53 protein-coding genes (2 of these 53 running past the window's edge) are annotated in these 57,671 nt (G+C 55.4%); 22 read left to right on the top strand and 31 right to left on the bottom strand.

All coding sequences use genetic code 11. From position 1 onward, the window contains the following. The 3 genes from AC559G_RS17800 to AC559G_RS17790 form a co-directional block, all read right to left on the bottom strand. On the bottom strand, positions 1 to 653 hold the 5' portion of the coding sequence (locus tag AC559G_RS17800) for an efflux RND transporter periplasmic adaptor subunit (RefSeq protein ID WP_498913552.1). The gene continues 484 nt to the left of window position 1, outside the view; only the first 653 of its 1,137 coding nucleotides appear in the window; it begins with the start codon at positions 651 to 653; its stop codon lies beyond the left edge, outside the window. A 675-nt stretch (positions 654 to 1,328) separates the two neighbouring features. Further along, positions 1,329 to 3,509, bottom strand: coding sequence for a catalase/peroxidase (katG, locus tag AC559G_RS17795; RefSeq protein WP_498913550.1), 2,181 nt, complete (start codon positions 3,507 to 3,509; stop codon positions 1,329 to 1,331). Between the two features lie 188 nt (positions 3,510 to 3,697). Beyond that, positions 3,698 to 4,987 (bottom strand): glycoside hydrolase family 10-like protein, encoded by a 1,290-nt coding sequence (locus AC559G_RS17790; RefSeq protein ID WP_498913668.1) that lies wholly within the window; start codon positions 4,985 to 4,987, stop codon positions 3,698 to 3,700. Between the two features lie 363 nt (positions 4,988 to 5,350). On the opposite strand from AC559G_RS17790, the gene AC559G_RS17785 reads away from it, so the two are divergent. After that, positions 5,351 to 6,415 carry a UvrD-helicase domain-containing protein gene (locus AC559G_RS17785; protein ID WP_498913548.1) on the top strand — a complete coding sequence of 355 codons (1,065 nt, stop codon included), beginning with the start codon at positions 5,351 to 5,353 and terminating at the stop codon, positions 6,413 to 6,415. 412 nt (positions 6,416 to 6,827) lie between these two features. Here AC559G_RS17785 and AC559G_RS17780 read toward each other — a convergent pair whose 3' ends face one another. The 10 genes from AC559G_RS17780 to AC559G_RS17735 all read right to left on the bottom strand — a co-directional run bounded on the left by AC559G_RS17780 (position 6,828) and on the right by AC559G_RS17735 (position 16,376). Then, the gene (locus AC559G_RS17780; protein WP_498913546.1) at positions 6,828 to 7,097 is read right to left on the bottom strand and encodes an HPr family phosphocarrier protein; all 270 of its coding nucleotides are present in this window, start codon (positions 7,095 to 7,097) and stop codon (positions 6,828 to 6,830) included. Positions 7,098 to 7,116: 19 nt separating this feature from the next. After that, entirely contained in the window at positions 7,117 to 7,977 is an 861-nt protein-coding gene (locus AC559G_RS17775; RefSeq protein ID WP_498913544.1) for a beta/alpha barrel domain-containing protein, read from the bottom strand. A 56-nt stretch (positions 7,978 to 8,033) separates the two neighbouring features. Then, positions 8,034 to 9,518, bottom strand: a complete 1,485-nt coding sequence (locus AC559G_RS17770; RefSeq protein ID WP_498913543.1) for an FGGY-family carbohydrate kinase — start codon at positions 9,516 to 9,518, stop codon at positions 8,034 to 8,036. After that, positions 9,511 to 10,869, bottom strand: coding sequence for a PTS galactitol transporter subunit IIC (locus AC559G_RS17765; RefSeq protein ID WP_095848690.1), 1,359 nt, complete (start codon positions 10,867 to 10,869; stop codon positions 9,511 to 9,513). Before AC559G_RS17765 ends, AC559G_RS17770 begins: the two co-directional genes overlap by 8 nt. Before the next feature lie 70 nt (positions 10,870 to 10,939). Then, positions 10,940 to 11,230: a PTS sugar transporter subunit IIB gene (locus tag AC559G_RS17760; protein WP_121552620.1), complete on the bottom strand. Its 291-nt coding sequence runs from the start codon at positions 11,228 to 11,230 to the stop codon at positions 10,940 to 10,942. Further along, entirely contained in the window at positions 11,227 to 11,700 is a 474-nt protein-coding gene (locus tag AC559G_RS17755) for a PTS sugar transporter subunit IIA (RefSeq protein ID WP_498913541.1), read from the bottom strand. Before AC559G_RS17755 ends, AC559G_RS17760 begins: the two co-directional genes overlap by 4 nt. 14 nt (positions 11,701 to 11,714) lie before the next feature. Next, positions 11,715 to 12,470, bottom strand: coding sequence for a GntR family transcriptional regulator (locus AC559G_RS17750; protein WP_498913539.1), 756 nt, complete (start codon positions 12,468 to 12,470; stop codon positions 11,715 to 11,717). Between the two features lie 512 nt (positions 12,471 to 12,982). Then, positions 12,983 to 13,411, bottom strand: coding sequence for an OsmC family protein (locus tag AC559G_RS17745; RefSeq protein WP_095848686.1), 429 nt, complete (start codon positions 13,409 to 13,411; stop codon positions 12,983 to 12,985). 220 nt (positions 13,412 to 13,631) lie between these two features. Beyond that, positions 13,632 to 15,152, bottom strand: coding sequence for an MFS transporter (locus tag AC559G_RS17740; RefSeq protein WP_498913536.1), 1,521 nt, complete (start codon positions 15,150 to 15,152; stop codon positions 13,632 to 13,634). Between the two features lie 15 nt (positions 15,153 to 15,167). Then, positions 15,168 to 16,376 carry an aspartate transaminase gene (locus AC559G_RS17735; RefSeq protein ID WP_498913534.1) on the bottom strand — a complete coding sequence of 403 codons (1,209 nt, stop codon included), beginning with the start codon at positions 16,374 to 16,376 and terminating at the stop codon, positions 15,168 to 15,170. A 292-nt stretch (positions 16,377 to 16,668) separates the two neighbouring features. On the opposite strand from AC559G_RS17735, the gene nac reads away from it, so the two are divergent. The 10 genes from nac (at position 16,669) to AC559G_RS17685 (ending at position 24,599) form a co-directional block, all read left to right on the top strand. After that, entirely contained in the window at positions 16,669 to 17,589 is a 921-nt protein-coding gene (nac, locus tag AC559G_RS17730; protein ID WP_095848684.1) for a nitrogen assimilation transcriptional regulator NAC, read from the top strand. Between the two features lie 131 nt (positions 17,590 to 17,720). Further along, positions 17,721 to 18,395: a 5-oxoprolinase subunit PxpB gene (pxpB, locus tag AC559G_RS17725; protein ID WP_438598121.1), complete on the top strand. Its 675-nt coding sequence runs from the start codon at positions 17,721 to 17,723 to the stop codon at positions 18,393 to 18,395. Further along, positions 18,392 to 19,360, top strand: a complete 969-nt coding sequence (locus tag AC559G_RS17720; protein WP_498913532.1) for a 5-oxoprolinase subunit C family protein — start codon at positions 18,392 to 18,394, stop codon at positions 19,358 to 19,360. Before pxpB ends, AC559G_RS17720 begins: the two co-directional genes overlap by 4 nt. A 23-nt stretch (positions 19,361 to 19,383) precedes the next feature. Next, positions 19,384 to 19,797 carry an acetyl-CoA carboxylase biotin carboxyl carrier protein gene (locus AC559G_RS17715; RefSeq protein ID WP_462616215.1) on the top strand — a complete coding sequence of 138 codons (414 nt, stop codon included), beginning with the start codon at positions 19,384 to 19,386 and terminating at the stop codon, positions 19,795 to 19,797. A 10-nt stretch (positions 19,798 to 19,807) separates the two neighbouring features. Continuing rightward, positions 19,808 to 20,572: a LamB/YcsF family protein gene (locus tag AC559G_RS17710; RefSeq protein WP_498913530.1), complete on the top strand. Its 765-nt coding sequence runs from the start codon at positions 19,808 to 19,810 to the stop codon at positions 20,570 to 20,572. 148 nt (positions 20,573 to 20,720) lie between these two features. Beyond that, positions 20,721 to 21,473 carry an SDR family oxidoreductase gene (locus AC559G_RS17705; RefSeq protein WP_279022820.1) on the top strand — a complete coding sequence of 251 codons (753 nt, stop codon included), beginning with the start codon at positions 20,721 to 20,723 and terminating at the stop codon, positions 21,471 to 21,473. A gap of 39 nt (positions 21,474 to 21,512) precedes the next feature. After that, positions 21,513 to 22,214: an amino acid ABC transporter permease gene (locus AC559G_RS17700; RefSeq protein WP_279022821.1), complete on the top strand. Its 702-nt coding sequence runs from the start codon at positions 21,513 to 21,515 to the stop codon at positions 22,212 to 22,214. Between the two features lie 5 nt (positions 22,215 to 22,219). After that, complete coding sequence (locus AC559G_RS17695) at positions 22,220 to 22,963, top strand: amino acid ABC transporter permease (RefSeq protein ID WP_279022822.1); 744 nt, start codon at positions 22,220 to 22,222, stop codon at positions 22,961 to 22,963. A gap of 18 nt (positions 22,964 to 22,981) precedes the next feature. Continuing rightward, complete coding sequence (locus tag AC559G_RS17690) at positions 22,982 to 23,719, top strand: amino acid ABC transporter ATP-binding protein (protein WP_438596569.1); 738 nt, start codon at positions 22,982 to 22,984, stop codon at positions 23,717 to 23,719. A 34-nt stretch (positions 23,720 to 23,753) separates the two neighbouring features. Then, entirely contained in the window at positions 23,754 to 24,599 is an 846-nt protein-coding gene (locus AC559G_RS17685; RefSeq protein WP_498913527.1) for an ABC transporter substrate-binding protein, read from the top strand. Positions 24,600 to 24,641: 42 nt separating this feature from the next. On the opposite strand, the gene AC559G_RS17680 is transcribed toward AC559G_RS17685, so the two are convergent. From AC559G_RS17680 to AC559G_RS17645, 8 genes are all read right to left on the bottom strand, one after another. Then, on the bottom strand, positions 24,642 to 26,168 hold the full coding sequence (locus tag AC559G_RS17680) for a sodium:solute symporter family protein (RefSeq protein WP_498913526.1): 1,527 nt from the start codon (positions 26,166 to 26,168) through the stop codon (positions 24,642 to 24,644). Then, positions 26,165 to 26,434 carry a hypothetical protein gene (locus tag AC559G_RS17675; RefSeq protein WP_438597218.1) on the bottom strand — a complete coding sequence of 90 codons (270 nt, stop codon included), beginning with the start codon at positions 26,432 to 26,434 and terminating at the stop codon, positions 26,165 to 26,167. Before AC559G_RS17675 ends, AC559G_RS17680 begins: the two co-directional genes overlap by 4 nt. Before the next feature lie 276 nt (positions 26,435 to 26,710). Further along, entirely contained in the window at positions 26,711 to 27,652 is a 942-nt protein-coding gene (locus AC559G_RS17670) for a phosphotransferase (RefSeq protein WP_438597217.1), read from the bottom strand. A gap of 1 nt (position 27,653) precedes the next feature. Further along, positions 27,654 to 28,595: a phosphotransferase gene (locus AC559G_RS17665; protein WP_498913524.1), complete on the bottom strand. Its 942-nt coding sequence runs from the start codon at positions 28,593 to 28,595 to the stop codon at positions 27,654 to 27,656. Then, the gene (locus AC559G_RS17660) at positions 28,589 to 29,899 is read right to left on the bottom strand and encodes a Zn-dependent hydrolase (protein WP_498913522.1); all 1,311 of its coding nucleotides are present in this window, start codon (positions 29,897 to 29,899) and stop codon (positions 28,589 to 28,591) included. The genes AC559G_RS17665 and AC559G_RS17660 overlap by 7 nt, the downstream gene beginning before the upstream one ends. Beyond that, positions 29,838 to 30,635, bottom strand: coding sequence for a DeoR/GlpR family DNA-binding transcription regulator (locus tag AC559G_RS17655; protein WP_498913520.1), 798 nt, complete (start codon positions 30,633 to 30,635; stop codon positions 29,838 to 29,840). Before AC559G_RS17655 ends, AC559G_RS17660 begins: the two co-directional genes overlap by 62 nt. A 29-nt stretch (positions 30,636 to 30,664) precedes the next feature. Next, positions 30,665 to 32,080, bottom strand: a complete 1,416-nt coding sequence (locus AC559G_RS17650; RefSeq protein ID WP_498913518.1) for an amidase — start codon at positions 32,078 to 32,080, stop codon at positions 30,665 to 30,667. Positions 32,081 to 32,474: 394 nt separating this feature from the next. Next, positions 32,475 to 33,422, bottom strand: coding sequence for a LysR family transcriptional regulator (locus AC559G_RS17645; protein ID WP_498913516.1), 948 nt, complete (start codon positions 33,420 to 33,422; stop codon positions 32,475 to 32,477). Between the two features lie 107 nt (positions 33,423 to 33,529). Between AC559G_RS17645 and AC559G_RS17640 the strand changes: the two genes are divergently transcribed. Next, on the top strand, positions 33,530 to 33,919 hold the full coding sequence (locus AC559G_RS17640; protein WP_438598513.1) for a tautomerase family protein: 390 nt from the start codon (positions 33,530 to 33,532) through the stop codon (positions 33,917 to 33,919). Positions 33,920 to 33,961: 42 nt separating this feature from the next. On the opposite strand, the gene AC559G_RS17635 is transcribed toward AC559G_RS17640, so the two are convergent. From AC559G_RS17635 to AC559G_RS17620, 4 genes are all read right to left on the bottom strand, one after another. Further along, a complete protein-coding gene (locus AC559G_RS17635) occupies positions 33,962 to 36,388 on the bottom strand; it encodes a DUF3772 domain-containing protein (RefSeq protein WP_498913514.1) in 2,427 nt (808 codons plus the stop codon). Between the two features lie 382 nt (positions 36,389 to 36,770). Then, a complete protein-coding gene (locus tag AC559G_RS17630; protein ID WP_498913512.1) occupies positions 36,771 to 36,950 on the bottom strand; it encodes a hypothetical protein in 180 nt (59 codons plus the stop codon). A gap of 106 nt (positions 36,951 to 37,056) precedes the next feature. Continuing rightward, a complete protein-coding gene (mgtS, locus tag AC559G_RS17625) occupies positions 37,057 to 37,149 on the bottom strand; it encodes a protein MgtS (RefSeq protein WP_462616228.1) in 93 nt (30 codons plus the stop codon). A 308-nt stretch (positions 37,150 to 37,457) separates the two neighbouring features. Continuing rightward, complete coding sequence (locus tag AC559G_RS17620) at positions 37,458 to 38,951, bottom strand: alpha/beta hydrolase (RefSeq protein ID WP_498913509.1); 1,494 nt, start codon at positions 38,949 to 38,951, stop codon at positions 37,458 to 37,460. Positions 38,952 to 39,720: 769 nt separating this feature from the next. Here AC559G_RS17620 and fusA point away from each other — a divergent pair. Then, a complete protein-coding gene (gene fusA, locus AC559G_RS17615) occupies positions 39,721 to 41,826 on the top strand; it encodes an elongation factor G (RefSeq protein ID WP_498913507.1) in 2,106 nt (701 codons plus the stop codon). Positions 41,827 to 41,859: 33 nt separating this feature from the next. Here the strand turns inward: fusA and AC559G_RS17610 are convergent, their stop codons facing one another. Then, the gene (locus AC559G_RS17610; RefSeq protein ID WP_498913505.1) at positions 41,860 to 42,825 is read right to left on the bottom strand and encodes a DMT family transporter; all 966 of its coding nucleotides are present in this window, start codon (positions 42,823 to 42,825) and stop codon (positions 41,860 to 41,862) included. Between the two features lie 137 nt (positions 42,826 to 42,962). Beyond that, positions 42,963 to 43,889 carry a LysR family transcriptional regulator gene (locus AC559G_RS17605; protein WP_498913503.1) on the bottom strand — a complete coding sequence of 309 codons (927 nt, stop codon included), beginning with the start codon at positions 43,887 to 43,889 and terminating at the stop codon, positions 42,963 to 42,965. A gap of 169 nt (positions 43,890 to 44,058) precedes the next feature. Here AC559G_RS17605 and AC559G_RS17600 point away from each other — a divergent pair, with 169 nt between their 5' ends. From AC559G_RS17600 to AC559G_RS17570, 7 genes are all read left to right on the top strand, one after another. Beyond that, a complete protein-coding gene (locus AC559G_RS17600; protein ID WP_498913501.1) occupies positions 44,059 to 45,009 on the top strand; it encodes a branched-chain amino acid ABC transporter permease in 951 nt (316 codons plus the stop codon). A gap of 13 nt (positions 45,010 to 45,022) precedes the next feature. Continuing rightward, on the top strand, positions 45,023 to 46,135 hold the full coding sequence (locus tag AC559G_RS17595) for an ABC transporter permease family protein (protein ID WP_498913499.1): 1,113 nt from the start codon (positions 45,023 to 45,025) through the stop codon (positions 46,133 to 46,135). After that, on the top strand, positions 46,132 to 46,902 hold the full coding sequence (locus AC559G_RS17590; protein WP_095848663.1) for an ABC transporter ATP-binding protein: 771 nt from the start codon (positions 46,132 to 46,134) through the stop codon (positions 46,900 to 46,902). Before AC559G_RS17595 ends, AC559G_RS17590 begins: the two co-directional genes overlap by 4 nt. Further along, entirely contained in the window at positions 46,895 to 47,608 is a 714-nt protein-coding gene (locus AC559G_RS17585) for an ABC transporter ATP-binding protein (RefSeq protein ID WP_498913497.1), read from the top strand. The genes AC559G_RS17590 and AC559G_RS17585 overlap by 8 nt, the downstream gene beginning before the upstream one ends. 76 nt (positions 47,609 to 47,684) lie before the next feature. Next, positions 47,685 to 48,794, top strand: coding sequence for a branched-chain amino acid ABC transporter substrate-binding protein (locus AC559G_RS17580; protein ID WP_498913666.1), 1,110 nt, complete (start codon positions 47,685 to 47,687; stop codon positions 48,792 to 48,794). Positions 48,795 to 48,817: 23 nt separating this feature from the next. Beyond that, positions 48,818 to 49,309, top strand: coding sequence for an L-2-amino-thiazoline-4-carboxylic acid hydrolase (locus AC559G_RS17575; RefSeq protein ID WP_498913495.1), 492 nt, complete (start codon positions 48,818 to 48,820; stop codon positions 49,307 to 49,309). Beyond that, complete coding sequence (locus AC559G_RS17570) at positions 49,306 to 50,580, top strand: Zn-dependent hydrolase (protein ID WP_498913493.1); 1,275 nt, start codon at positions 49,306 to 49,308, stop codon at positions 50,578 to 50,580. The genes AC559G_RS17575 and AC559G_RS17570 overlap by 4 nt, the downstream gene beginning before the upstream one ends. Before the next feature lie 213 nt (positions 50,581 to 50,793). On the opposite strand, the gene AC559G_RS17565 is transcribed toward AC559G_RS17570, so the two are convergent. The 3 genes from AC559G_RS17565 to AC559G_RS17555 all read right to left on the bottom strand — a co-directional run bounded on the left by AC559G_RS17565 (position 50,794) and on the right by AC559G_RS17555 (position 53,557). Continuing rightward, a complete protein-coding gene (locus AC559G_RS17565; RefSeq protein WP_498913491.1) occupies positions 50,794 to 51,273 on the bottom strand; it encodes an Hcp family type VI secretion system effector in 480 nt (159 codons plus the stop codon). Positions 51,274 to 51,511: 238 nt separating this feature from the next. Further along, on the bottom strand, positions 51,512 to 52,204 hold the full coding sequence (locus AC559G_RS17560; protein ID WP_498913489.1) for a hypothetical protein: 693 nt from the start codon (positions 52,202 to 52,204) through the stop codon (positions 51,512 to 51,514). 327 nt (positions 52,205 to 52,531) lie between these two features. Beyond that, entirely contained in the window at positions 52,532 to 53,557 is a 1,026-nt protein-coding gene (locus AC559G_RS17555; RefSeq protein WP_498913488.1) for a transporter, read from the bottom strand. A 354-nt stretch (positions 53,558 to 53,911) separates the two neighbouring features. On the opposite strand from AC559G_RS17555, the gene AC559G_RS17550 reads away from it, so the two are divergent. Together AC559G_RS17550 and hpxO are read left to right on the top strand one after the other, a co-directional pair. Next, positions 53,912 to 55,522 (top strand): inorganic phosphate transporter, encoded by a 1,611-nt coding sequence (locus AC559G_RS17550; RefSeq protein WP_498913486.1) that lies wholly within the window; start codon positions 53,912 to 53,914, stop codon positions 55,520 to 55,522. 205 nt (positions 55,523 to 55,727) lie between these two features. Beyond that, positions 55,728 to 56,885, top strand: a complete 1,158-nt coding sequence (gene hpxO, locus AC559G_RS17545; protein WP_498913484.1) for an FAD-dependent urate hydroxylase HpxO — start codon at positions 55,728 to 55,730, stop codon at positions 56,883 to 56,885. Positions 56,886 to 56,943: 58 nt separating this feature from the next. Here hpxO and dcp read toward each other — a convergent pair whose 3' ends face one another. Further along, positions 56,944 to 57,671, bottom strand: the final stretch of a protein-coding gene (gene dcp / locus AC559G_RS17540; RefSeq protein WP_498913483.1) for a peptidyl-dipeptidase Dcp. The gene runs 1,474 nt beyond the window's last position; 728 of the gene's 2,202 nt are visible here — the last part of the coding sequence; the start codon falls outside the window, past its right edge; the stop codon is at positions 56,944 to 56,946.

Below are 57,671 nucleotides of genomic sequence, written 5' to 3'. Positions count from 1 at the left end.
TTGAGCGCGCTCAACTGGCCCTGCGCCAGCGCTCTGCGCAGGCGCAGCATGTTTTGCGAAGACTCGGTGATATCCACATAGATGGGATCCAGTTGAGAGATACTGGTGAGGTTGCTGGTCTGGCCGCTGGTTACCAGCGCCCCTTCGGTAAACTGGGAACGGCCAATGCGCCCGCTTATCGGTGCGCGCACCTTGGTGTATTCCAGATTGATGCGTGCCGATTCCACATCCGCCATGGCCTGTGCGGCGGTTGATACGGCATCGTCGTAGGTTTGCTCACTCACCGCATGGGCCGCGGCCAGCGGCTTATAGCGCTTAACCACCGCCTGCGCGTTGGTCAGGGTAGCCAGGGATTTATTGTAGGCGGCCTGATAGGTGGCAGGATCGATCTGGTAAAGCTGTTGGCCTTCTTTAACTTCCGACCCTTCCGTGAACAGCCGCTTTTGGATCACACCGTTGACCTGTGGCCGAACTTCCGCGCTACGTACGGCCACGGTGCGGCCGGGCAGTTGGCTGGTGATGGTGATGGGTTGGGCATGTAATGTGACGACATCAATCTGTGGCGCGGAAGCACTCTGGCTGGCGCTCGTTGCCGAGCGATCGCAGGCGGTGAGCATGAGACTGATACAAATTACCGATAAAGTGTGGCGCATAGCATTAATTTTTCCCGATGCAATTAATGAGAATTGGTATTCTCAAAAATTATGCGGGAACGGGAATTTCTTTGTTATAAGAAGGGAGTAAGTAATTCGTTGGCTAATGTTACATATCTTTTCAGAGGGTGTGTGACGGCATTAACTTGCCTGGTAGGGCGATGATACGCGATAGCGGGTTACTCGCAGTATCCGCATAATAGTGCGGTTTTGCTGTAGCCCCGCGTGGGGCAGTTTGGGTATCGAAAATTATTGTACGCTAAGACAGTTTTTTGTACTTTTCGACGATACCGGGATTAGGCTTGTAGAGCCGTTATTTGAACGCGCTGATGATTTTGAAGCGTAACGGGCATCAGACAAAGGAGTTGCAGATATCATAACCAGGATGATTAGGTAGTCATGATGACAATTATTAAACGAATGCTTGTGTGGTTATGTTGTCAATTATTTTCGCTGTATGGCCCTCCGCTTTGCATTATCATATTCGCATTAATACAGGGGTACTTCTTTCTTGATAGTCACATTTGGCCTGTAGGATTATTCACTATATTCATAGTATTTATATTTGCTCGTTACGTGAAAGGGTAAATGCTTCAATTTAATTAAAATCGATAGTAGTACTGATCGTCTTACTGGAACCCCGGTGAGCGCATGGTGCGCCCACCGGGGTGGTGGTTAGTTAAGATCGAAACGGTCCAGATCCATGACTTTGCTCCAGGCGGCAACGAAGTCATTGATAAACTTCTGCTTTCCGTCGTCGCTGGCGTAAACTTCCGCCAGGGCGCGCAGTACGGCGTTGGAGCCAAAGACCAGGTCTGCCCGGGTCGCGGTGTATTTTATCTCGCCGCTTTTACGATCGCGCCCTTCGAACAGTTCCGCTGTGCTATCCACAGGCTTCCATTCGGTGCGCATGTCCAGCAGATGGCTAAAGAAATCATTGCTAAGCACGCCCACGCGGTCAGTAAACACGCCGTGTTGGCTGCCGTCGAAGTTGGTACCGAGGACACGCAAGCCACCGATCAAAACAGTCAGTTCCGGTGCAGTCAGCGTCAGCTGTTGCGCCTTATCAATCAGCAGCGTTTCAGTTGATGAGCCGCCCTGAACGCGCCGGTAGTTACGGAAACCATCGGCGAGCGGTTCCAGCAGCGCGAACGATTCAACATCGGTCTGATCCTGGCGCGCATCAACCCGGCCAGGCGAGAAGGGCACATGCACCTGAACGCCGGCCGCTGCGGCCGCTTGCTCAATACCCACCACGCCAGCCAGCACGATAACGTCGGCCAGCGATGCTTTGCCGGATGCCTGCTGGATTGCTTGCAACTTCGGCAAGGCACTGGTAGCGATAACGTTGACTTCCCATTGTTTCTGCGGCGCCAGCGCCAACCGTGCGCCATTCGCCCCGCCGCGCTTGTCGCCGCCGCGGAAGGTAGAGGCCGAAGCCCACGCGACGGAAACCAGTTCGCTGACGGACAGCCCCGATTCGGCGATGGCCGTTTTCAGGCCGGCGATATCGGCTGGCGTTGGGTTGTGCACCGGCGTTGGCAGCGGATCCTGCCACAGCAGATCTTCTTTCGGCACTTCCGGGCCCAGGTAGCGTGCTTTCGGCCCCATATCGCGGTGGGTCAACTTGAACCAGGCGCGGGCGAAGGCTTCATTGAACGACTGTGGATCGTTGAGGAAGCGGCGTGAAATCCGTTCGAATTCAGGATCAAAACGCAGCGTCAGATCGGTAACCAGCATCGTCGGTTTGCGCTTTTTCCCCGGGTTGAACGGATCGGGGATGATTTCCGGCGCATCGGCCGCCTCGTACTGGATTGCACCGGCCGGGCTACGCGTTTGCACCCACTGATATTTGAACAGGTTTTCGAAGAAATAGTTGCTCCACTGAGTGGGCGTTTGTGACCAGACTACTTCCAGGCCGGACGTGATCGCATCGGCGCCAGCGCCGCTGCCGTAGCTGTTGGCCCAACCCAGGCCTTGCGCTTCCAGCGGTGCCGCTTCCGGTTCAGGGCCAACGTGCTCGTCGGTGGCCGCGCCGTGGGTTTTCCCCAGCGTGTGGCCGCCGGCGATCAGCGCGACGATTTCTTCATCGTTCATGCCCATGTTGCCGAAGGTTGCGCGAATCGCCGGCGCGGCCGAGGCCGGATCGCCACTGGCGTTAGGGCCTTCCGGGTTAACATAGATCAGCCCCATTTCGGTGGCGCCCATCGGGCGGTTGGCCAGGCTTTCTGGGTGGCGGTGCGCCAGCCAGGTTTTTTCGCCGCCCCAGTCGACGTCCAGATCGGGTTCCCATACGTCTTCCCGGCCGGCGGCAAAACCGAAAGTGCGGAAACCGGAGTTTTCCAGCGCAACGTTGCCGGCCAGAATGAACAGATCCGCCCAGGATATTTTCTGGCCGTATTTCTGTTTGATTGGCCACAGCAGGCGGCGGGCTTTATCCAGGCTGGCGTTGTCTGGCCATGAGTTGAGCGGGGCGAAGCGTTGCTGGCCACGGCCAGAACCACCGCGGCCGTCGACAGTGCGGTAGGTGCCGGCGCTGTGCCAGGCCATACGGATAAACAGGCCGATATAGCTGCCCCAGTCGGCCGGCCACCAGTCTTGTGAATCGGTCAGCAGGGTTTTGATATCGCCTTTCAGTGCGAAGTAATCGAGCTTGCTAAATTCTTCACGATAATTGAAATTTTCGCCTAAAGGATTGGAACGGTTGGAGTGTTGGTTAAGCAGGTCTACGCGTAACTGGTTCGGCCACCAGTCGCGGTTGGTGGTGCCGCTGCCAGCGCTCTGTTGAGAGGCGCTTTGGTGGAAGGGGCATTTTGCAACAGATGCGTCTGTTTGCGTTTCGGTTGGATTGCTCATTGCGGGCTCCGTGTGCTTCCTATGAATGCCACTACAGTATCTGTTGTTTATGATAAGAGAAACTTGAATCAACCTACGGATTCGATAGTTGTTACCTTTTTAATTGGCGGGAAGTTCAGGGACGGTATTGCAGGAATGCACCGCTGCGAATTCAGCATGCATTCCCGTTGTAGAATAACGATTTACGGTTAGCTGCCCCAGCGGCTTCTAAGGTAGCTGACGGCTTCCTGGGTCTGCGGCTGGTTGAGATAATTTTCTCTGAATAAAATCGTGCCTTTAATTTGTGGCATGGATTCGTTCAGATCGAGCTGTTTTTTCAGCTCCGGCACACCGCCATTGATTGCCCAGTCCGGCTCATTCTTTGAAGGCTCACCCACTTTGTACAGGGCTATGCCGATATAAAGGCGAGTATTGGTGGTTTTCACCACATCCGCCCACCAGTTTGCCAGCACATCATAACGCGCCGCGCTGCGTGAGAACGGCCAATACAGCTGCGGGGCAACGTAATCCAACAGCCCCTGTTGCACCCAGCGCCGGGTATCGGCATAAGATTCATCATAGGCGGCTGCGCCGCGCGTATCGGAGCCTGCCGGATCGTGCGAACGGTTGCGCCATACTCCAGCAGGGCTGACGCCGAATTCCACGTTGGGCTTCAACTGCTTGATGGTATGCGAAACCTGTTCAATCAGCTGTTGTGTGTTGTGCCGCCGCCAGTCGGCTTTTGAGCTGAAGCCTTGGCCATATTTCTTGAAGGTTTGGCTATCATTGAGGGCCGAACCCGGTGATTCGGCATAGAAATAGTCATCAAACTGCACGCCATCAATGGGATAATGGGCAACCACCTCGGCCACGATACTGGTGATCCAATCGCGCACCTCAGGAATGCCGGGATCAAGCACAAAGCGCTCGCCCGCCGTGCGCACCCAGTCGCGATGCAGAACAAACACGCTGGCCGGGTTCTGCGCCAAAGTGCGGTTCAGTTCGGCAACGGTTTTCGGTTTGGTATTGACCGATACGCGATAAGGATTAAACCAGGCATGAACTTTCATGCCGCGTTTGTGTGCTTCATCCAGCATAAACTGCAACGGATCGTAACCTGGATCCTGGCCGATATTGCCGGTTAGCATATCTGACCACGGCAAAATTTTAGAGGGCCAGAGCGCGGTGGCATCGGGTTTGACCTGGAAGAACACGGTATTGATGCCGACGTTTTTCAGTTTATCCAGCTTGTTGATCAGCGCTTGCTGCTGCTGGCTGATGCGAACGGCGCTGCTGCTGGCGTTAACGGATGCCACCGGCGGCCAGTCGAGGTGGGAAACGGTGGTCAGCCAGATACCGCGCACTGGCTGTTGGCTTTTCGGCTGCTGTGGCTGCGACGGCTTGGCCGCCGGCGGCGGGGTGACAAGGGATGCTGGCGGTTTGGAGGAACACCCCGCAAGCAAAAGTAGCGCCGTGGCGACCAGTGCGCCTGGCGTGATAACGGCCGTTAAACGGGAAAAGCGGGGGGAACGGGCGATGATAAACTCCGGTGCTTTCTGCTAGTCATTCGCGAAAAAACATTCTCTTATTATCTGGGATAAAGTCAATAAGTTACCGCATATGGGGTTGGGGGGAGGGATCATGGAAGCTGTTTTCTGTTATTTGACTTATGTTGAATAGAAAACTAGTTCAATAAGAGGAGTATATCTATCATTAACTCAAGGAATGGCAGAGTGGCTATTACCGAAGATTGGTGTAATAGAAAAACTCCAAGATATTATCGTAAAATTTTTAGCTAACTCCGAATTTTTAGCTGGAAAAATTTTCATCGAAGGCCCATTTAGGCTATCCGGTTCTTGTTATTGGCAGAAGTATCCACCTCTATTAAAGGGCATGGTTTAGAGCAGGATAAGCGCCGGTACGTCGAATCCGAACGTAACTTGAGTCGTCTGCATGGTTTTCTAAGTAAAGAAGAGCGCGAATTTGTATTCGCAATTTTTGAGTGGTATCACCGAGAGGTATTTGAAACTTACGGTTCGTTAGACCCAGATGATTTAGCATTGTCGCTCTATGGCTCGATTCGAACTCCGGTTTGGCGCTTAAGAAGAAAATCAGAAGGTTTTGATTATATTTTTGTTGATGAGGCTCAGCTTTTTAATGAAAACGAAAGGCGGCTTTTTTCGCTGCTATCTAACGATATCGCAGCGCATGTGCCAATCGCTTTAGCACTAGATGAAGCCCAATCTTTTTATGGGCAGTCGAGTGCCGGCCTTGCAACACTGGGAATTAAAGATATATCAAATCATAGCCTGGACTCTATTCGACGTTCTACATTGGAGATAGCGAAACTAGCTTTTTTTGTGATTCAAAGGAGTACCAATCTTTTTAGTAGCGACTTCCCAGACTTTACTGCAATTGAAAGCTTTAATTGCCCGGTAAAAAGTATGCGCTTTGGCAAACCTTCTATTGAAAAGGAAGCACCAGATTCGCGTAACTTTGGTAGATTCATACTGAAAAGGGTTCGAGAGCTCAGAGGCGACAACATCCGGCAAATTGCGGTTATTTGTCATCTTGAAAGTTATTGGGCAATTATAGAAGCCGAACTTTCCAAGGCTGAACTACCTTTCCAAGTGTTCAGAGAACGAGGTGAAAAAATCAAAGCTGAACAGCCCGTGGTGGTGCTGTGCCGACCTGCTCAGGTTGGTGGACAAGAGTTTGATGCAGTAATAATCGTTGGCTTAGAAAGGGGGGCAATGCGCTTGAAAGATAACCAAGCTTTCGAATCCGCGATTGAGCAACAGATGATCAGGGAAACCTACCTATCTATAACAAGAGCTCGCTACAAGGTGATTTTTGCGATTGGTAAACTCTCTGTGGAAAATGAATTGATTTCTGATTCAGTTGCTGCTGGCTTGGTCACAAAATAAAAGAAAACCATCTTTGGGCGCGGCCATCGCAGCGCTCAAAACATCTTTTAAAAGTCATAGTCTAGGTTATCTAAGACAGTAGCCGGTAAACATAATCTCTGCGAGAAAAAAGGGTGCGCATGAGATAATTGTATGATTGTGGTGCGAGAATGCTTATGAACTAAGCATCTTCCAAAATGAATTTAACATAATATACATTATGCGCACCAATGTTGAGATAGGCGGAATCTAACACTTTGCACGCTGTCATTGCTGGTTCTGCTTTTCTGCACAAACCTCTTTCTCTAGCCGAACCGCGATTGCATCCGTGTTTCGTTCTGGAATTTGAGGATCTTGTCTTGCCCCTAAGCGCCGTTTCCGGCGCTTAGGAACGTCATCACCAAACGTCAGATCATAATCCAAATCCATTGTGTTATGACGATTCACCAAACCCTTCAGCAAAAGCAGTTTTAAGTTCATTCATAAAAGCCTGTTCATCTTCTCCTTCACAAATCAGTTCTATCATGGTGTTGCCTTTCACGCCGGCACCAAGGATGCTCATCATACTTTTAATCGGGATCGCTTTGCCATTATTCACCAGCACCAGTGACGACCGGTATTTCTTAACAATTTTCACCAGCGTTGCTGCGGGCCTGGCATGTAATCCCGTACTGTTAACCACCCGGATGGATTGCTTAATCATTTCTGCTTCCCTCATGCAATTATTCAGCCTGGTGCAATGCTGGGTGGCCTTTGTTCATCATAATGATTTTGGCATAGACATCCTCTTCAACGGCCTGTTTGGCGTTTGCCATTACCCGCGCCAGATTCGCCTCGTTATTATTGTGAACATACGCCTTACCAACCGCAGTAATAAAAGCCTTGCGTAAATCGCTGGCAATATTCACTTTCACCACGTTGTAATTCACAAAGCTACGCAAAATATCGGCATCAATTCCTGAACCACCGTGAATCACCAGTGGCACCGGAGTAACGGCGGCAATACGCTGAAGCAGCGGAATATCAATACGCGGAATATCCTCCAGGCCGTGTACGTTGCCCACCGATACGGCCAGCATGTCGCAACCGGTTTGCTCAACAAACCTCTGCACCTTATCCGGCTCGGTTTTGCAATCTGCTTCGCTGACGTGATCGTCTTCTTTGCCGAGAATCGCACCAAGTTCAGCTTCAACAGGTACGCCGAAAGACTTGCAGAAATCCACGGCCGCACGAGTAAAATCAATATTCTCTTCAAAAGATAAGGCTGCACCATCAATCATCACCGAGGTAAAACCCGCGCGCACAGCCATTTTAACATCATCCAGGGTTTTACCGTGGTCAAGATGCAGGCTGACCGGCACATCCATTTTATCGGCATGGCGTTTAACGATTTCATAAATATAGTCGTAACCTGAAAGTTGCGCATTGGTGGGTGCAATCTGAATAAAATTCGGTAATCCAGAACGCTCGATAGCGTTCAGAATTGAAATTGTGGTTTCCAGATTGGTGGTATTAAATGCACCTGCAAGCACGTGTTTTTCCTGAATCCGGTCGAGTAAAACTCTACCATTAACTAAAGGCATGTTAACTCCTTATCTCTGTATGATGTTGATAAAATATAATTACCTATTACATGAGATTATCTAATGGCGAAAATACCCTCCTGTTCTAATTTGAAATTATAAAATTCGAGCCAGTGCTTTTGATATTCCTTTATTTTTTCTGTCCGTTGCGGATTAGGAAAGTAACGGCCAGCAAGCGTTATTGAGGGCGGCGATAAATCCGGGCAGGCAACCAATAATGCACCAACAGAAACCGCCTCATCAAAAGCTATTGCTTCTACTGGGCATTGCAAGACATCGGCTTTTAACTGTAGCCAGAACGGATTATTCACTGCTGGGCCAATGACCTTCAGTGGACGCCCTGCTGGTACGTTAAAACAGCCATAACAGTTAGCGAATTCCATTGTCAGGCCCATAAAAATGCTTTCCACCAATGTATCAGCCCCCAGCGTATCCCCCAGGCCATACAGCAACCCACGGGTAGCACGGTTTTTATTTGGCGAACCCGAGCCCCGCAAATGAGGAATAAACACGGGCACGGCGTTTGGCGACCACGAGGCCTGTTGATAGCGAAGCCAGACTCGCGCTAGCGCTGTGTCTATTTCTTCCTCTGTTAAGCGGAATGTACGGCGCAACCACTCAAGGGCGTAACCGCCAATCGGCAGAGAGGCAAACAGTGTGCATAAATCACCGTCAGAGTAACGGCCATTCGCCAACTTATTTCGCTGGGCCTGTGCATCCAGTAAAGGCTGTGGGGTTAGCAGTAAAATGCCTTCAGTGGTTCCCGTCGAGTTCAGTGCTTCACCTGGCACCAATTGCAATGCCCTCGCCCCAACCATATGGTCATGCCCCGCCAGGGTGACGCTCACGTCACTCGTTATGCCCAGTTCTTTAGCAAGCACAGGAGTGACCCATCCCGCGATCTCGCCGGGTTCCAGCAGTGGCGCCAATACATCAAACGGGATTTTCAGCAACTCAGCGGCTTGTCGTGACCACTTGCATGTAGTGACGTCTAAACACAATGTGCGGCTGGCAAGCGTAATTTCGGTACGTTTTTGCCCGGTCAGCAACCACAACAACACCTCTGGCGCATGTAACCAACGCATCCCGCGGTGTTTCGGCAGCGGATAGTTTTCCAACAGCCATCGCATTTTGAACGCGGAATAATTACTGTGCGGCGGCAAACCGGTAATCGAATACAGCTCCTGCTTTTGCGCTTCGTTCAGCGCTGAAAGATAATCCTCACCACGCCGATCATACCAGGCTAGCATCGGCGTCAGGATAGTACCGTCTTCGTCGATAAACACCCCGGATTCACCAAAACTGGCGATACTGATGCGGCTGATTGCCACCGGCGTTAGCATGATCAGTTCAGCCATAACGCACTTTATTGTTTGCCAGAGTTGGTTAATATCAAAATCGACATCGCCCTGCCCTGAAACCCGTTTTGGCGTCGGGAATTTACGCACATCCATTACACTTGCATCGAGGCAGGAATAACAGCTGACTTTACAGTTGGTGGTACCAATATCGATAACGATCGCCGCCGTGTTGTCAGGCATATACCGTTCCTTTTGTCAGACGAAATACAGCATAAAGCGCCAGCGCGACAACCGGAATCAAGCCCATTGCAATGAAATTGCCATTGAAGATTTCCAGCAGCCAAAAACGGAACGGATTTCCCCCGTCCAGAAAGCTGGATACTTGCCCGCTAGAACCTTCAGCAAATTTGAAATTAACATCTTTCGCCATCTCGGTAATAAATGGCGCAATTTTGGTAGCAATCCACAGGTCGGCCACGATGACGGGAATAGCGGTGATCACGGCGCGGAAGATATTGCCGCGGCAGGCCAATACGATCATTGATGCCATCACCGCCAAGTTGGCCAGATCGCCCAGCGGCAGCACTTGATTACCCGGCAAGATAAAGGCGATAAAGACCGAGATTGGGGTCAGCAGCAGAGCCGTAGAGATAATCGCTGGGTTCCCTACCGCTACAGCAATATCTAGCCCGATATACAGATCGTCACGGCCCGGGTACTTGGCATTGAGGTATTTCTTAATAGCTTCAGATAAAGGTAACAGCCCTTCCATCAGGATACGTACCATGCGCGGAAGAATGAACATCACCCCACCAATGCTGATACCAAGCAGCAGAATGTGTTTAATATCGTAGCCAGCAATCACGCCCAACATGACACCAAGAATGGTGCCGACCATCATTGGCTCACCGAAAATACCGAATTTTTTCTGAACACTTTCCGGATCAATATTAATTCGGTTTAGCCCAGGGATTTTGTTGATCACCGCGTCGAACAGTAATCCGATGGGGAAAAAGACCGCCGACGACAACGTGGGCAAGGAGATCCCTTCCAAACCAAAATATTTACGGACCAGCGGCGCAGACCAGTCTGCCAGTTTTAAAACCACGATGGCCGCTACTGCCGCCGCCAGCAATCCCAACACAAAACTACCGGTGCTGTAGTAAACTAGTGTCCCTGCCAATGCAAAGTGCCAATAGTTCCACATATCGACATCCACCGTGCGGGTTTTATTTAACGCCAGCATAGCGACGTTAATTAGAATGGTGAGCGGGATAACAAAAGGCGCTATCGGTGAACCCCAGGTAATTGCGGATAGTGGTGGCCAACCAAGATCGACGACCGGCAGGTTAATACCGGTCCGTTCAACCATCGCCTGGGCCGCTGGGCCTACACTGCTGGTGAGAATATCAAATATGGCGTAAATACCGACAAAGCCAATCCCTACCGTTAATGATGATCGAAGCGCTTTCGCCGGTTTGACTTTAAAACATAAGGCCAGAATAAAGAGTACCAGTGGCAATAATACGGTCGGGCCAAAACCCAGGATATATTGCACAATGGTATAAAGGGTATGTGCTAAATTGTTCATATCAGACCTCTGTTCAGGTATAACCAGACACTCTATGAGCGCCCGGATATCTTGGCTGAATTTATTTAATTTAATTATTATTGGCTTTTAGAATGGCGACTATCTGTTCAAGGACCTTATCTTCACCCACACCGGTAATAATAGGAAGGCCGTTAACCACCGGGATATCAAGTTCATAGGGAACTTTCGTGGTCGAAACTATCAGTGTGGCACCACTTGTATTATTGGGCAACGAAGCAACATTGGTCTGTGAATAATCAACCTTTAGGCCATGCTCTTTGCAATACTCCATTACTTTTTCAGTTACTGCTGTGGATGTCGCAATGCCCGTTGCACAAACAAATAATATTGTTTGACTCATAACTCACCTCTTTCCACTATTTTAGTTAAAATGGATTGATAAATCTCCTCATCATCCATGGCAAGAAGCCGTTGCATAAACTCGCCATCCTGAATGATGTCCATGATCAATCCCAGAACGTTGAGCTGTTTATTGCTTTCCCCCAGAGCCAACAGAAATACTACCTGAACAGCTACCGATTCGGGAGCTCCGCCCATATCGGCAAATATCACTGGCTTTGGCAGCACACCGATGCTGATAGCATTGTGGCGTACGTATTTATGGTCGGTATGTGGAATCGCTACCCCTACCGGCTCAACTGGAAGCCCCGTGGGGAACTTCGCTTCGCGCGCGAGCACATGGCTGGCGAAATCCTCTACAACCATGCGATCGTTAATTAATGGATCGGCAAGCTGGTGAATTAGCGCTTCTACCGACAATCCCTGAGGAAGATGTTGTACATAGTGACGACGAAAATGAATATCTTGCATAATATCCCCGTGACTTAGTTGGCGTCTCTGCGTTGTAATATGGTGCCGAGATAATATTTATTCCCTTTTAACCAAACGTTCCCGAATTCTACCGGTAAACCATGAGAAAAAAACACTAATTGTTCAAGGTGCAATACGGGGGCATCTTCGCTAATATCAAGATAATGCCCACGGTCATTCCCAATTAGTCGTGCTGCATAGCGGCTTTCTGAGTATCTAATTTTATTATTTGATAATTTTTCAATCGTGGGGAATAAGTTGTGTTGTGTAAAATCCACGTCTGTTATTCCCGGGCAGAGTTCAATGTTAATACGGTTTTCAATTAACATCACTTTCTCGTCGCCAATACAGCGGAGACGTTCGAGAAATAAAATATCTTGGCCGGATTTAATATTTAGCTTTTCCGCCACATAGCGGTTTGCCGGCTCAACCCGTGAGGTGATCACACTGGTTGTGAAGTGTATTTTTTGGCTTTCCAGTGATTCTGCAAAAGATAGCAGCCCTTCACCTAGTGGATAGGCAATATTCTCTTTTTTCACGAAGGTGCCTTTCCCCTGAACCTGAACCAGTACGCCCTCCCTGACCAGTTGGTTAACCGCTTTTTTTACCGTTCCCCGGCTGACGTCCAGCATATCCATAATCTGAAATTCAGAAGGAATGCGATCGTCTTCAACCAGTTCACCGCTATAAATGTTCTCCCTAATCCACTCAACCACCTGTTGGTAGAGTGGGATTTGCGAACTTTTGCTTAACATTTTCGAGCCATTCATCTGAACGTCCAAAGTTGTCTATAGACAATCATGTACAATGTAGTGCTTATGATAGATAAATCTGTTGGGAAGTGGCTCGAAGGGGGTCACACTTTGGGGGAGCGATTCAGGATCCATTTTCTGTGAGTCACATCACGAACCAGGTGAAATCCTTGGTGAAGAAAATGAGGGCGACTGAAAATGGGGGAAAGAAAAACAGAAGGGAAATGGGCAAGACAAGCACCGGAAACAGAGCCAACTGCGGCCCTTTTCCCGATCGCGCTACGCGAAATCTGTAAAACATAACCAGCTAAGTCCCTGCAGATTTGTTCAAAACGCACCGATGAAATCGCCGAAAAGCAGGCGGCAAAATCGGACGTATACCACTACGCTGGCCAGAGTGGTGAATTTCAATAAGACAGATGCTTGATTTAACATAATGAAGTGACGTTGTCACTTGCAGTGAATGCAATTATGCCCCTTTCCTGGCTTAACCAGCAACAACCTCGCTGTTGCTGGCCGTATGTAACGCGTTAGTTCAGCGTATATTGCAGCGTGATTTCTGCTTTGAGTAGTTGCGACACCGGGCAGCCGGCTTTGGCTTTGTTGATGATTTTATCGAAGGTGGCTTCATCAATCCCCGGCAGTTTCACCGTGCTGGTAAGCTCAATTTTGGTGATGGCAAAACCACCGTCGACTTTATCCAGAGAGACATTGGCCGTGGTATCAATCGATTCGGGCGTGTAACCTTCTTCGCCAAGCATCAGCGATAACGCCATGGAAAAACAGCCTGCGTGCGCAGCGCCGATCAGTTCCTCCGGGTTGGTGCCCGGTTTGCCCTCGAAGCGAGTATTAAAACCGTACGGCTGCTGTTTCAGCGCGCCGCTTTCGGTCGAGATGGTACCTTTCCCACGCTTAATATCGCCTTCCCAATGTGCCTGGCCTTTCTTATGAATCGTCATGCCGTCTCCTTTATCCGTTCAGATTGGCGCCTGGCAGGCACCACCGTCGTGACATTCAACATTGTCACCTCACCTTAAACCCTAGTTCACATCCGGCAAAAAAGCCAAGCCGGTATGGTTAACTAATTGATTTTTATGAACTCATATATTGAGGGGAATGTTGAGATGATAATCGGCCCCAACGCTATGCCGGGGCCGATGAAAGGCCGCATCGGGCCAGTCAGGCGCGTGCTGCCTGCTGCGGCACTAATGCAATATGGGATAAACGGAACGTCATTCCTGCGGCAATCAGCGTGATAACGCTGCAAACCAACAGGCCGGCATCAATGGCGTTGATTAAGGTATGGCGCGCCAGGATCACGTCCGCGGTGATGGGGTTGTTGCCCAGGCTAAGCAGCTTGCCGGGATCGGCCCAGTGCTGCCAGGCTTCTTTTAACTCGTTACGTTGTAACAACCAGTGGTACAACGTCATCAACAACAGGCTGGTTGCCGCGGTGCCGAGCAGCCCGCCCACCAGGCGGAAAGATTGCAGTAATGCCGTGGCAATGCCCAAATGTTCGCGTGGTGCCAGCGTTTGGGTGAAAATGGTCAGGTTTAGCAAAATAAAGCCCAGCCCCACGCCGGCCATCAGCATCAACAGCAGCAACTGGTGAAAACTGCCCTGCGCCCCGCTTAGCGCCAGCCCCAGGCAGGCAACGCCAAGCAACAGGAAACCGGATACCGGCAGCAACGCCGGGTTGCGCAGCCGGGTGACGATCCGCCCGTTGATGATTGCGCCAACGGTAATGCTCACGCCCATCGGGGTTAACAGCAACGCGGCCTGTTGTGCCGAGTAGCCATAGCCGGCCTGGAATAACAGCGGCGCGAAATACAGCAGAATAAACATCACCGCGCCTGCCAGCGTGGAGAGGATAAACAGTTGCCGCAGCGTGCCGGCAACGAACAAAGATGGCGGTAACAGAGGGGATACGGCGCGTTTTTGCTGGGCAAGCAGCGCCAAAAGCGAAGCCAGCGCGGCCAGCATCAGCGCGATAACGCCAACGACATTCATCTGTGAAGATAATCCCGTCACCCCTAACTGCAGGCAGCCAAGCAGCGTAATCACCAGCAGCCCGCCCAGCCAGTCCAGATGGATATCGTGCTGTTGCACGGGTTTAAAATAGGGCAAATAACGCCAGGCGATGGCTAACGCCACCACACCGCACGGCACGTTCAGGTAGAACACGGCGCGCCAGCCGTAATGTTCAGTCAGGATCCCGCCGACCGTCGGCCCCAGCGCATTGACGATGCTAAAGGCGGTGCTAAGCAGAATTTGCCAGCGCAGCCGGCGGCGCATATCGGGGAACAGTTCAGGAATGCAGGCAAAAGCGGTGCCGATCAACATCCCACCGCCGATGCCCTGCAGCGCCCGCCAAATCACCAGCATCAGCATGCTGCCGGCCTGGGCGCACAGCAGCGAGGCCAATGTAAACACCAGCGTTGCCGCAATCACAAAGTATTTGCGCCCAAAATAGTCGCCCAGGCGGCCAAAGATCGGCACGGTGACGATGGATGTCAGCAGGTAGCCGGTAGCCAGCCAGGCATAGAGATCAAAACCGCCGAGATCGGCCACGATGTAAGGCATGGTATTGCCGATCACGGTCTGATCGAGCGCCGAGAGCATCAGCGTCAGCGAAAGCCCCAGCATAGCCAGCAAAGCGCGCCGGAAACCTAACGGCGCAGGCGTTTCTATTTTGGGCATGGTCATTCCCCGTATTTAGCGCAGTTGTGCCACAGCGCGCGCCATACGGTTGGCGCCTTCAAGCAAGGTATCGATATCCGTGGCGATCGACAAACGGAAGAACGGTGAAATGCCATAAGCGGCGCCTGGCACCACGGCCACCCCTTCGCTTTCCAGCAAATACAGCACCACATCATTGTCATTCTGCAACGTGTTGCCCTGCGGCGTTTGGCGCCCAAGGATTCCGGCGCAGTTGACATACAGGTAAAACGCCCCGTCAGGCTTTTTGCATGCCAGGCCCGGAATGTTGTTGATCGCTTCCACCATCCGATCGCGCCGTAACCGGTAGGTTTCGCGGCTGCGATCGATAAAATCGGTACCGCTGCCCAGCGCCGCCAACGCCGCCGCCTGGCTCACCGAGCAGGCATTACTGGTTGATTGTGATTGCAGCGTGCCCATGGCAGTAATTAACCCTTCGGGGCCGGCGGCATAGCCAATGCGCCATCCGGTCATGGCATAGGTTTTGGATACGCCGTTCACCACCAAGGTGCGGTCTGCCAGCGCAGGCTCAACCGCCAGCAGATGGCAAGGTTGGCTATCGTCAAAACGAATGTGCTCGTAAATATCATCCGTCATGATCGCCAGCCCCGGGTGCTCCAATAGCACATCGGCCAGTGCGCGCAGTTCGCTCTCGGTATAGCTGGCGCCGCTGGGGTTGCTGGGTGAATTGAGTAACAGCCAACGGCACTCTGGCGTGATGGCCGCTTGCAGTTGTTCGGCGGTCAGTTTAAAGCCGTTCTCTTCCTGGCAGGCCAGGATCACCGGTTCCCCTTCACAGGCCAGCACCATATCTGGGTAAGAAACCCAGTACGGCGCCGGGATCAACACTTTGTCACCCGGCTCCAGCGTGGCGGTTAGCGCGTTGAAAATCGCGCTTTTGGCGCCGCAGGTGACGATAATATTGTCGGGTGAGAAACTCAGCCGGTTTTCCCGTTGGAATTTGTCGGCAATCGCCTGGCGCAGCGCCGGTGTACCGTTATTCTGCGTGTAGCGTGTTTCGCCCCGCTCAATCGCCGCACAGGCGGCTTGGCGAATAACCTCTGGCGTATCAAAGTCCGGCTCGCCGGTCACCAAATTAACGATCGATTTGCCGGCGCGGCGCAGCGCGTTGGCACGATCGGCCGCCGTGCTGCTGGGCGAGGTCTTGATGCGGGTGATGCGTGAAGCGATGCGAATTGCACTCATGACAAACTCCTGATGCCTTTGTGGATTGAAAATACGGTAATAGAGAGCCCGCACCGGCGCTAAGAGGAGTTCGTTCTGGTTCAATCGCGTTGGCTTATGGATAAGCACCAGCAATAGCATAAATGCATTGCTACTGTGCAGCACGGAAGCCTGTATCCTTGCCAGCCTTGTGATCACATTTAAAATAATACTTAAATTACATGATGTTATACTGATTTTGATGTTGAATAAAAAAGCTGGCTTAAGATTTGCTTAACCCTTCATGATATCTTTTGTTATGAGGGTAAAGACCATGAATCTCAGGCGATTAAAGTACTTTGTGAAAATTGTCGATATCGGCAGTTTGACTCAGGCTGCTGATATTCTGCATATTGCCCAACCGGCGTTAAGCCAGCAGTTGGCGACGCTTGAGAGCGAAGTGAAACAGCAACTGCTGATCCGCACCAAACGCGGCGTAACCCCCACCGATGCCGGCAAAATCCTTTATACCCATGCCCAGGCCATTCTGCGCCAGTGCGAACAGGCGCAAAGCGCCATCGACGGTTCCGCCCAGTTGCTCTCCGGCACCGTCTCCGTCGGGCTGGCGCCCGGCACCGCCGCCAGCCAATTGGCACTGCCTCTGTTCAAAGCCGTTAAGCAACAACACCCTGGCATTCTGTTGTATTACAACGAAAACTTCGGCATTACGCTGAGCGAGCTGATCATGAGCGGGCGGATGGATATGGCAGTGCTGTACGGCAACCGCCAGATCCACGGGTTATCGTTTGTTCCACTGATGAAAGAAGACCTCTACCTGGTCAGCAGCAGCGCCAAAAAACCACAGGGCAACACGGTTGATCTTGAACAGGTCGCGGCAAAAGATCTGTTTTTACCGCAGTCTTATAATTTTATGCGCAAGATGGTGGATGACGCCTTTGCCGCACGCGGGCTGACCGGGCGCGTGGTGTGCGAGATCGAATCGGCCACCACGCTGACGGCGGCCGTGGCCAGCGGTTATGGTGCCACGATTCTGCCAGAGTCGGCCGCGCGCACCCTGCTCGCGCCCGCCGGCGCGTGGATGGCGAAGATCGTTAACCCAGGGATCCAGGCCCCGTTATCTTTTTGTTCGTCCGACCATCTGCCGCTTTCCCAGCCTGCACAGGCGGTGAAAAAAATCCTGCTGGCGTTAATGGCCGAACGTGCGCCGGATAATCGGCCCCTTGCGTTGGCCTAACGTACGGTGTGATAAGTCTCGCTTATTACCACAAAACGAAACCCTCTTAGTGGCTGGGATAAACGGCACGCTACAGTGCCAATACCACTCACAAGAAGCCCCTTTTGCCGTTTAAGGGGCCATAAGAGGTAATGATGGATCTTGCGCAACAGTGGGTTAACCCGCAATTGAGTTTATTAGGTACGCGGACAATGTTATTTGAAGCGCCTGGCTCGCTGTGCCTGGAAAACCAGCAACGTATCTGGGCGCTGGCCAAATTTGCCGAGGAACTGCCGGAGATCGCTGAAACGGTGCCGGGCATGAACAATTTGATGCTGGTGCTGCGTCGGGCGCCGGAAGCCCCTGAAGAGATGTTCAGCAAACTGCTTAAGCAGTGGCAACGCGATGAACGTATGCAACTGCAGGGAAAAACCATCGAACTGCCGGTAGTATACGGCGGCGAGTATGGCCCGCATTTGCACGATGTCGCCGAACACAGCGGCCTGAGCGTGCATGAGGTCGTCGCGCGCCACTGCGCCCCGCTCTATCCGGTATATGCCCTCGGCAGCCATCCAGGCTATTGCTATCTTGGCAATATGGATCCCAGCATTGCCACCCCACGCCGCCAAACGCCGCTGATGAGCATCCCCGGCGGCGCCGTTTCAATCGGTGGGCTGCAAACCGGCGTATCCGCTTCGGCCGGCCCCAGCGGCTGGAATACCATTGGCCATACCGATTTCGTCTTTTTTGATGCTTACGCCTGCCCGCCGGTCACCCTGCAACCGGGCGACAATATCGCCTTCAAAGCCGTGGGGGTGCAGGCATGATTGTTATTGACAAAACCACCCCGCTCAGCAGCGTGCAGGATCTTGGGCGCACGGGTTGCCTGCACTACGGCGTTGGCACCGCAGGCGCCATGGATCCACTGGCGCTGCAATTGGGCAATGCCTTGCTGGGCAATGATCTCAACGCCGCCGCGATAGAAATCCCGTTGTTCCCATTCCAGGTGCGCTTCCTCGCCGATTGCCGGTTTGCCGTGACCGGCCACGACGGCAAGGTGATGCTGGACGATGAGCCATTGCCTTTCTGGTGGTGCGCCCAGGCGCGTAAAGGCCAGCGTTTAACCTTGTCGGCATCGAATAAAACTACCCGCGCGTATCTGCATTTGCCCGGCGGCATTGATGTGCCGCAGGTGCTGGGTTCACGCAGTACCCAACTGCGCGGCGAGTTCGGCGGTTACCAGGGGCGTGGCCTGCAAAACGGCGATCGGCTGAGCGCCGCCGCCCCACGCCAGGATGGCCCGGTAGATTTCGGCATTGTTCCCCCGTTGTTGGCGTTTGGCCTGAATGATGCGCCCGAACGGGTGATTCGCGTGCTGCCGGCGGCGGAAAACAACGCTTTTACCGAAGCCTCGCGCCAGGCTTTTTGGCGCCAAGCCTGGCAAATCACGCCGCAAAGCAACCGTTATGGTTACCGCCTGGCGGGGGAACGCCTGGTGGCCAACGCGCCGATGGAGATGCGCTCGCACGGCATTATCCCCGGCGTTATTCAGGTGCCGCACAACGGGCAGCCGATTATTCAGATGCGCGACGCGCAGCCGAGCGGCGGTTACCCCAAGTTCGGCACGGTGATTGATGCCGACATGTGGCTGCTGGGGCAAATTCCGGTCGGTAGCAAAGTGCGTTTTGCCGAGGTGACCTATCAGCAGGCGCGGGAAGCCGAGTGCCAACAGCAGGCTTATCTGCTCAAGGTGATTGAGCAAATCGCCTGTTACCGGCGCTATGAGGATTAACCCCCAATTTTGGAGATGAAGTGATGTTGGCGATTGCTGAACTGCGCCAGATTGCGCACAAAATAAGCCAGTCTGGGGTGCAAGACATTGAAATTGCGGGCAGCCACTACCGGGTACGTATGCGCTGCGCGCCCTGCCGCCCCCAACCGCGGGCACAGGCGGAGCCGCAGCCGGTGGCGCAGGCAGAGCCTGAAAACAAAATTATCACGGCACAACGGCCGGGCATTATTTGGTTTACCCATCCGCTGAACGGCAAAGCGATATCCACACCGGGCGAAACCGTCAAACCCGGCGCGTTGCTGGCGCTGCTCAGCATTGGCCACCTGATGCTGCCGGTGCGCAGCCCGGTTGGCGGCACGTTGCTGGAGCACTGCGCCGCCAACGGCAGCGTGGTGGAATACGGCAGTGAACTGCTTGCTTTGGCCGAGAACGATTAAGGAGAACACGATGAACGTCATTGATCTGAACGCCGATCTTGGCGAAGGCTTCGGCGATTACACCATCGCCGACGATACCGCGCTGATGGGATTAATCTCTTCCGCCAACGTGGCCTGCGGTTTCCATGCCGGTGATGCCACCATCATGGCCAACAGCGTGCGGATGGCCAAAGAACGGCAGGTCGATTTGGGCGCACACGTCGGCTTCCCTGATTTGCTGGGTTTTGGCCGCCGCAGGATGCAAATCGATGTCGCCACGCTGGCGAACTACGTGACCTATCAGCTCGGCGCCCTGGCAGGCTTTGCGCGGGCCGCCAATTACCCGATGACCCACATGAGTTTCCACGGTGCGTTGGGCAACATGGCGGCGGAAGATCCCACGCTCGCCCTGCCGTTGTTGAAAGCGGTCAAGGCGTTTAACGCCGATTTAATCATCAGCACCACCGCCGGCAATGCGGTTGAATATGGCGCGCACGAGCTGGGTTTTAAAGTCGCCACCACCTTCCTGGCCGATCGCGCTTACGATCGCCACGGCATGCTGGTGCGGCGCGGCCTGCCCGGCGCGGTGATCCACGATGCGCAGCAAATCAGCCGGCGGGTCACCCGCCTGTTGACCGATGGCACGGTGGAAAGCATCGAAGGCGAAACGCTGGTGATGCCGGTCACGTCCATCCTGTTGCATGGCGACACGCCGGGCGCGCTGACGCTGGCGCAGCAAATACGCCATGATATCGAAGCGATGGGCGTGAAGATCGTCCCTATTTCACGGCATTAGCGATGATGCCCGGGGAACCATAAGGCAGCCTTATTGCCACACAGGCTTTCTGTCTTATCTCACCCACAGATTACTGGTTACAGTCCATTTATAGCTTTTTTTCCCGTTTGCTTTACGCGCAAATGGCCGATCATTCAGGGGAGTTACTATGCCATTTTCAGATTATAAAACCGCGTTGGTCACCGGCGCTTCCGCCGGCCTGGGTGAAGCCATTGTCGAACGTTTGTGTAAGGAAGGGATCACCGTGCACGCCGTGGCCCGGCGCCAGGAGCAGCTGGCGGCCCTGGCCGAACGCACCGGTTGCATCCCGCACGCCGTGGATATCTCCGATACCCAAGCCGTGGCCCAGCTGTGCGAAGGGTTGGAGATCGACATTCTGGTTAACAACGCCGGGGTTTCACGTTCCGGCTCGCTGCTTGATTCCGACGAAGACGGCATCGATAGCCAGGTTGATGTCAACCTGCGCGCGGTGCTGCATTTAACCCGCCTGTTGGTGCCCGGCATGGTTAAACGTGACCGCGGCCATGTGATCAACATCTCTTCCATTGCCGGCGTGTACAACTTCAACGGCAATACCATTTACCACGCCACCAAAGCCGCGGTGCATATGCTTTCGCGCCAGTTGCGCATCGATGTTTACGGCAAGCGTGTGCGCGTGACCGAGATCTGCCCTGGCCGCGTCGCAACCGATATTTTCGGCAACGTTTGGGGCGATGCGGAAGAAGCGCGCAAGCGGTTTATTGATGGGTTTGAGCTGCCGCAGGCTTCCGACGTGGCCGACGCGGTGGCATTCAGCATCGCCGCCCCTATCGCCGTTAATATCGGCCATATTGAACTGACGCCGACTCTGCAGGTGCCCGGCGGGCTTTCGACCATGCGCCCTGATGATGCAACCCTATGATATCAGGGTATTGGCACCGTTAATGGAGAGGGAATGGTGATGAAAAACACGTTTGATTTTAACGCCATCTTGCAAGGGCAGTACGGTGAGATGCTGTTGTCCGGCGTCAAGCTGACGCTGGAGCTGGCATTGGGCTCCTGGCTGCTGGCGATGGCGTTGGCCATGCTGTTGGTAGTGCTGCGTCTGGCGAATAAACGGCTGGCGACGGCCTTTGTGGCGGTTTACGTGTCTTATCACCGCAATGTGCCGACGCTGGTCCAACTGATGATGTGGTATTTCGCCATTCCGACCCTGCTGCCGGAGTCTTTGCAGATGTGGTTGAGCGATTACAACACCGAGTTTGTCTTTTCGCTGATTGCACTGGGGCTTTGCCAGGCGGCTTACTTCTCTGAAGACATCCGCAGCGGGCTGCGCGCCATTCCCGATGGCCAGACTGAAGCGGCGCGGGCGCTGGGCATGGGCCACATCCGCGCCATGCAACTGGTGATCCTGCCGCAAGGCATTCGCAACGCACTGCCGGCGCTGATCAACCACACCGTGCTGCTGTTTAAAAACACCAGCCTGGCGATGGTGATTGGCGTGGCGGAACTGACCTATGCAACGCGAGAGGTTGAAAACTACACGTTCCGCACGTTTGAAGTTTACCTGCTCTCTTCGCTCGCCTACCTGGCGTGTTCCCTGCTGCTGATGGGCATCGGCGCGGTTATGGCTCAGCGTTATCAACGCGCTCTGGAGAGGTAAATATCATGCTGGATTTCTTCTCGATTATTCATCAAAACTGGATGCTGTTCCTAATCGGCCAGTACCCGAACGGCCCGCTGGGCGGCATCGTCTGCACCCTGCTGCTGTCGCTGCTCGCGATGCTATTTTCCTTTCCGATCGGCGTGCTGTTGGGCATGGCGCGCATTTCCCCTTTCCGTTGGCTGCGCTACCCGGCCACCGCCTGGGTGTATGTGCTGCGCGGCATCCCGCTGATGATGGTGGTGTTCTGGACTTATTTCTGCGTGCCGCTGCTGCTGGGCCACAACATTGATGGTTTCGCCACCATGCTGTGCACCCTGGTGGTTTATGAAAGCGCCTATATCGCCGAAATCGTCCGCGCCGGCATCCAGGCGCTTCCTTCCGGCCAGTATGAAGCAGCGCGCGCCATGGGCATGAGCTATCTCAAGGCTTTTCGCCTGATCCTGTTGCCACAGGCGTTGTACAACATGCTGCCCAGCCTGATCAGCCAACTGGTGTCCATCATCAAGGACAGTACCCTGGGCTACGTCATCAACGTGCAGGAACTGACGTTCGCCGCCAACCAGGTCAATAACCAGCTGCTGACTAAGCCCTTCGAGGTATTTGCCATCGTGGCGCTCAGCTACTACGTCATTTGCTTTAGCCTGACCTGGCTGGCGAACCGCCTGGAGCAGCGTATTGCCCGTAAACGTCTGAATTCGGCGCCTGCTGGCGCGGCCAAAGCCGCCCTGTTGTCCTCAACATCTTAATATAAAAGGAATATCTCTATGATTCCGATGATTATGTTTAACCAGGTCAATAAATGGTACGGCGATTACCAGGCGCTCACCGATCTCAGCGCAGAAATCAAGAGCGGCGAAGTGGTGGTGGTTTGCGGGCCTTCCGGCTCCGGTAAATCCACGCTGATCCGCACCGTTAATCGCCTGGAGCCGATCGAGAAAGGCCAGATCCTGTTCGACGGCCACGATATTCACGGTTCCAGCACCCGCCTGAACCAGTTGCGCACTCGCATCGGGTTTGTGTTCCAAAGCTTCAACCTGTTTCCGCACATCACGGTGCTGGAAAACATCATGCTGTCGCCGGTAAAAGTGCTGGGGCTGCGCCGTGCAGAAGTGCGCAAGCAGGCGATGGCGTTGCTGGAGCGCGTCGGCCTGGCGCACAAGGCCGATGCCTACCCCGCCCAGCTCTCCGGCGGCCAACAGCAGCGCGTCGCCATTGCGCGGGCGCTGGCGATGAAACCGCCGGTGATGCTGTTTGATGAGCCCACCAGCGCGCTGGATCCGGAAATGGTGGGCGAAGTGCTGAACGTCATGCGCGATCTGGCGCAGGAAGGCATGACCATGATGTGCGTTACCCACGAAATGAATTTTGCCCGTGAAGTGGCCGATACCATTTGGTTCATGGACGCCGGCAAGATCCTGGAACAGGCGCCGCCGGAGCAATTCTTCACCCGGCCGCAACACCCCCGGGCACAGCGTTTTCTGGCCGATCTGCGCCAGCACTGATGATGCCGCCTGTATTTAGCTACTGGAGCTACTGATGATGAAAAAACTGAATAAATTGAGTTTAGCCGTGCTGACCGGTTCGTTACTGCTGGGCGCGTTTCCATCCTGGGCGGATATGTTGGCGGATATTCAAGGCCGCGGGGTGCTCAACTGCGGGGTTTATTCCGACGTGCCGCCCTTTTCGTCGCCCGATCCTAAAACCCGCCAGTTGGCCGGCATGGATGTGGATCTGTGCAATGCGCTGGCAAAACAGATGGGCCTGAAGCTCAACCTGATGCCGGTTTCCGTTGAAGCGCGCATTGCCGTGCTCACCACCGGCCGGGTAGATGTGCTGATCGCTAACCTGGCGTATACCAAAACCCGCGCGGCGCAAATTCAGTTCAGCGATCCGTACTACGTTGCGAAGGAAGTCCTGGTGGTGAAAAGCGCCAACGCCGACAAAACCCGGGCGGATTTCAAAGGCAAACGTATCAGCTCCACCAAAGGCTCCACCTCGGAACAGTCCATCCGCCTGGCCGATGCCAAGCCGGTGACGTTCCAGGACACTGCATCCGCCTACCTGGCGCTGCAGCAGAACAAATCGGTGGGGTTCGTCACCAACAATATGACCGCCGCCAAACTGGTGATGCAGGCGCAGAAAGACGGCGTCAATTTGGCGATCATCAAAGAACCGATGGCGTTGGAGCCCATTGCCATTGGGCTGAAACAAGGGGAACCGGCGCTGCTGGAGAAGGTAAACAGCAGCCTGAAAGCCATGGACGACGCCGGCGAGATCGACCAGATCTGGAACCACTGGATCGGCCCGAACACCGATTACAAAATGGTGCGCGAAGAGAAGGTTCAGCCGCTCAGCAGCCTGAAGTTTGTACCGTTGGAATAACAACGATCATGGGTGGCGTTGCCCGCCACCCATGCCCCAGGATCAGTTGATGACCGCCCTGCCTAACGGTTTGCGCCGCACCGCGGCCAGCTCGAACAGCGCATCCACCCGCGCGCGCTCTTGCGCATCCGTCTTCACCCAGATACCGCAGCCAACAAACACCAGTACGTTGCCTACCAGGCCGACGATGCCACTGGTTAACGATCCCAACGCCGGGATGTCGTCCGGGAAAAACACCGTCAGCACGATGGCGATCGCAATCCCAGTCAGCATCCCGCCCAGCGCCCCCTGCTTATTGCCAAAGCGGCTGAAAATGCCGAAAAACAGCGGGACCGCCAACTGAATAATCCCCTGATAGGAGATTTGCGCCAGCAGTTGCAGCCGTGAGTAGTTGAAGGTTAAATAAGCCAGCAGCGCCGCCGCGATGATAAACACCACCATGCCGGACTTAGCCAGTACCGTCAGTTGCCTGTCCGTGCGTGGAGTGTTCCAGGTGGCCAGATCGTTGGCGAACTGAGTACCGCACACTTGTACGCAGCCGTCAACGTGGCCAATACTGGCCGCAAAAACAATCACCAGCGCCAATGCCAATAGCCAGGCACCGCCGTGATTATAGAGCGCGGTGAAAAAGCCGTTTTGCGGCTTGGCCTGCACGGCCGGATCCTGGCTGACGGACGTGGCGAACAGCATCAGTAAGGCATAAAAGCCCCCGACCAGCACAATCGTCAGCAAAGTGCCCTTTTTCACCGAGCGTATGCCGCTTGCCGTGTAGATGCGCTGGAAGCTCATCGGCCAACACATAGAGCCGATCACACCGGTGAATATCAGGCTGAACATATACCACGGGCCGTAGCTTGAACTATCGGCGCCCGGCACCATCAGCATCTCTTTCGGCAACGCCGAAAGCTGGTTGTAGCCGGGTTCCGTGGTAAACATCAGGATCACGCAGATCAGCGCCCCCAGGCCATAGGCAATGGTTCCCTGGTACATATCCGTCATGATCAGCCCGCGCATCCCCATACTCACCGTCCAGTACTGGCGAATCAAAATCGTCAGCACCCCGACAATCAGGCAGGTAGTGACGCTCCAGCGGCCGAAGCTGGCAAACTCAACCAGCACTGCCAACGCCTGAATGCCCATGATTACCCAAGGGAATACCGAGATAATGCCGATGATCGACGCCACCCGCTTCACTGCCGGGCTGTTGAAACGCATGCCCAACAGATCCGGCTGCGTGGTCAGGTTGAAATGCTGCCCCCACTTCCAGGCGCGGTTGGCCATCAGGTACATGGCGGTCACGCCCAGCGTGGAATACACCACGCCGTAAAACCCCAGCACACCGCCTACCGATAGTGCGAAGAAGGCGGTAAAGGTGGCGCCCGGCCACCAGGAGTTGGTGTAACTCATGGCGATATACCATGGGCCGTAGGCGCGGCCACCGACGGCGTAATCAGCAAAGCTGGTACTTTTGCGGTTGGTGGCGTACAACACGATAATCATCACGGCAAGAAATAGCCCTATCATGCCGAACGTTATCCCATATTGCGGTTCTGCCGTACTGATGTTCATTGCTCTTCCCCTTCGGGCGGTATTTCACCCAGTGCACATTCAGCCATGTAGATAACCCATAGGCCAAGGCTCAATAAAATTGCGATGGCTAGCCAATAAAAAATAGGAAGTGGGATGCCTAAAATAATCATCGAACTGCCGCTGACGCTTAAATATAACGGTGGAAACAGCGCCATAATTAACAGTGCGGCAAGATAGCAGCCGAATAACACGTTTTTGATGCTGAACAAGATGCGATGACTTTGCTGTAAAGTGGTCGTATTCATATTTACTCCCCCCTCTATAAACAAAAGATATTTCCGCTGTCGCTCCATAAAACGGATCGCTGTCGTTATCGCTACGGCGACGCTATGAACTGACATTCGGCAATATCCCCCTGGATGATTACGTCAATCGGTAAGATACCCGCCGCTTCTTATCCTGTGGCGTAACGGTGGCCCAGCCTGAACCGCCGCTTTGGGGTGAAAGCCGACAGGTACTGGCTTGCTGTTTCAGCATTATTATTGTGTTGGTACGCAGGTCACTGGCTCAGGTAAGAGGCGTTAAAGTGCACGCAGCCAGTTTTCCCAATCTGGATGATTCAATACGCTACGGGCGCGCATTTGTTTCCATGCGCTATATTTTGAAAAATCAAAGTCAATATCGGCAATGTTATGCTGCACAATTGCCCAGGTTGACCATTTCATATCCGCCAGGAATTTATGAATTTGTACCCGGGCAAATATCTGGTTATTGACCTTGCCGAAATAGTCCTCCAGCAAATCCAGCTCAATTTCCGGCGTGAAGAACATTTCGCCAAACCAGAGCGCCAGTTCATAACAGCGATCGTTATTCGATGCATATTCAAAATCAACCAACCGAATGTTATCGTGGCTATCAAGCATAAAGTTACCGGCCAGCGTATCGTTCATACAGGGGGCCAGATCGATACCTGCCGCCTGCAGCGCCTGTTGCGCTCGCTGGCACTGTAACAGGAGCCATGGCTGATCCGGCGCAAACCGGCCGGCCAGATCCTGCACCTGCCGTTGGTGCTCGTCTAACATATCAAAGACAGTTTTGGTCTGTTTTAGCGGCGGTTGGTCGTTAAACGTTTTTAACGCCATCAACGCATTATGGCGAACCGCCTCGCGTTGAAAGTCCTGGTTCACCGACGCACGCCAGCCTTCCATAAACTCAAAAACTTCCACCCCCAGTTCCGGCAGAAAAGCCACCACCGGCGCACCGTAGCCGGTTGCGGCGGCTTTCAAGCTGGCTTCATGCGCCGTTTCACGATTGATGAACATCTCGGTGCCTTGCCCGGGGATTTTGATGAAGAAAGCCCGCTCACTCCCGTCTACCTGTACTTTCCAGTTGGCGTTGGAAATCCCCCCGGTGACCGGGCGGTAGTAAACGACTTCAGTTTGCCAATCGCGCATCGCGGCAATGGCCTGCTCCAGCAACACTTCCTGCTGGCTTTGTGCTTCCCCCACTCTTTTCATTGCCATGTTAGCCCCCATTCACATTCCGCAACCAACTTTCAAAGCGGGGATCTCGCACACACAGGTGGCAACGCAGCAACGTCCACTGCCCCAGCTTGGTGAACTCCAGCGGGCGCGGGGACGTATGCCCAAGCCAAAATCCCCACAGCGTCCAGTACCAGTCATCGATAAAGGCATATAAACGGCAGCGGGCGTAATCCGCTTCGCTGCACGCGCCATGCCAATGGCTGATTTGTTCGCGCCATTCGCGCTCAAACGGGAACAGTTCGTTGAGCAGAATCGCCATGTCATACAAGCGATCGCCAATGCCGCCGTAGTCAAAATCAACCAGCTTGAGCTCACCGCCCGGCCCCAGCATCACGTTGCTGGCGATGCCGTCGCCATGGATGAATACCGGTTCAGCAGCATGCTGTTGCAGCGCGTGCGTTGCCATTTCCGCGCACTGATCCAGCCAGACGGCGTCATCAGGCAGTGGGGCGCCGTCGCGTTCGCACAGTTGCCGTAGGTGGGCAAGCATGGCGAAACGGCTTTTGCCCCCGACGGGCAGTTGCCCCTGGTGCAACCGGCTCTTGGTTTGCCACAGGCGGCGGAGCTGTTGCGGTGCGATCAGATCGTCAGTCCTGGCCCAGCGCCATCCCTCCGGCAGCGCTTCAAAGATCATGACGCCCTGTGTGGTATCGGCATAGCAGAGCTGCGGCGCCACACCGGTTTGCGCGGCAGATTGGCACACTGCCGCACAGTGCGCCACGTCAATCAGTTCACGCTGATCGTCGTACAACACTTTGGCATAGTAATGGGCGCCGTCGTGTTCTACCTTGTAGCCCGCCCACTCGACGGCCAACCGATGGGGCGATGCCACGCCTTCGGTGCCGGCGGTAATCTCTGGATTATCCAACCCAGCGGCCTGCAATCCAGCGGCCTGCAATGCAGCGCGTAGTCGCGTTAACATGCTTGTTCCTCCGCGGTCATCTCTTTACGCCAGGCCTCGGGTTGCGTGCTGATCAGATACAGAAACAGCACCAACACGGCAACCCCATGGTGCATATCTTCATCGGTGGTGAATTCGGCTTCGTTATGCGACAGGCCATTGGCGCTGGGAATAAACAATAGGCTGCTTGGGCAGTGATAGCTCATGCTGATGGCATCATGCCCGGCGACGCTGCGCGTTTTCAGCGCGGCGATATCCAGCAAATTGCAGCTTTGCCAGGCCAGCGCTGCTAGCGGCGCGGCCAACTGCCGGCGAGGCCGGAACTGGGCGCTATCGATACTGACGGTGGTGCCGGTAGTCGTGGCGATCTGCTGCAACAGCGATTGGAACGCTTCGCCGGTTTCGTGCAGTAGCTGTTCATCGGCAGAGCGAAACTCAATGTGTAAGCGGGCTTCGGCCGCCACCACATTGGGGGAGTTGGGGCTGATCTCCAGGCGGCCGACCGAGCTGTGCATCTTCAGATTGTGCTTATCCGCCTGTGCTCGCACAGCGATAATGGTTTGCGCTGCGGCCAGTAGCGCATCGCGCCGCACGGCCATCAGGGATGGCCCGGTATGGTTCTGCTCCCCCTGGAAATGCACTTGCCATTTCAGCGCCGCCCAGGTTTCCTCCACCACGCCAATCTTGCTGCCATGCTGTTCCAAATGTGGCCCCTGCTCCACATGCAATTCGATATAGGCGGCCACCGGCAGTGCTTCCATAGCCTCACCCACATAGCCGATCTGCTGTAACGCCTGTTTAAGCGTGATGCCTTCGGCATCTTGGCTCGTCCATGCCTGTTCCAGCGGCATCGCGCCGGTAAAAACGGCACTCCCCATGAGGCTGGGTTGAAAGCGGGCGCCTTCTTCGTTGGTCCAGTTCACGACAGCCAGGTTAAACATCGGCGGCTCATTACGTGCGCGCAACTGCCGTGCCAAACTGGCAACCGCCACCGCCCCGGCGGTAACGCCGTACGCGCCATCAAAGCGGCCGGCGTTGGGCTGGCTGTCCAGGTGGGAGCCACACAGCACATAGGGCGCGCCTGGAACCAACGTCATCAGCCCAAAGATATTGCCCACCGGATCGATCCGCACCTCAAACTGCTCCGCGCGCAGCCAGGCGCAAAATCGGTCGCGCACCGCACCGTCGGCGGCAGTTGCCGCCAGACGATGTACGCCGCCGGACGGCGTGGCGCCGATGCGCGCACACGCCCTGAACAGGGCGTCAAAGGTGGCGAGATCCTGTTGGCTCGCCCGCGGTGGTGCCGGGGTAAAGGATGCTGACATGCTGTTCCTCCAAACTTGCCACGTAACTCTCATGCGGCAACACGTTGGTGATCACGCTGTTTACCGCATGAAACGGCAACGTATTGATAAACGTCCGCTGACCAAACTTACTTTCATCGGCAAGAATCACGCTGTGCCGACAGTGCCGGCACAACACGCGCCGTAACAACGCCTCGGGTTCTTCGTAATCCATAAACCCCAGTTGCAGATCAATGGCGCCAATACCCATGAAGGCGACGTCGTAATGAAACTGTTGCGCAAACTCCAGCGTATGCGGGCCAATCAGCGCGTTGTCGTTTCGCCGCACCAGGCCCGGTGTTAACGTCACTTGGTTATCGCTTTGCTGTGTTAACAGTGCGGCGATGTCCAACGAATTGGTGATGACCTTCAGGCGGCTAAAGCGCTGAAGCTGCTGCGCCAGGGCCAGCGTTGAGGTGCCGGTATCAAGAAACAACGCCATGCCCTCTTCAATCAGATCGCAGGCGAGTGCAGCGATGCGTGCCTTGGCGCGAGGCTTGATGCGGCTGCGGATCTGCAGCGGCTGCTCTTCACTGGGCACCGGCAATATGGCGCCACCATGCACTCTGCGTAACACGCCTTGCTCTTCCAGATATTTCAAATCGCGGCGTATGGTTTCTTCCGAGACCATAAAACTGCTGGCCAACTCACTCACCCGCACGCGTTTATCACTGTTCAGTAACCGCTTAATTTCATCCTGCCGGGGCTGGTTTATCATCGCTGTCTTCCGTGCTGTAGAGAGGGTGTTCAGTATATCGCGCCATCGGCCACGGCCGGCGGCAAATGCTGTTCCCACGGCATCATCGCTTCCAGGGCCGCGCAGAACTGTAAAACCTCACCATCGGCGAAGCGTGGGCCAACCACCTGCAGGCCGATCGGCAAGCCCTGACGGCTAAAGCCACAGGGAACGTTGGCCGCCGGGTTGCCTGAAAGGTTAAACGGCCAGGTGAATGGGGTCCATTGCGCCCAGGGCACGGCGCTATCGCCGCCCTCAAAGGCTTCTGGCCCGGTGCACTCGGCATTGAACGGCAACACCGGCAGCGTGGGCGTAATCAGCAGGTCCACGTCGTTAAACAGGCTGTGCACCGCGCCGGCGAAAATCGCCCGTTGTTTCACCGCCTGCAGATAGGCCGCCAAATCTATGCTCTGCGCTTTTTTTATCAGTTCGGCAAAACCGGGATCCAAAAGCTCAAGCTGGTTTTTCAGCGCGTTGCCATAGGCAATACCCCGCCCGCCGGCCCACAGGGTTTCAAACACTTGCAGCGGGCTTGGCCAGTCAAGGCGGCGGCGTTCAACCTGCAACGGTAGGTCGGCCGCCATCCGGCCGACCGCGTGATCCACGGCCAGGGCAATCTCATCATCCACCGGGGTATCAAACAGCGTTGGGCAGTAGGCCACACGCAATGGCCGCAGCGGGCGATCGCACAGGGCCAGATAACTGCCCTCCTCGTTGGGCAACGCCTGGTGATCGCGCGCATCGGGGCCGGAGAGCAAATCAAACAGCAGCGCGCTATCGCGTACGGTGCGGGTCAACGGGCCGGCGTGGCTAAGCATTTCGGTGGCGGACCACGGCCAGGTTGGGATCCGCCCCAATGTGCCTTTTAAAGCAAAAATGCCGCAGAATGACCCTGGGATGCGCACTGAGCCACCGCCGTCCGAACCCAACGCCCCCGGCACCAATCTGGCTGCTACACTGATGGCCGAGCCGGAACTGGAACCGCCGCTGCTCAATGAAGGATCCCACGGGTTGCGCCCTGGCCCAAACACGCGCGAAACGCTGGCCCCGCTCCAGCCGAATTCGGTGGTCGCCGTTTTACCGATGATTATCGCCCCCGCGGCTTTCAGGCGCTGAATAATGGGTGCATCGGCCGTGGGCACCGTTTCCAGCGCCGTGAGCGATCCTTTGGTGGTGCGTAATCCCTCGGTAGAAAACAAATCTTTAATGCCGAACGGCACGCCGTGCAATGGGCCGCGAAATATGCCAACCCGAGCCTCTTTTGACAGAATTTCCGCCTGTGCCAGACTGGCCTCTTCATAGACATCGCCAAAGGCATTAAATATGGGATTGTGGCTTTTTATCGCTTGCAAACATGCGCTGACCAACGCCGTTGGGCTAAGGTTGCCCTGACGGATCGCCGTGGCGGCCTCGATCACGTTTGGCATAGTGAATCTGCTATTTCCCTGGCCCATATCACCTCTGCAATCGCTCAATAGATAATCAAAAAACGATCTGATAGTGGAATTATTAGCCAGCAAGGTCAAGCGTGGGTTTTGTTGTTTATGTGTGATTTGTTGGTTTGTATTGGAGGAGTGATAAGAACAAACGATGGCTGTATCAACAGTATTTTATGCTGATAATTTACCACAAATTAAATAATGCCTACTGGCTTAAGACAGGGGCTGGTGACTTCATTGGTTCTTTTTGATTAGCACGCCCTGTTTGTCTTGCCGGCCACTGGCGCAAAAACGCGCTCCGGCGCGCGCAATCGGGCCCGGTTGCGATAAGTATATTGTCTGGCTATTTTTCCACCGTTTCCGATTTTGTGTGTGTATTGGCTTATATTGCCGCGCCGGCGGGGGCAAAACCTTGTGCGAAGGCGGCTTTCAAATAGCGGCTGAACTCCGCCACCGCCCGCGAGACCTGCGGCGTATAGGGGCGAACTACGTACAGGCTCTCGGCAAAGATCCCGACCGGTTGCCAATCCGGCAGCAGTTCCACGAGCCGCCCGTCGGCAAGCGCTTGCTGGGCCGTAAAGTCTGGCAGTAATGCGATACCTAAACCGCTGGCGGCGGCATCGCGGATCGCTTCACTGTTGTTGGTGATAAATACCCCGTTAACCGCCACATTCAGGCGTGGGCTTTCTGCCGCCTGGCGGCGAACAAACGCCCATACCGGCTGTTCGCCCCCGCGTGGGTAGCACAAGCATTGGTGTTGTTTCAGTTCATCTGGCGTTTGCGGCATGCCGTACTGGCGAACATACACTGGGGCGGCCACCATCACGGTGTGGGTAGCGCATAAGCGCCAGGCCACATGGGTTTCCGGCATGGCGTCGCTGTGGCGGATGGCCATATCAAACCCTTCGGTGGCCAGCGAAGCCAGATGGTTGGACACATCAAGCTGAATGCGCACTTCCGGATTGGCGTGCAAAAACGCGGTAATATGCGGCACCAGGTGTTGGCAAGCAAAGGCGACCGGTGCGGTCATCCTCACCATGCCACGCAGCGGCCCGCTGGAATCGCACAGACCGACAAAACTCTGTTTGATCTGCGCAAAAGGCTCGCGCAGCGCCGCCACCAGGTTCGCACCGGCTTCGGTTAAGCGCACGCTGCGGGTGGTCCGCTGCACCAGGGGAACCCCGGCCTGGGTTTCCAGTTCCTTGATTTTTTGGCTGACCGCCGCTTTGCTCACTTTCAACCGCTGCGCGGCACGGGTGTAACTGCCCTGTTCCGCCAGCACCGTCAGCCAGTGCAGGTGCGTCCAGAGCGCTTCGGCGCTTTCATTCATATTGATTGTTCAGATTTATAAACAATGAATTCAAATGATAGCGCTTTTTTTGCACTAAACGCCAGCTTAATATGGCCCGGTATTCGCCACCAAAAAGGAAATGAAAAATGCCATTGTTAATCTTTGATGTGATTGAAGGCCGAAGTGAACAGCAGTTGAAAACGTTGCTGGATGCCGCTCATCGCGCCGTGCTGAGCGCATTCGAAGTGCCCGAACGCGATCGCTATCAGATTGTTCACGAAAATAAGGCCCATCATATGGTGATTGAAGACACGGGGTTGCCGTTACAGCGCACGCGCGATCTGGTGGTGGTCAGGGTATTTACCAGCCCGCGCAGTGAAGCGCAGAAACAGGCGTTCTACGCCGAACTGGCCCGTGAACTGCATGACAGCTGTGGCATAAAAGGCGGCGATCTGATGGTGTCGATTATCACCAACACCAAGGGGGACTGGAGTTTCGGCAACGGCGTTGCCCAATATATGACGGGTGAACTGTGAACCCGTGGCGGTGCCACGGCACCGCCACCCGGTAATAACCGGTTATGAAGCCGATTCCTCTTCGTCGTCCGCCAGTTTTTTCGCCTGCTGTTTCATAAACACCACTTCCTGCGGGCTGGACAAGCTCACCTGCTGTTCACGCAGCAACTTCAAGATGTTGAACAACAGCTCGCTCTTGCTGGCGCCTACCATGCGCGGGCTGGCGACGTAGCCGGTAACGCTCAAGATGATGCCGTCCGGCCCCAGTTGGCTAAAGCGCACATAGGGCGATGGGCTATCCTGGATCGCATCATAGTCGCGGTAGGCGCTGAGCAGAAGATTGCGCACCTGCTCCGGATCGATATCCGTCGGGAAGGTCAAAGCGATAGTCACCACCCCCTGCGCATTACCCATCGTCGCGTTGCGCACGTTTTGCGAAATCAACTGCGAATTGGGCACGATCATGGTTGAACGATCGCTCAGCTGGATTTCGGTGGCGCGCACGTTAATGCGCCGCACGTCGCCCTCAACCCCGGCAATGCTGATCATATCGCCCACTTTCACCGGCCGCTCGGTGAGGAGGATCATGCCGGAGATAAAGTTCTTCACAATTTCCTGCAGGCCGAAACCGATCCCCACCGACAGCGCGCTGACGATCCAGGCCAGGTTGTTCCACTGTATACCTAACGCCGCCAGCGTCACCAGAATCAACAACACATAGCCCACGTTGCTGAACAGCGTGACCAGCGAGGCGCGGATACCGATATCCATAATGGTCTTCGGCAGCAGCTCGTTGCTTAGCCAGCGTTGGGTGATGCGCAGAATATAGATACCGATCGCCAGGCAGATCACCGCGTTAATCAGGTTACCGGGCACGATATTCAGTTTTTTCAGCCCTTCGCCCGTCAGGATGGCGGCAATTTTTTCCAGCAGTGCGTTCGGCGTGGTGGTGCCAAACGAACCGTTCACCAGCGAGACAATCATCAGCAGCAGCAAGGAACATTTGGCGATGGCGGTGGTGATAATCGCCATCTGCTCCAGATGTCGATCGCTAAAGTTAAATGAGCGCTTCAGCGCTTTACCGCTGGCAGTCTGGTTGGAGAACAACGCCGCGCACAAATCGGTGACGCACAGCACCAGGAAGTAGAACGACATCAGCACCAGCGATATCCAGATAATCTGGTAGATCAGGAAGCGGGCAAAGGCGATATAGCCAATCAGCAATGCCGCCAGCACCACCAGTGAGGATGTCAGCACCACAATGTGCACCAACCCGCCGAGGGTGGATCGTTTGTCATTGTGCTCGCCGCGCTGTTCAATGCGGCGGCGCAAACTGCGCGCGCGCAGCGGCATCGCCAGCAGCACCAGCGCCATCAGCGTCGCCACCAGCCCATTGCCGAAAATCGTGGTGTTCAAACTGGCACCGACCACATTATTCGTCAATTCTACCGTGCCGAACAACAGCGCCAAGACCGACAGCAGTGGCGAGAAGAATCGCATGCCGGCGGCCATGTCATCGTCTACCGGCGCCAAACGCCAGGACGGGCGGTTGATAGATAAAAACGCCCGCCCCAGGCCGGCGACCAGTGCGCAGAAAATCGCCAGCCGGGTAAAGCTGTCGGTAAAGTCTTGCACCAGCGGTGGGAACGGCGCGGCGCGTGACATCGCCTGATACACCAGATCCAGCGCGATGGTGGTGCCGAACAGGGTAACCAGGACGGTCGCCAGCGCCATAAAGCTGCGGCGCAGGCGGCCGTCCGGCAGGTAGCGGATGCTGAACCAGGCTAGATAACGCTCGGAGAAATAACGCCCCAACGACCACACCACCACTGCCGCCAGCAACAGCAGAAACGTGCCTGTTCGCCATGTCTCCTGCCAACTGGTCATCCAGATTTGTATCAACGCTTGGTTGATCTGCTCAAGGCGCCGTAGATCGTCGGGCAATGGGTTGCTGATCGGCTGCCAGAACTGTGCGCCGAGGATGCTGCCGGAGTTGAGCGCCAATTGGCTTTTAAACGCTACGCGGCGCAGATCGCTGATTTGCTGGCCGAGCGACAGCGCACTGGTGCGGATAGCCTGCGTACGTTGCACCGCATCATCCAACTGCTTTTTATTGTTGTTGAGTGCATTGCGCTGTTGGATCACCACACGGTTTTCCGCCAGCGCCCCTGGCGCCGGCGTTGGGCCCAGTACGTCTAATTGTGCCTGCAGCTTCTCTTGCAGCGGTTGCAGATCCGTTTCCAGTTGGTCCAGATCTGCGGCCAGCGTCTGCGTATTTTCAAACAGTTTACTGAGTTGGTTATCCGTGGTGGCGTTAGATACCTGCTGCTTGATGCTATCAAGCTCCTTTTGGAAGCGTTTCAATGCAGTGGCGGTATCCGCCAGGCTTTGTTCCGTGGTATCAGCCTGCGCCGCCGATGCGGTTTGGGGGCTTAGCGGCAGCCCAAACAGCAACAAAAGGAGGAACAGGATCTGCAGCGGTCGTCTCATAGGTTTCGGGGCTCAACGGGCTGTTAGCGGGCAAATGAAACAGGCGGGCCGTTGGCATGGCCCGCCTGATTGACAATACTCGCTGATTATAATCTGCGGCGAAGTTAAGGCAATATATCCTGAACGATCGCACAAATTAACCCGCTGCCGGCGCGTTGTTTGCCGATCCCCACCAGGAAGCGGCCCTGCCCTGAATAACAGGCCCGGTCACGGGGTGAACTTTAGGAACAATCCGGCACCATTAGGGCCGTGCGCATGCTTCGCGTCGATAATTTTTAGCTGGGGCGCTTGCAGCAGGAGCCTAGAGTAAAAGCAGTAAGAATGCGATGGCAGGTAAAATTCTGCGTTGGTCGAGCAGGTGGTACGATGGCCGTTTATTTTTTTATTTTTTTATTTTTTTGCCGGTCGTGAAATGCCAGACAAACAGTACCAACAGTGTACCCACGGCAAAGGTTAGCGTCAGGCTGGTCAGAAAAGCGGTGTTACCCGTGGAGTAATGGTAGATTTCATTAACACCGACGGCAATCATGAATAGCGCGTATAAAAAACCGAAAATAAGCATTGTTATTATCCTCTGGTTCAGGTGCGGTGAGGAATTTATTGCCACCTCCCTATCGTTAATTGCCTGGCGACAGGGAGGTGGCGTTGGGGTGGACCGTTATCGTTCATTAATCATCCCATTTCGTGCTCATGTAGGCGGCCAACAGGCCCAGTGAGCTGATGAATCCCAAAAATCCGATAAAAAAAGTCATGTTTCCCATTTCTACATCCTCAAAATTAGCTGTTATCGATAAGTCGTACCTCGTGAGTTCATTGTGCGTTTATCGCCTCCCTTCTTTGGTGTTAACAACGCCCAGGCCTCTGCCGGGGCTTGGAATACGGGGGCTGGCTTTGTTGCGGAGATGACGTTTTCTATAATCAGATCGCCCGTTCCGAATTATAAAATAAACTCGGATTTATATTTGCCAGCGCGCCCGTAGGTATTTTTCGCGGCCAGTATAAAATAATAAAAAAACGGCTGCCGGATAATCAGGCAGCCGTTTATGAAATATTTAGAAAAGAATAACGGTCAACGGCAGGTTTTATCATGCCGCGGTTTTTTCGGCGCCAGCAGGTAGTCAACTACCGTGTCATCCACACAGCGGTCAATGCCATGCAGTGCCAGCGTATGGCCGTCGCGCTCCTGGGTCACCAGTGGGCTTTTGAACCAACTGGCCATCATGCGGGCGCTGCGGTACGGCGTGGCCGCATCGTAACGGCGCGCAACAAATAGCAGCGGCGGCAGTGCCGGAGAAAGGCGCGGCACATGGGGGCTGTCTTTTCCGGGGTATGGCCACAGATCACACATTTCCAGCGGGTATTCATGCAGCGGCAAATAGTGGGTAAAGGTGGCAGTGGTGTTGATCGCCTGGCGTTTGCGGCGCAGCATCTGCTCATCAGCCCCCGGCGTAGCGCTGTCTGCGCAGGTAATCACGTTGCGCGCATCTTCCGCATCCGGCCCATAGCTTTCATCAATCAGGGTGCTGGCCTGCTCACCAGCCTGGCCGCTGGCGATTTGTTCCAGCACTTGCGCCAGTTCCGGCCAACGTTGCGGCCACAGTAACAATGCGCGCGTCACGGCAATCACATCGTCGGGGTAAATTTCATAGCCTGCCTGGGTGACGAACGGCGCCGCATGCAGTTTGCTCAATAGCGCGTGGAATGCCTGAATAGCCAGGTTGGGGTCACTCGGCAACGGGCAACGCGCGGTTTTGGCGCAAAAAGCGGCAAAGCGCAGGAAGCTTTGCTGGTAGGAACGTTCCTGGCTTATCCGCCGGGTGAACTCATCCTCTGAAATATCCACTACGCCATCCAGCACCAGCGCACGGGTTCGCTTGGGGAAGCGCTCAGCGTACAGCGCCGCCACTTTGGTGCCATAGGCATAGGCAACGGCGTTAAGCGCCGGTTCGCCCAAGGCGTAGCGAATCGCGTTCAGATCGCTGACCGCCTCATCCGTGCCGACATGTTGCACCACCTGCGCGCCGGTTTGTTTGATGCAGGCGTCGATCATCGCTTTCACCTGCTTTTCCGCACCGGCGATATCGTTATCATCCAGCGCCGGCGTTTCATCGTCGTCCGCCATCTGACAAGAGATCTTTGGCGCTGATTGGCCAACGCCGCGCGGATCGTAGCCAATCACATCGTAAGATTTACGCAGCCTTGCTATCGCCGGCTCGGCAGGCAGATAGGGGTTAATGCCGGTTAACCCCGGCCCGCCGGGGATCATCACCACGCTGCCCTTCTTCTCGCCGGTGGCCGGCAGCCGAGTCAGCGCCAGGCGCACAACCTCCCCCCGGGCCGGCAGTTGGCCCTGTGCGGCGCCATAGATTAACGGCACGTCCAGATAGCCACACTGCAAGCCAGGCTGTGGCGGCGCATCCTGGAACCAACGCTGAAACATGGCGTTATGGCACGGCTGCCAGCGGATGCTTCCACCTTCGTGAGCCGCGGCCGGCGCCGGTTTGGCATAGGCGGGTAAACCGGCGGCAACCAGCATAAACAGCAAAACACGCACTACTGACATGACGAATCCTTTCAACGTGGAACAACAATCTGAAAAAAGGCCCTGTAATCAGCCTGCAAATAGAACACAAAAAGCCCTTGGGTTGAAGGCCAAGGCCCCCGCCCGGTCAAAAAAACGCCAACCGTTACGCGCCGAATAAAATGCCTTTTTCACGCAAAGCCGCATGGTAGCGCCCGTTCAGCCGGGGTAGCATGCCGCAAATACGGTGAGAAAAACTGAGATTATTCTTATTCACACATTGCGTATTGACGAATATGAGAAAATTCTCATTTAATACAGTTTCAACTTGCTAGCTCTGGGTGAACGCTATGGAATACCTGTCACTAGTAATCCTCGTTGTACTGATAGCAGTTGTCATCGTTTCATTTTCTATGTATTGGAAACAAAAAAGAGCCCGGACGCTTTCCACACTAAAGAAAAGACGATAGCAGTCTGGGTGCGCGCATGCGAATGCGCCCAAAGTGCTATCACCTCGCCCTTTCACGCCTTGCCACCCGTTCCCTCTCTGTGAGAGGGAACGAGCACCTTTCTCAATACGGTAATAACCCCTGAGTATTACTCTGCTTATTGTTCGACTTTATTCGTATTGGCGATAACAGCGATAGCTGCATAGAATCAAGGTTATCGGCTAAGCTCAGTCGAACAACTGCTAACCGTATTTACCGAACAGGCAATGCTATTACTTCGATAAGACTGGCCGGGTATCGCCCACCGCCTGTTGGGAAAGAACCTGCGCCGCCCCACGCCAAATGGCTAAGTAAGGTTGATTATGGCACGTACTACCCCCATTGAACGCTACCGCAATATCGGCATCTCGGCGCATATTGATGCCGGCAAAACCACGACGACCGAGCGGATTCTGTTTTACACCGGGGTCAGTCACAAGCTGGGCGAAGTGCACGACGGCGCCGCTACCATGGACTGGATGGCGCAGGAGCAAGAGCGCGGTATTACCATCACCTCAGCCGCCACCACCTGTTTCTGGAACGGGATGGAACACAGTTACCCACAACACCGGATCAATATCATTGATACCCCGGGGCACGTCGATTTCACCATTGAAGTCGAGCGCTCAATGCGCGTGCTGGACGGCGCGGTGATGGTGTATGACTCGGTGGGCGGCGTGCAGCCGCAGTCGGAAACCGTCTGGCGCCAGGCCAACAAATACCGGGTGCCGCGCCTGGCGTTCGTCAACAAAATGGACCGCATGGGCGCCGATTTCTTCCGCGTGCGGCAAATGATGATCGATCGTCTGAAAGCCAACCCGGTGCCGATTGTCATTCCGATCGGCGCCGAAGAGCACTTTACGGGCGTGGTGGATCTGGTGCGCATGCAAGCCATTTTCTGGGACGATGAAACCCAGGGCATGCGGTTCAGCTTCGAGCCGATCCCGCCGGAACTGCTGGAATCCGCCAATGCATGGCGGGAAAAAATGGTCGAAGCGGCGGCCGAAGGCTCGGAAGCGCTGATGGAAAAATACCTTGGCGGCGAAGCGCTAAGCGAACAAGAGATCGTCGCCGGCCTGCGCGCCCGCACCATTGCCGGTGAAATCCAGCCGATGCTGTGCGGTTCGGCCTTCCGCAATAAAGGCGTGCAGCGCATGTTGGATGCAGTGATCGAACTGATGCCCTCACCGTTGGATGTGCCGCCTATGGAAGGCCACGATGAGCACGACAACATCGTGACGCGTCGTGCCGACGACAACGAAAAATTCTCCGCGCTGGCCTTCAAACTGATGACCGATCCGTTCGTCGGCCAGTTAACCTTCGTGCGCGTCTATTCCGGCGTGCTCGCCAAGGGCAGCAGCGTTTACAACCCAGTGAAAGGCAAGAAAGAGCGCATTGGCCGCATTGTGCAAATGCATGCCAATGACCGTAAAGACGTGGATGAGCTGCACGCCGGCGATATCGCAGCTTGCGTGGGCCTGAAGGATGTCACCACCGGCGACACGCTGTACGATCCGAACGCCGTCATCACGCTTGAGCGGATGGTGTTCCCAGAGCCGGTGATCGCCCAGGCGATCGAGCCCAAAACCAAAGCCGACCAGGAGAAAATGGGCATCGCCCTGCAGCGGTTGATGTCTGAAGATCCGTCATTCCAGGTACGCACCGATGAAGAATCCGGCCAGACGCTGATTTACGGCATGGGCGAACTGCACCTGGAGATCATCGTCGATCGCCTGCGGCGTGAATTTGGCGTGGAAACCAACACCGGCAGGCCACAGGTTTCCTACCGTGAAACTATTCGCCGTAAAGTGGTTGATGTAGAAGGGAAATTTGTTCGCCAGTCCGGTGGTAAAGGCCAGTATGGCCACGTGGTGCTGACCGTTGAACCCAACGAGCCTGGCAAGGGCTTCGAATTCTTTGATGAAATCAAAGGCGGTGTGATCCCGGGCGAATACATCCCGGCGGTGAAAAAAGGCGTTCAGGAAGCGATGAACAACGGCATTTTGGCCGGTTATCCGGTGGTGGATATCAAGGTGCACCTGACCTTCGGTTCCTACCATGACGTCGATTCCTCCGAACAGGCCTTCCGTATGGCGGCCATCTTCGGTTTCAAAGAGGCCTGCCGCCAGGCCGAACCGGTGATTCTGGAGCCGATCATGAAGGTCGAAGTGGAAACGCCGGAGGATTATGCCGGCGGCGTGATGGGCGATTTGTCGTCGCGGCGTGGGCAACTGCAAGGGATGGAAGACATTCCCGGCGGCGGTGGCAAAGCCATCCACGCCACGGTACCCCTGTCGGAAATGTTCGGTTACTCCACCACCCTGCGTTCGATGACTCAGGGCCGCGCCACCTTCACCATGGAGTTTGGCCATTACGCCGAAGCGCCGCGCAACGTAGCGGAAGAGATCATCAACCACCGAAAACGCTAACCTCCCCACGCCTGCCGCCCTGTGCGGCAGGCGCTATTTCTCTACGCTCACCTGCACCACCACCGGCTTCGGGCGGATACGCATGGCGGCAATCACGCCGAATATCAGACAGGCAATCCCGGCCACGGTCAACACTGGCGGCCAGGCCTGGCGCAGCATGAAGGTATACGCCAGCCCGGCGAGCGTTTCAAACACGATAAGCGGCCCAACCAGCACCGTTGGCAGGCGTTGGCTCGCTTCGTTCCAGCATAACGCCCCCACCCAGGAACACAGAATACCGATCGCCAGCATCAACGTGATAAACACCGCCGGCCGGGGGCCAAACGGCACGGCGAATGCCGGTTGGTTGATGGCCAACTGCCCACAAACCGCCAGGTAGCCAACCAGCGCCAGCGGCAACGTCACCACCCCTTGCGCGGTGGCCCAGGTGGATGGGCGCTGCGTCGGGTTCTGCCGCAGCCAGCGGGCGTTGCGCAGCGGGTACCAGGTCCAGCAGATCACCGCCGTGATGGCCAGCAGCAGGCCGCTGCCATAGCGCCAGGCATCGACCGGCGCGGCATTGGCCCGCAGTTCGGCAATGTTGACCAGCACCAGCCCGACAACAATCAGCGCCAGCGCCGGCGCAAGCCGGTGCCACGGCAGTTGGCCGTCGTGCCGGCCGTAAAACAGGTTGGCGCTGATCGCGATCACCACCGGCAGCGTACCGATGATCATGGTGGAGACCGGCGCGCCGATGCGTTGAATCGCGCTGGCAAGAAAAAAGTAATACAGCAGATTGCCGATTAACGTCAGCTTCAGCGCCTCCACCCAGTCTTGCCGTTGCAGCCGCAGCAAACGGCGGCGATCCCACCATGCCAACGGCAGCGACAGCAGGCCAAAGGCCAGATAGCGGCCGGTGGACTGCAGCGCCGCCGGGTAGTCGGGCACCATTTCCGGCCCAACGAAAATCAGCCCCCACATCAACCCGGCGGCCAGCGCAAACAACACCCCTGCAAACATAAAGACTCCATCAACCACGCACAGCCGCGTAGGCATATATTTAGGGTATATTCGTGTGCCAGCTTACGGTTTTTTCAGGCGTTTGTCTTATTACGCATCTTACGCATCTTACGCATCGCGCGGCGCCATGTATTACCTTAACCGGGCGCCGCCGCGGCCTCACGTTTCAACCATTGCTGCAACGCTTGCCCCTCCAGCGAAAGCTCCGTGTCTTGGCGCACACACAAGTAATAATCACGGCCATCGTCAATCGGCAAATCGAACAGCTTCACCAGTTCGCCGCGCTGAAGATAGGTTTCGATCAGCGGCTCGCGCATTAATGCACAGCCCAACCCCGCCTGAACGGCGGCTAGCGTCAACAGGCCATCTTCAAACAATGGCCCGGTGCTGCGCAGCGGGCGCTTCACCTCGGCCTGTTGGAACCACTGCATCCAGGTATTGCGCTCTTCATCATGCAGTAGCGGCAGCGGCGCTAATTGATCCGGCGTATCCAACACGCCGTGCAGTTGCATAAAGCTGCGGCTGCAAACCGGGATCATCTTGCCGGACATCAGTTTTTCGCTGTGATAGCCGGGCCACTGGCCCATGCCGAAGCGGATCGAGATATCCGCCGCATCGCTGAAATAATTGCGGTGATTGGCATAGACCACGTTAATCTCGATAGCCGGGTTTTCACGCAGAAAGCCGCGTAACCGTGGGATAAACCAGCCCATACCGAACAGGGGGATCAGGCTGATGGTCACCTGGCGCGATGCGGACTGCTCACGCACGTGCTCGGTCGCCTGGCGCAGCACATTAAATGCGGAGCGGATAGAACGGTAATATTCGCGCCCTTCGTTACGCAGGATCAGGCGCCGCCCCTGGCGCTCGGTCAACGGCATTTGCAGAAACGCCTCCAGCGTTTTCAACTGGTGGCTGACCGCCGACGGCGAGATCGCCAGCTCGCGTGCGGCGGCGTTGATGCTGCCCAGGCGGGCAATGGCCTCGAACGCACGCACCGCACGCAGCGGCGGATCGTTGGGCAAGGCCGGCAACGGATGTTCGTACTGTTCTGTTTTTTTCATATATTGACTATTTTTCAGCAGGCGCAGTGAGTGAGTAAAATTAATGTAGATTAAAATCAATAAATTAAAAACACACAATTTTTGTATAAGAAATTATTTTTCCGTATTTCACAAAAAATATTAATTCTCTACTGTGAACGGTAAATCATGCCTTTAGAGAATTTGCCCTATGGATACGTTGATACAGCAGACCGTCAACGGGGTACTGCTTGGCAGCATTTATGCCTTAATCGCCCTGGGTTACACCATGGTGTACGGCATTTTGCGCATTATCAATTTCGCCCACGGCGATGTGCTGATGGTCGGCGCGTTAAGCGCCCTATCCACCATTACCCTGCTACAACAGCATTTTCCCCACCTTTCGCCCTACCTGACGCTTGGGATTGCAGCCGCCGTCGCTGCTGTGGCCTGTGCGCTGGTTTCAATGAGCATTGAACGCCTGGCTTATCGCCGCCTGCGCAATGCGCCGCGCCTGGCGCCGCTCATCAGTGGCATTGGGGTATCGCTGTTGCTGCAGACGCTGGCGATGCTGATTTGGTCACGCAACCCGCTGATGTTCCCGCAGCTACTGCCGATGGAGCCCATCGCGTTAACCCCCGGCAGCGCCGGCCATCCGCCGGCGGTGATCACCGGCACCGCCATCGCCACGGTAACCGCGGCCCTGTTGGTCATGGGCGGCTTATTGCTGTTGGTTGAGCATTCACGCCTGGGGCGGGCAATGCGAGCCACGGCGGAAAGCAGCCAGGTCGCCAGCCTGATGGGCGTTAACCCTAACCGCATCATCACCGTCACGTTTGCTCTGGGCGGTGCGTTGGCGGCGTTAGCCGGCATCATGATGGCCAGCAACTATGGCAGCGCCAGCTTCTCAATGGGCTTCCTGCCCGGTATTAAAGCCTTCACGGCGGCCGTGCTGGGCGGTATTGGCAATCTGCGCGGCGCTATGCTCGGTGGCCTGCTGCTGGGCTTGATCGAATCGCTCGGCACCGGTTACCTCGGCACGCTGACCGGCGGTGCATTTGGCAGTAATTATCAGGATGTGTTCGCCTTCCTGGTGCTGATCGCCGTGCTGATTTTTCGCCCGTCCGGCCTGCTGGGCGAACGCGTTGCCACCCGATCCTAAATGGAGCGCCAAAATGATGACACTGACTTCTCCTGCCCAGGCCGCAGCGGCACGGCGCCCCTGGTTCGGCACCACGCTGTTCATTGCCGGGCTGTTGCTGGCGCCTTGGCTGGTGGGGGCCGCCGGCGGCAATTACTGGGTGCGGGTAATGGATTTTGCCTTGCTGTACCTGATGTTGGCGCTGGGGTTGAACATTGTGGTGGGCTGTGCCGGCCTGCTGGATATGGGCTTTATTGCTTTTTACGCCGTGGGCGCCTATCTGGCCGCGCTATTGTCATCGCCGCATCTGGTTACCCAGTTCCCGATGCTGCTGCAATGGTTTCCCGGCGGCCTGCATATGCCGATCCTGTTGTTGATCCCGCTGGCCGCCGCGCTGGCTGCGGTGTGTGGCATCCTGTTGGGCGCGCCGACCTTGCGCCTGCGGGGGGATTACCTGGCCATCGTCACCCTCGGCTTTGGTGAAATTATCCGTATCCTTATGCGCAATATGGATCGGCCAATCAATATCACCAACGGCCCCAAGGGCATTTCGGGGATTGAACCGGTCAGCCTGTTCGGGGTGAAATTTACCGGCATGCATGAGCTATTCGGCATCCGCTTTTCATCGTTATATATCTACTATTATCTGTTCGCCGCGCTGTTGGTGGCGATCCTGTTCGTCTGCATTCGGCTACAGCATTCACGTATCGGCCGCGCCTGGGGCGCCATCCGCGAAGATGAAGACGCCGCCCGCGCTATGGGTATCAATACCCGCAACTTCAAACTGCTGGCATTTGCCATTGGCGCGACCTTCGGCGGCATAGCCGGCACCTTGTTCGCCGCATTTCAGGGCTTTGTCTCGCCGGAGTCCTTTACCTTGCAAGAATCGATTGCCGTGCTGGCGATGGTGGTGCTTGGCGGTATGGGGCATATTCCCGGCGTGATCCTGGGCGCCCTGCTGCTGGCGGCGCTGCCGGAATTTCTGCGCAGCAGCATGGGGCCATTGCAACAAACGCTGTTCGGCCAGGTGCTGATCGATCCCGAGATTATCCGCCAACTGTTTTACGGGCTGGCGCTGATTCTGGTGATGCTCTACCGCCCTGCCGGCCTGTGGCCCGCGCGCCACCAACAAGGAGGCGCCTCATGATCCCATTGCTTCAACTGGCGGATGTCAACAAACGCTTTGGCGGACTGGTCGCGGTCAATAACGTCAGTATGGCGGTCCGGCAAGGCGAAATTTACGGCCTGATCGGCCCTAACGGCGCGGGCAAAACCACCTGTTTCAACTTGATCACTGGGTTGTATCGCGCCGACAGCGGCGACTTTAGCCTGCAGGGGCAGCGGTATAAACCGCAGGCGATCGACAAAGTGACGCAGGCCGGCATTGCCCGCACCTTTCAAAATCTCCGGCTGTTCAATGAGATGAGCGTCCTGGAAAACGTCATGGTGGGTTGCCATGCCCGCACCCGCAATGGTCTGTGGGCGGCGATCGCCCGCCACCGGCGCGCCAGGGAGGAAGAAAACCATACGCTGGCGAAATCGCATGCGCTGCTGGAATACGTCGGCATCGGCCAATTCGCCCATTATCGCGCCGGGGATTTGTCCTACGGGCACCAGCGCCGCCTGGAAATCGCACGCGCGCTGGCGACCGAGCCCAAACTGCTGGCGCTGGATGAACCCGCCGCCGGGATGAACGCCGGGGAAAAGGTCGCGCTGCGCGAACTGCTGCTGCGCATCCGTGACAGCGGTAAAACCCTGTTGCTGATTGAACATGACGTCAAGCTGGTGATGGGGCTATGCGATCGCCTCACCGTGCTGGACTACGGCCGGGTGATTGCCGAAGGCCGGCCGGAACAGGTGCGCCGCGATCCAGCAGTCATACAGGCTTATCTGGGAGGATCCGCTCATGTCTGAATCTTTGCTGGCGGTTAAACAGCTGGCTGTCTCCTACGGTGGTATCCACGCGGTGAAAGGCATTGATTTTCACGTTAACCAGGGTGAACAGGTCACGCTGATTGGCGCTAACGGCGCGGGAAAAACCTCCAGCCTGCGTGCGCTGACCGGGCTGCAACCTTTTGGCGGCGAGGTGTACTTCAACGGTAAATCTATCCGCGGCGTTCCCCCGCATCGTTTATTGCAACAGGGGCTGGTGATGGTGCCGGAGGGGCGCGGCATTTTTGCCCGCATGACGGTGCTGGAGAATTTGCAGATTGGCGCCTACGCACGCCGCGACAAAGCGGCGATTCGGCAGGATATGGCACGCGTCAATGAGATATTCCCGCGGCTGCGCGAACGGTTGCAGCAACAGGCGGGGCTGCTTTCCGGGGGCGAACAGCAAATGCTGGCCATTGGCCGCGCTCTGCTAAGCCGCCCACGGTTACTGGTGCTGGATGAGCCTTCAATGGGGCTGGCGCCAATCATGGTAGAAGCGATTTTTGAGGTGATCAAAACGCTGGCAAAAAGCGGCGTAACGCTGCTGCTGGTCGAACAAAACGCGCGCCTGGCGCTTGAGGCTACCGATCGGGCCTATGTGCTCGACAGCGGCAACCTCAGCCATAGCGGCCCTTCGGCCGGCATGCTGGACGACGAAAAAATCAAACAGGCCTATTTAGGCGAATAATCATTGGCTCACTACACCGGGAAACCACATCATGAAAAATAAAACATTGCACACTCTCACACTGGCGGCTGCGGTTATGGCCGCGCTCGGCAACAGCCCTCAGGCATCTGCCGCCGACACGGTTCTGATCGGCCTGGCCGGGCCGCTGACGGGGCCATCGGCCAGGATCGGTAAAGATCTGGAGAACGGCGCACAGTTGGCAATCCGCGACGCCAACAGCCAGAACCCGACGCTGGGCGGCAAACCGGTGACGTTTAAGCTGGTTTCGGAAGACGATCAGTCCGATCCGCGCACCGCGGTTGCAGTCGCGCAGCGCCTGGTGGACCAGGGCGTGGCGGGCGTGGTTGGCCACTGGAACACCGGAACCAGCATTCCCGCCGCCCGTATTTATCATGACGCAGGCATCGCCCAGGTGGCGCCGGTTGCCACCGGCCACGCCTACACCCAACAAGGCTTTGATACCAGCTTCCGCGTGATGGGCCACGACGATGACGGCGGCAACTACGCCGGGCAGTATGCGGTCAATGTGTTGAAGGCCAAACGCGTGGCGGTCATTGACGATCGCACCGCTTTCGGCCAGGGGCTGGCGGATGAGTTTATCAAATCGTTGGCGGCGCAAGGGGGGCAGGTTGTCGCCCGTGAGTACGTCGATGACAAAACGGTGGATTTCAGCGCCGTGTTGACATCCATCCGCAGCAAAAACGCCGACCTGATCTTCTTCGGCGGCGTGGACTCGCAGGCCGCTCCGTTAGCGCGCCGTATCAAACAGCTAGGCATCAATGCCACGCTGATGGGCGCCGGCGGGTTTGTCAGCCAAACCTTCCTGACGCTGGCGCAGAAAGAAGGCGAAGGCGTGGTGGCGCTGGAGCCCGGCCTGCCGGTGGAACAAATGCCGGGCGGCAAGGCGTTTGAGCAGGCCTATCGCGATCGCTACAAAACCCATATCGAACTGCATGCGCCCTTCGCCTATGACGCCACCCGGGTGCTGATCGCGGCGATTGAACAGGCGGACTCCGCCGATCCGGCCAAGTACTTGCCAAAACTGCGTGCGATTCAGTACCAGGGCGTGACCGGTACCCTAGCCTTCGATGCGCAAGGCAACTTGCTGCAGCCAAGCTTCACCGTCTACAAGGTGGTGGCGGGCAAATGGCAGCCGCAAACGGTGCTGGGCGGCACGAAAAAGTAATCAACACAAAGAGGAACAAGGTAATGAGCTGTGCAAACGACCAATTAGGCATTCTGGCCCGGCGGCGGATCGAAGCGGAAATTATCAAACCGATTTATCAGATCCTGGTGCGCGAGATAGGCAAAGTGCGCGCGCAGGCGGTGATTGGCGAGGCCATCGAAAACGCCGCCGTGGCGGCAGGCCGGGAATTCGCGGCTCAGGAGCCCAATGGCGCTGATTTGCAAAGTTTCGTCGCCTTGCAACACCTGTGGGAAAAAGACGACGCGCTGCAGGTGAAGGTGATCCATCAGGATGAACAGCACTTTGACTATGATGTGACCCGCTGCCGTTATGCCGAGATGTATCACGAAATGGGTCTGGGCGAGATAGGTCACCTGCTCTCCTGTGCGCGCGACAGTCAGTTTATCGTCGGTTACGCGCCGGAGGTGGCCTTGCAGCGCAAGCAAACCATCATGGGCGGTGCGCCCTGCTGCGATTTCCGCTATGCGGTTAAAACGCCCAAGGAGGAAAAATGACGGTACGGGTGAATGGTGAACGCCTGTGGCAAAGCCTGCGGGATATGGCGCAGTTCGGCGCTATTCCTAAAGACGGCGTCACACGCCTGGCGCTCAGTGAGGAAGACCGGTTGGCGCGCAACCAGCTGCGGATATGGGCGCAAGAGGCCGGCTGTAGCGTGCGGATCGACCAAATGGGCAACATGTTTTTGCGCCGCGAAGGCGCCCGCCCCGATCTGCCGCCGGTGGTGACCGGCTCGCACGTGGACTCGCAGCCCAACGGCGGCCGTTTCGACGGCGTTTACGGCGTGCTGGCCGGCCTGGAGGCGCTTCGTACCTTGAATGACCGGCAGATCACCACCGAACGCGCCATTGAAGTGATCAACTGGACCAATGAAGAAGGCGCGCGCTTTACGCCGGCGATGATCGCCTCCGGTGTTTTCGCCGGCGTGTTCGATCTGCCCTATGGGCTTTCGCGCACCGATGCTCAGGGCGTCACGATCGGCCAGGCGCTGCAACAGATTGGCTATGCCGGCGAGCATCCAGTCGGTGGCACGCCGATCCACGCCGCCTTTGAATTGCACATCGAACAAGGCCCGGTGCTGGAAGCCGAACAGGTGCAGATTGGCGTGGTTACCCATGCGCAGGGCCAACGTTGGTATGAACTGACCATCGTCGGCTTCAGCGCCCATGCCGGTACAACGCCGATGGACCGCCGCCGCGATGCCCTGCTCGGCTTTGCCCGCACCGTGGAGGCGGTTAACCGCATCGGCCTTGATTTTATGCCGGATGCGCGTGCCACGGTGGGAATGGCGCAGATTACGCCGAACTCCAGGAACGTGGTGCCGGGCAAGGTATTTTTCAGCGTGGAGTTTCGCCACCCGCAGGAAGCGGTGCTGGAACAGATGGAACAGCAACTGTTCGCTGCGGTAGCCGCCGTTAACGGCGATGGCTTGGCCGCCTCTGCCGAACGCATATTCCAGTATCCGCCGGTGAGCTTCAACGCCAGTTGCATCACCAGCGTGCGCCAGGCGGCGCGGCGGTTGGGCTATTCACATCGCGATATGGTGTCCGGCGCCGGCCATGATGCCTGCTACCTTAGCCGGGTTGCGCCCACGGCGATGATTTTCATCCCCTGCGTTGACGGTATTAGCCATAACGAGCTGGAAAACATTACGCCGGCCTGGTCTACCGCCGGCGCCAATGTGTTGCTTCATGCGCTACTCGATCAGGCCGGCGTACGGTTCAGCAATCGGAATACCGCTGCCGGATCGGGGGCCTGCAGGTGTTGAAAGCGCAACAGTAACCGGCGTATCTGCCTCCTCACGTACTCCGTGTACGTTCCGGTTTACTCGTTGCGCTCGCCCTATGGGCCGACTAAAGTTCGTTCAACATGCACAACATGTTGCCTGTTCGCTGTCCGTGTCCAAACTGGTTGCGACAATACCCCCTAAAGGGATAGGCTCTTAATGCATCGTGCGATGCCATGCATTAGCGGAAGAGTATCAGGCCGTGCAACGCTCATTCCATGTATCGCGGTAGATAATGTTTCCTTCTGTATACTTCCAATTGATGGCCTCATAACGTAATTCGAGCGTTTCCAGGTGAGTGCTACTCAGGCCATTAGGGGAAAGGTACGGCGAAACCGTCGTGATTTTGACGTTTTCCAGGATGATATTGAAATACTCAGACTCAGTGCCTGATTCAACGATACGGTACATCTTGATCGTCGCTTTCTTCATAGTTCGGCCTTCACATACGGCACGATAGAGAACGGGCGTTGTTTGGTCGAACTCTTTCACTATCGTGATTGGGCGGTGAACGCGCGTGCCAGTGAGTTTGCCCCAACTCGGATCAACAGGAATGGTTACACCGTGCGAGAATGATTTTAATTCGATAGAGCCTAAACGCAGTGGCATTACACAACCACCAACAATTGGCGAACCGTTTTCATCTTCAAGCCATAAGTGCGCGGGAGTAGACATGCAATTTCCTTATAAATAAACTTTAGAGAGTACTCGTTCCAAGATGTTACCATTTCACGTAACGACCAAAAATAACCAGCATGAATACAAGAAAGATGGGCACAGGCCATATTGGTCCATCAGGGAAAATTTGTACCAGGACGACTGCGAACAAAAGAGTTAGTAATGCAGGGCCGTACATCGAAAATAACGACCTGAATATCCGCTTAAGAATTCTTCTGATAATATTCATCATGTCTTACCGAATCATCCTGGTGATGATGTCTGCAATACCATCATCCGATGCCCATTGTGCTTTAAATGCCTCAGCCCGCTGAAACAATGGCTCTATCAAGAAATACATCATTTCCAGCTCTTGAACATAGAGAGCTGAGTAATAAGCCGGATAGGTAAACTGGAGGCGACGGGCGCTATCAGCCGCTTTTTGAAGGACACCATATATACCAACTGATGTGATTCCTCTTGATGCCCAACCGCCTACTAGCGCGCTGACTTCAAGACTTAAATTCATGCCAACGGCGACGAATGCTGCTGCCGCTAAAGCGAATCCGGTGTTTGTGAGTGAGCTTGCGGCAATATGGATATTCACCGCCATTAACATTTGTTTGATGTGCTCTATTTGATCGGATGTTTTGTACCGAAATATTTCTTCAAAGTAGATTTTGAGCATTTCATACACAACATCTTCACGCCTAAGAATATGGTACACGCCTTTGGCGAACCGGATATCTTCGTTTTTTTGTCGCAGGCATACATCCTGATACTCATCAGTAAAACAGGATGTGTAATACAACGCACGCGTTGCGCCTGCTCCTATCGTTTCAATCTGATTTGATACGGCATTTCCGACGCCCGTTAATGCGTGCTCGAGTTTCAGTGCGAGAATCTTATTGGCCTGAAGATAACTTATGACTTCATTGTTGTAGTACATAGCCGCTCCTTGCTAACTGTCGTTATATCCAAGTGGAAAGAGTAAGCGTTCTATGTTGTTGATAAAATACGCATTTAGAGTTATGTTCGGGATCGATATTTGATGAGCTGTCGAACTAAAAGGTGTCAGTTTGGATAGCGGAAAGCCATGTACGCTAAGTTCATTATTCAACAGATAACGATATGTAGTTCTTCATCCCCTACGTTGACGGCATCAGCCATAACGAGCTGGAAAACATTACGCCGGCCTGGTCTACCGCCGGTGCCAATGTGTTGCTTCATGCGCTGCTCGATCAGGCCGGCGTGCCGGCAACCTGACCTTGGAGCGCTATTCGTCGCGGCGTTTTAACGCCAGATAGCCGGTAACCAGCGTGAAAGCGCCGACCAGCAGCACCAACAGGATAAACCCGTGGTGGTTGCTCGCCAGCGGAATGCCGCCCACGTTCATACCAAAAAAACCGGCGACGATGTTGATTGGCAACGCCAGCACCGTGATCACCGTCAATGTATACAGCGTGCGATTATTTTGCTCCATGCGCTTGGCGCCTATCTCTTCTTGCAGCAGGCGAATTCGTTCAGTCAGCGCCACCAGATCGTTCAGCACCACGGTGAACTCTTCGGCGAACTGGCGCAAATCCTGTAGCCCTTCGCGGCTCAGCCAGGCTGGCGGGCGGTTCAGCAAGCGGAATAGCGATGCCGGCTCGGGAGCCAGCAGACGTTGAAAGCGCAACAGTAGCCGGCGCATTTGCCCCAGTTCGGTGCGGTTTTGTTGCACGTGATGGCTAAGCAGCCGGTCTTCGATCGCGTCGACGTTTTGGTTGGCCTGGCGCACTATTTGCTCCAGCACGTCCTCTTGCTCTTCCAACAGTTGCGCCAGAAGTTCGGTGGTGGAGGCCACCGATAACGCATCAAGCCGCCGCAGCACCTGTTCGATGAGCCGCAGCGGCTTGTGCCGCACCGTCACAATCAGTTGGCTGCAGCAATACAGCCACAGCGTCGACACTTCCGGGTTGGTTTCTTTCGGGTGGAAATTGACATCGTTGAGCACCGCAAACAGATCTTCGCCCTGCCGCTCAATGCGCGTGGTGTATGAGCCCTGGCGGATTTCCTCAAAGAAAAATTCCGGGATGGCGAAATGATTTTTCAGCCATTTTTCCGCCGCTGCGTGGTTAAGGTTCAGGTGCAGCCAGACAAAACCGCCCCCGGGCGGCAACGCGCGGTAGGCCTGGCAAATGGTTGACGAAGACATTTTCTGCGGCGCTTCATCAGGGCGAAACACGTGGCCGCAAATCAGGCCGGTCACCTCATCATCAAAATCCAGCCTGTGTATTCTTTCAGCAACCATCTGAACCATATATCAAATGTCCCATTATACCGTAGAGCCAGCTATTTACCCTTCATACTTCAAGTTGCAGGTGTGTTGGCTTTCCTCGCTCACCCCAGTCACTTACTCCAGTAAGCTCCTGGGGATTCACTGCGTTGCCGCCTTCCTGCAACTCGAATTATTTTGGGTATAGTATTTTGCGCTGGGCGCCATGCGTTAAACTTATTTTAATTGACGGATCAATTCAATCCCAAAGCGACCACATCTTGGCCGAGGCTTAATTTTTGCGTCATAAAAAAGTCATAATTATTGCGAATAATTAAAATGCCCGCGAACGAGGTAATAGCGGGAATCTTTCGTAATTTTGAAAAATGAAGGTAATTTATGAGCGATAACAGTGCTATAGAGTCAAGTGCGCAACCCGCGCCAGGCCGACCGCAAATATACAAACAGAACAGCCGTATGACTGTTCTTTTTTTTGTGTTTTTATTAGTCATTGGGATCGCGTTTGCAGGGGTTAATTTATTTAATGATGTCACTGATGCTGGCGGAGTATACACCAGTTACGTTCCCTTTTTGTTATTAGGTATGGCCCTGTTGATTGCGCTGGGCTTCGAATTCGTCAATGGCTTTCACGATACCGCTAACGCGGTGGCAACGGTTATTTATACCCACTCTTTATCACCGACGGTCGCCGTGGTTTGGTCTGGCTTTTTTAATTTTCTCGGCGTGTTACTTTCCAGCGGCGTTGTGGCGTTTGGGATAATTTCCCTGTTGCCGGTAGAATTGATTTTGCAGGCTGGCACTGGCAGCGGGTTTGCCATGGTGTATGCCCTGCTGTTTTCCGCCATTATCTGGAACCTGGGTACCTGGTGGCTTGGCCTGCCGGCATCGTCCTCGCATACGCTGATTGGCTCGGTCATCGGCGTTGGCATCGCCAATGCCTTGATTCACGGCCGCACCGGCACCAGCGGCGTTGACTGGGATCAGGCGCTGAAAGTCGGCTACTCCTTGCTGCTGTCGCCGGTAATTGGCTTTGTTTTCGCTGCGCTGTTGCTGATAGTGCTGAAAATGTTTGTTAAAAACCGCCAGTTGTATACCGCGCCCAAAGGTAATACCCCGCCGCCGCTGTGGATCCGCGGCCTGTTGATCCTGACCTGCACCGGCGTCTCTTTTGCTCACGGCTCCAATGACGGCCAAAAAGGCATGGGGCTTATCATGCTGATCCTGGTTGGCACCATGCCGATCGCCTATGCCCTGAACCGGGCGCTGCCGCCGGATCAAATTCCGCGGGTTGCCGCACTGGCAACGGTAACCAAACACGAGCTGCTGCGCCAGTTCCCACCGGTTGGCCAGGCCCCGGCGCGTGAGGTGCTGACCAACTATGTGCGCACCGGTGAACTGGTGCCGGACGTGCTGCCCGCGCTGGCGCAACTGACGGGCATTATCGGTGATGGTATCCGCCAATACGGTTCGGTCGATAAGATCCCGGCGCAGGTGGTTTCCAACACCCGTAATGATATGTACCTGGCTTCAGAGACCATTAAACACCTAAAAAGCGAGAAGCAACTGACGCTACCGGCCAATACCGTGCGTAATCTGGACGCACTGAAGACCGAGCTGGATCACTCCACCCGCTTTATCCCCTTCTGGGTGAAGGTGGTGGTTGCCATTGCCCTTGGCCTGGGCACAATGGTGGGTTGGCGGCGCATTGTGGTCACCGTGGGCGAGAAAATTGGCAAAACCCACCTGACCTATGCCCAGGGCGCCAGCGCCGAGTTGGTCACCATGACCACCATCGGCGCCGCGGACGCTTTCGGCCTGCCGGTTTCCACCACCCACGTGCTGTCATCCGGCGTTGCCGGCACCATGGCGGCCAACAAATCCGGCCTGCAGATGGCCACGTTGCGTAACCTGCTGATGGCCTGGGTGCTGACGCTACCCGCGTCAATCCTGCTCGCCGCCGGCTTGTACTGGTTCTTCAACCATTTCTAACCTTCTCGTTGCGCCAACGTGGCACAGACAGCGTTACCGGTGCTGGCCGTTGGCGCACGGTTTCACCCCGATGCGCTAAAACAGCGCATATCCTGCCCCACAATGAATCAATGATCTGAAATCTGCCCGCATCACTGCGGCCACCGGCGATGTAAAACACTGGTATGAAAATTGCTTTCCTTAGGTAGCAAAAAAGGAGAAAAACATGAAAGCAATTGTTATTGGCGGTGGTATCGGCGGGCTATGCGCGGCTATCGCATTACGGCGCTTCGGCATCGAAACCGAGGTCTATGAAGCGGTAAAAGAAATTAAGCCGGTCGGCGCAGCCATTTCCATCTGGCCGAACGGAGTGAAGTGCCTCAACTATCTGGGGATGAAGGAACAGGTGCGCCAGCTGGGCGGGCCAATGCACTACATGGCCTATAACGAGTACCAGAAAGGGCAAACCCTGACCCGTTTTAGCCTGGATCCTCTGGTGGAAAGCGTGGGTGAGCGCCCTTACCCGGTCGCGCGCGCCGAACTGCAGGATATGCTGCTGGAGACTTACGGCCGTGATAAGGTGCAGTTCGGTAAACGTGTGCGCGGCGTTGAAGAAACCGCCGCCGGCGTCACCGCCTGGTTTGAAGACGGCAGCCAGGCGCACGGCGATTTTCTGGTGGCGGCCGACGGCACCCACTCGGTGATCCGCCCTTACGTGCTGGGCCAGCAGGTTGAGCGCCGCTATGCGGGGTACGTTAACTGGAACGGGCTGGTCACCATTGATGAAAGTATCGCGCCGGCCAACCAGTGGACCACTTTTGTCGGCGAAGGCAAACGCGTTTCGCTGATGCCGGTTTGCGGCAACCGTTTTTACTTTTTCTTCGATGTGCCGTTGGAAAAAGGCTTGTCGGAAGATCGCAGCACGGTGCGCGACGATCTGCAACGTTACTTTGCCGGCTGGGCCGCTCCGGTGCAAAAACTGATCGCCGCGATTGATCCGGCCACCACTAACCGTATCGAGATCCACGATATTGAACCGTTCGAGCAGTTGGTGCGTGGGCGCGTAGCGTTGCTGGGCGACGCCGGGCACAGTACCACGCCGGATATCGGCCAGGGCGGCTGCGCAGCGATGGAAGACGCCGTGGTGTTGGCCATTGCCCTGCAAACCAACTCGTTGGGCATAGCCGATGCCCTGCAGCGCTATCAGGAAAAACGCAGCTACCGGGTAAAAGATCTGGTATTAAAAGCGCGCAAGCGCTGTGATGTGACCCACGGCAAAGAGATGGCCGTGACTCACGACTGGTATGAAGAGCTGAAAAGCGAAACCGGTGAGCGCATCCTTACCGGCATGCGGGAAACCATTCTGGGCGGGCCGTTGGCATAAGATTTGCCGCTGCTTACGAGTGAGTACAGGGCGCCGGTGGCGCCCTATTTTTTTACCCTTATTGGGCCTCCAACCCGCGGTTAATCAGCATCGGCGTGATGCTTGGTGCCTGGCCGCGCCAGTTTTCATACATTTTTTCCAGATCTTCACTATTGCCGCGCGACAGGATTTTATCGCGCAGACGTTGCCCATTTTCCGCCGTCAGTCCGCCCTGCGCCTGAATACCCTGGAACGCATCATCCGCCAACATTTGTGTCCACAGATAGGCATAATACCCCGCGGCATAGCCGTTGCCCCAGATATGCTGAAAGTAGCTGGAGCGGTAGCGCGGCGGAACATAACCAAGATCGATGTTTCCCTGCTGCAACGCCTGCGCCTCGAGCTTATCAACATCCTGCAGCGGCTGATCCGCACCCAGCATGTGCCAGTGCATATCCAACAAGGCCGCGGCCAACAGTTCCGTCATGTCATAGCCTTGGTTGAATGTATTGGCTTTGTTGATTTTATCGACCAGTGCCTGCGGCATGGCCGCGCCGGTTTGATAGTGCCGCGCATAGTGGGCGAAAACCTGCGGATCACGCGCCCAGTGCTCGTTAAGCTGAGATGGAAATTCGACGAAATCGCGCGGTGTGTTGGTGCCGGACAGGCTGGCATATTGCTGGTTGGCGAACATACCGTGCAGGGTATGGCCAAACTCATGGAACAGGGTTATCACATCGTCGAATGACAGCAGCGCCGGCTGGCCCGGCGCCGGTTTGCTGAAGTTGGCGACGTTATAGATCACCG

This window comes from Gibbsiella greigii (assembly GCF_039540155.1).
GTDB lineage: Bacteria > Pseudomonadota > Gammaproteobacteria > Enterobacterales > Enterobacteriaceae > Gibbsiella > Gibbsiella quercinecans.
The sequence above is the reverse complement of the archived record's forward strand: the minus strand, read 5'-3'. Positions and strand labels throughout refer to the sequence as shown.

Excerpts from the sequence above, each read along its gene's own strand:
- katG (WP_498913550.1), bottom strand. The coding sequence starts at position 3,509 with ATGAGCAATCCAACCGAAACGCAAACAGACGCATCTGTTGCAAAATGC.
- AC559G_RS17780 (WP_498913546.1), bottom strand. The coding sequence starts at position 7,097 with ATGATTAAGCAATCCATCCGGGTGGTTAACAGTACGGGATTACATGCC.
- AC559G_RS17775 (WP_498913544.1), bottom strand. The coding sequence starts at position 7,977 with ATGCCTTTAGTTAATGGTAGAGTTTTACTCGACCGGATTCAGGAAAAA.
- AC559G_RS17770 (WP_498913543.1), bottom strand. The coding sequence starts at position 9,518 with ATGCCTGACAACACGGCGGCGATCGTTATCGATATTGGTACCACCAAC.
- AC559G_RS17765 (WP_095848690.1), bottom strand. The coding sequence starts at position 10,869 with ATGAACAATTTAGCACATACCCTTTATACCATTGTGCAATATATCCTG.
- AC559G_RS17760 (WP_121552620.1), bottom strand. The coding sequence starts at position 11,230 with ATGAGTCAAACAATATTATTTGTTTGTGCAACGGGCATTGCGACATCC.
- AC559G_RS17755 (WP_498913541.1), bottom strand. The coding sequence starts at position 11,700 with ATGCAAGATATTCATTTTCGTCGTCACTATGTACAACATCTTCCTCAG.
- AC559G_RS17750 (WP_498913539.1), bottom strand. The coding sequence starts at position 12,470 with ATGAATGGCTCGAAAATGTTAAGCAAAAGTTCGCAAATCCCACTCTAC.
- AC559G_RS17745 (WP_095848686.1), bottom strand. The coding sequence starts at position 13,411 with ATGACGATTCATAAGAAAGGCCAGGCACATTGGGAAGGCGATATTAAG.
- AC559G_RS17740 (WP_498913536.1), bottom strand. The coding sequence starts at position 15,152 with ATGCCCAAAATAGAAACGCCTGCGCCGTTAGGTTTCCGGCGCGCTTTG.
- AC559G_RS17735 (WP_498913534.1), bottom strand. The coding sequence starts at position 16,376 with ATGAGTGCAATTCGCATCGCTTCACGCATCACCCGCATCAAGACCTCG.
- nac (WP_095848684.1), top strand. The coding sequence starts at position 16,669 with ATGAATCTCAGGCGATTAAAGTACTTTGTGAAAATTGTCGATATCGGC.
- pxpB (WP_438598121.1), top strand. The coding sequence starts at position 17,721 with ATGATGGATCTTGCGCAACAGTGGGTTAACCCGCAATTGAGTTTATTA.
- AC559G_RS17720 (WP_498913532.1), top strand. The coding sequence starts at position 18,392 with ATGATTGTTATTGACAAAACCACCCCGCTCAGCAGCGTGCAGGATCTT.
- AC559G_RS17715 (WP_462616215.1), top strand. The coding sequence starts at position 19,384 with ATGTTGGCGATTGCTGAACTGCGCCAGATTGCGCACAAAATAAGCCAG.
- AC559G_RS17710 (WP_498913530.1), top strand. The coding sequence starts at position 19,808 with ATGAACGTCATTGATCTGAACGCCGATCTTGGCGAAGGCTTCGGCGAT.
- AC559G_RS17705 (WP_279022820.1), top strand. The coding sequence starts at position 20,721 with ATGCCATTTTCAGATTATAAAACCGCGTTGGTCACCGGCGCTTCCGCC.
- AC559G_RS17700 (WP_279022821.1), top strand. The coding sequence starts at position 21,513 with ATGAAAAACACGTTTGATTTTAACGCCATCTTGCAAGGGCAGTACGGT.
- AC559G_RS17695 (WP_279022822.1), top strand. The coding sequence starts at position 22,220 with ATGCTGGATTTCTTCTCGATTATTCATCAAAACTGGATGCTGTTCCTA.
- AC559G_RS17690 (WP_438596569.1), top strand. The coding sequence starts at position 22,982 with ATGATTCCGATGATTATGTTTAACCAGGTCAATAAATGGTACGGCGAT.
- AC559G_RS17685 (WP_498913527.1), top strand. The coding sequence starts at position 23,754 with ATGATGAAAAAACTGAATAAATTGAGTTTAGCCGTGCTGACCGGTTCG.
- AC559G_RS17680 (WP_498913526.1), bottom strand. The coding sequence starts at position 26,168 with ATGAACATCAGTACGGCAGAACCGCAATATGGGATAACGTTCGGCATG.
- AC559G_RS17675 (WP_438597218.1), bottom strand. The coding sequence starts at position 26,434 with ATGAATACGACCACTTTACAGCAAAGTCATCGCATCTTGTTCAGCATC.
- AC559G_RS17670 (WP_438597217.1), bottom strand. The coding sequence starts at position 27,652 with ATGGCAATGAAAAGAGTGGGGGAAGCACAAAGCCAGCAGGAAGTGTTG.
- AC559G_RS17665 (WP_498913524.1), bottom strand. The coding sequence starts at position 28,595 with ATGTTAACGCGACTACGCGCTGCATTGCAGGCCGCTGGATTGCAGGCC.
- AC559G_RS17660 (WP_498913522.1), bottom strand. The coding sequence starts at position 29,899 with ATGTCAGCATCCTTTACCCCGGCACCACCGCGGGCGAGCCAACAGGAT.
- AC559G_RS17655 (WP_498913520.1), bottom strand. The coding sequence starts at position 30,635 with ATGATAAACCAGCCCCGGCAGGATGAAATTAAGCGGTTACTGAACAGT.
- AC559G_RS17650 (WP_498913518.1), bottom strand. The coding sequence starts at position 32,080 with ATGCCAAACGTGATCGAGGCCGCCACGGCGATCCGTCAGGGCAACCTT.
- AC559G_RS17645 (WP_498913516.1), bottom strand. The coding sequence starts at position 33,422 with ATGAATGAAAGCGCCGAAGCGCTCTGGACGCACCTGCACTGGCTGACG.
- AC559G_RS17640 (WP_438598513.1), top strand. The coding sequence starts at position 33,530 with ATGCCATTGTTAATCTTTGATGTGATTGAAGGCCGAAGTGAACAGCAG.
- AC559G_RS17635 (WP_498913514.1), bottom strand. The coding sequence starts at position 36,388 with ATGAGACGACCGCTGCAGATCCTGTTCCTCCTTTTGTTGCTGTTTGGG.
- AC559G_RS17630 (WP_498913512.1), bottom strand. The coding sequence starts at position 36,950 with ATGCTTATTTTCGGTTTTTTATACGCGCTATTCATGATTGCCGTCGGT.
- mgtS (WP_462616228.1), bottom strand. The coding sequence starts at position 37,149 with ATGGGAAACATGACTTTTTTTATCGGATTTTTGGGATTCATCAGCTCA.
- AC559G_RS17620 (WP_498913509.1), bottom strand. The coding sequence starts at position 38,951 with ATGTCAGTAGTGCGTGTTTTGCTGTTTATGCTGGTTGCCGCCGGTTTA.
- fusA (WP_498913507.1), top strand. The coding sequence starts at position 39,721 with ATGGCACGTACTACCCCCATTGAACGCTACCGCAATATCGGCATCTCG.
- AC559G_RS17610 (WP_498913505.1), bottom strand. The coding sequence starts at position 42,825 with ATGTTTGCAGGGGTGTTGTTTGCGCTGGCCGCCGGGTTGATGTGGGGG.
- AC559G_RS17605 (WP_498913503.1), bottom strand. The coding sequence starts at position 43,889 with ATGAAAAAAACAGAACAGTACGAACATCCGTTGCCGGCCTTGCCCAAC.
- AC559G_RS17600 (WP_498913501.1), top strand. The coding sequence starts at position 44,059 with ATGGATACGTTGATACAGCAGACCGTCAACGGGGTACTGCTTGGCAGC.
- AC559G_RS17595 (WP_498913499.1), top strand. The coding sequence starts at position 45,023 with ATGATGACACTGACTTCTCCTGCCCAGGCCGCAGCGGCACGGCGCCCC.
- AC559G_RS17590 (WP_095848663.1), top strand. The coding sequence starts at position 46,132 with ATGATCCCATTGCTTCAACTGGCGGATGTCAACAAACGCTTTGGCGGA.
- AC559G_RS17585 (WP_498913497.1), top strand. The coding sequence starts at position 46,895 with ATGTCTGAATCTTTGCTGGCGGTTAAACAGCTGGCTGTCTCCTACGGT.
- AC559G_RS17580 (WP_498913666.1), top strand. The coding sequence starts at position 47,685 with ATGGCCGCGCTCGGCAACAGCCCTCAGGCATCTGCCGCCGACACGGTT.
- AC559G_RS17575 (WP_498913495.1), top strand. The coding sequence starts at position 48,818 with ATGAGCTGTGCAAACGACCAATTAGGCATTCTGGCCCGGCGGCGGATC.
- AC559G_RS17570 (WP_498913493.1), top strand. The coding sequence starts at position 49,306 with ATGACGGTACGGGTGAATGGTGAACGCCTGTGGCAAAGCCTGCGGGAT.
- AC559G_RS17565 (WP_498913491.1), bottom strand. The coding sequence starts at position 51,273 with ATGTCTACTCCCGCGCACTTATGGCTTGAAGATGAAAACGGTTCGCCA.
- AC559G_RS17560 (WP_498913489.1), bottom strand. The coding sequence starts at position 52,204 with ATGTACTACAACAATGAAGTCATAAGTTATCTTCAGGCCAATAAGATT.
- AC559G_RS17555 (WP_498913488.1), bottom strand. The coding sequence starts at position 53,557 with ATGGTTCAGATGGTTGCTGAAAGAATACACAGGCTGGATTTTGATGAT.
- AC559G_RS17550 (WP_498913486.1), top strand. The coding sequence starts at position 53,912 with ATGAGCGATAACAGTGCTATAGAGTCAAGTGCGCAACCCGCGCCAGGC.
- hpxO (WP_498913484.1), top strand. The coding sequence starts at position 55,728 with ATGAAAGCAATTGTTATTGGCGGTGGTATCGGCGGGCTATGCGCGGCT.